Raw genomic sequence first — 56,136 nt, 5'->3', positions numbered from 1 at the left:
GACGTGGTCGAGCCCCTCGATCGGCGCGATGTCGATCACGGCGGACTTCGGACGCTCGTCGGCCAGCTCCAGGAAGAACATGCGCACGCCGCGCGTCAGCTCGGTGGCGGCCCGCGTGCGCTTCCAGTGCAGCACGGCGTCGGTGGCGGCGTCGCTGCTGTCGACCTCGGCGACCGTATCAGGCCTCAGGGCCACCCGCTCCAGCCGGCGGTGCATCTTGCCGATGTCGGCGACACGAAAGCACAGGCTGGCGAGGATGCCTTCCTGGTTGCCGAGCAGTGCGCGCATACGGTCGGCGGTGACGCTGAAGCCGTGAGGGGCCATCAGCTCGATGGTCATGTTGTCGAGGGTGAACAGCACCCGGTCGGCGCCCTCGCCCGAGTTCTGCCAGGCTGGCGCGCGGGCGAGCAGCGTCTGATAGGCCGCCTTGGCCGCACCGATATCGCCTACGAGAACGACGATGTGATCGAGGCCGATGATCATTCTGCACCCTTTTTGTGGACCGGGAACCCCGGGAGCGAAAGACGGCGTTTGTCCGGGCTTGGCATGGGCCAGTGATGGTCGTATTCCCGGACCATGCTGACCTCAAGCGCTTCGGGCGGCAGATTTGCGAATAATTACAGCGTCCCCCCGGAGCGGAACCGGTGCTAGAGTAATCTCGCCGGCCGGGACCACAAGCGCATCACGGACAAGCAATGCAGGCTCTCTTCATCGGACAGACCTATATCGACGTCGTCTTCATCACCGACCACATGCCGACCGGCGACGAGAAACACGTGGCGCGTGACTACGCGGTCTCCTTCGGCGGCAATGCGGTGACGGCCGCGTTCTGCTGCGCCAAGCTCGGCATCGTGCCGGACCTGATCGCGACCGCAGCCAATGACTGGCTGGGGCGCATGTTCCAGGACATGTGCGCGAAGTACGGCATCTCGCTGCATGGGCGCAAGGTCAACCAGTCCTCGCTCTCCTTCATCATGCCCAAGGACGGCAAGCGCGCCATCGTCCGCTGCCGCGACGACGAGCACATCCACCCCTTTCCGATGCTCAATCTCGGCGGCTGCCGCGCGCTGCATGTCGACGGCCACCAGCCGGATGCCGCCATCCACTACGCCAAGGTGTGCCGCGAGGCCGGCATCCTGACCTCGCTCGACGGCGGCGGCCTGCGCACCAACACCCATGAGCTGCTCGAATTCATCGACGTCGCCATCGTCGCCGAGCGCCTGTGCGAGCAGATGGATCTGACGCCGGAGAAGATGCTCGACTATCTCAAGAGCCGCGGCTGCAAGATCGGCGGCGTCACCATGGGCGAGAAGGGCCTGTTCTGGTACGACGAAACCGGCACGGTGCAGGTGATGCCGGCGATGCCGATCCCGCGCGAGCGCGTGATCGACACCAACGGCGCCGGCGACGTCTTCCACGGCGCCTATGTCTATTCCTACCTCGCCCATCCCGGCAAAAGCTGGCGCGAGCATTTTGATTTCGCCCGCGCCGCCTCGACCTACAAGATCCAGCGCCTCGGCAACGAGGCCGGCTTGCCGACGCTGGTCGACATCGCCAAGGTCAGGCACGAGTTCGAGGTCAGGGTCTAGAAAGATGGGGCGCGTCTTCGTCGCCGGCAGCATCAACATGGATGTGGTGGCGACGGCCGATCGCCATCCGCGCGTCGGCGAGACCGTCGTCGGCCGCCAGGTCCTGTATTTCCCAGGCGGCAAGGGCGCGAACCAGGCGGTCGCGGCCTCGCGGTTAGGGGCGCGGACCACGCTGATCGGGCGGCTGGGCAGGGATTCGTTGGGCGCTGAGCTGAAGGCCTTTCTCGGCGACCAGGGCATCGACCTCGGCTATGTCGTGGAGACGGCCGAGGCGCACACCGGGACGGCCATCATCACGGTGGCCGAGGCCGACAACACCATCGTCGTCGTTCCCGGAGCGAACGGGCTGGTCGGCGCTGATGACGTCAAGGTCGTGCCGCTGCTGAAGGGCGACGTCGCCGTCAGCCAGTTCGAGATTCCGCTGCCGACGATCGCTGCCTTCTTCCACCGCGCCCGCGCGGCGGGGGCAGTGACCGTGCTGAACCCGGCGCCGGCGCAGAAGATGCCGGGCGAGCTGCTGGCGCTGGTCGACATCCTCGTGCTGAACGAAACCGAGCTCGGCTTCCTCGCCGGCGTTGAGCTCTCCGAGAGCGACGCGGCCGGCCGCATCATCGATGTCGCGCGAAAACTTCAGGCGCGCGAGGACCAGACCATCTGCGTCACGCTCGGCAAGCGCGGCGTGCTCGCGCTCGCCGGGCACGAGGAGATCTCGGTGGCCGGCCGTGTGGTGAAGGCACTCGACACCACCGGCGCCGGCGACTGCTTCGTCGGCGCGCTCGCCGCGCAACTCGCTGATGGCGCGCCCTTGCGTGAGGCGCTGACGTTCGCCAATGCCGCCGCCTCGATCAGCGTGCAGCGCATGGGCGCCGGACCGTCGATGCCGACGGGGGCGGAAGTGGCGGCGATACTGTAGAGGCCTATCCCAGCGCGCTCTTGAGGTCGAAGCTCTCGTCCGCGGCCTGCTCCGGCGTGATGGAGCGGTCCATAGCCTGCAATCTCCGGCCGAACATGTGATCGCCGGCGCGGTTGATGGATTCGATTCCGAGCAGCTTGTCGCCGTGATAGCAGAACGCCGAGAATGCCTTCTTGGCGGGATCGCCGCGCAGCACGACGCGGTCGTAGCCGGTCGTCAGCCCCGCGATCTGGAGCTTGTCGTCGCCCTGATCGCTCCAGAACCAGGGATGGCTGTCGTACGGTTTCTTATCCCCGGTCAGCTTTGCTGCGAGGCAGCGGGCCTGATCGGTGGCGTTCTGCACCGATTCCAGCCGCAGCGATCCGCCGAAGCGCGGGCTTGCGAACAGCGCGCAATCGCCAATGGCCGAAATGTTGGGATCAGCCGTCGACAGATATTCATCGACGATGATGCCGGCGGCGACCGGCAGCCCTGCCTCGGCCGCGAGTTCGATGTTCGGCAGCACGCCGACGCCGACCACGACGAGGTCGGCCGGCAGATGCCGCCCGTCGCTCAAGGACACGCCGGTGACCTTGCCGGCCTCGGCTTCGATCGAGGTCGCCTGCACACCGAGATGGATACGGATGCCGGCCTCGCGGTGGCGCGCCTGAAAATATTCGGAGACCTCCGCCGTCACCGCCCGCGCCATCACACGCGGGGCGAGCTCGAGCACGTCGACCTCGAGGCCCTTGATGCGGGCGGTCGCGGCGAATTCGAGGCCGATGAAGCCGGCGCCGATGATCACGGCGCGCGTCTTCGACGGCATGATCGCGCGCAGCGCCTCGCTGTCATCGAGAATGCGCAGATATTTCACGTCGGGCAGATTGGCATTGGGCAAATCGAGCAGGCGATTGCGCGCGCCGGTCGCCAGCACGAGGTGCCAATAGTCCAGCGTCTCGCCGGATGCGAGATGCACCTTACGCGCGGCGCGGTCGATCGAGGCGGCGCGGCCGGCGATCAGTTCGATGCTCTGGTCCTGGTAAAACTTCTCAGGCCTGAACATCAGGCTCTCCGGGCCCGCGGAGCCCTTGATGTAGGCCTTGGACAGCGGCGGCCGCTGATAGGGCAGATGCGGCTCGTCATTGATCAGGCAGATGCGCTCGGCAAAGCCGGCCTGGCGCAGCGATGCCGCGATCTGGTAGCCGCCATGGCCGGCACCGACGATGATCACCGGGCCAGTCATCGGACAGCCCATTTCCGGAAGACACGAGCGTGACCCATGCCGCCTCCTCTCTCGCTGATTTTGCTTGCTGGCCTTGCGAGGAGCCGGCGCTCGTGTCCGTCCCTTGGCGAAAGCGGCTCCATTTGAGCCTATCGTTCCGCCCGGCGCAAGAGCGGTGGTTCGGGGATTGTCACCCCTGCCCTTCTGCGATTTAGTTCGAGCCTCGACCTCCTGCCGGAGAATTTAAGATGACCGCTCCCGTCTCAAAGCCCGACGATCCCGCCCTGCTCAAGGTCGACGGCCCGATCGCGACCATCACGCTGAACCGCCCTGCCGCATTCAACGCGATCGATCTTGCGATTGCCCAGAAGCTCGAGCAGCTCGCAACCTATATCGAAGGCGCCGACGACATCCGCGTCGTGGTGCTCGAAGGCGAAGGCCGCGCGTTCTGCGCCGGCGGCGACCTGCAGACGATCGGGGCCGCCGCCGAAGCCGGCACGGTGACTTCAGTCGTCGGCGAGCTATTGAAGCACTATCACGCCTTCATCGAGATCATCAGGCGCATGCCGAAGATCTCGCTGTCGAGCGTGCACGGCTCGGCCGCCGGCGCCGGCATGGGCCTCGCCTTCGTCACCGATCTCTGCATCGCCGCTGACGATGCCAAGTTCACGCCGGCCTATGCCAAGATCGGGGTGTCGCCGGACGGCGGCTCGACCGTCGGCATCGTCGGCACGGTCGGCTCCCGCCGGGCGCTGCAGATCTTTCTCGCCGAGGACAATTTCACCGCGCAACAGGCCTATGAATGGGGCTTGGTTGCCAAGACCGTCCCCGCGGCCGAGTTGAAGACCGCGACGCGAAAACTTGCCGAGCGTCTCGCGCAGAACCCGCCGGCTTCAATCGCCGGCACCAAGCAGCTGGTCTATCAAGCGGCGACCACGCCGGTGAAGCAGCAGCTCGATGCCGAGGAGCACAAGATCATCATGGCGATGAACACGGAAGCGTTCCGCACCGCCGTGAAGAAGTTCACGAGCAAGGGGAAGTAGCGAGGCGGTGGCTCAGCCCTTCGCGGGGCCCGTTCTCTGCATGAAGTCGAAATCGCAGCCCTCGTCGGCCTGCAGGATGGTCTCGTTGAACAGCCAGGCGTAGCCGCGCCGCGCCTCTTCCGGCGCGGCCACCGGCTTCAACGCAGCGTGGCGCCGCTCCAGCTCGGCGGCGTCAACCAAGAGCTCGATGCTGCGCTTGGCCACATCGAGGCGGATCATGTCGCCGTTCTCAACCAGCGCCAGCGGCCCGCCGACGGCGGATTCCGGGGTGATGTGCAGCACGATGGTGCCGAACGCGGTGCCGCTCATGCGCGCATCCGAGATGCGCACCATGTCCTTGATGCCGCCGCGCGCGAGCTTCTTCGGGATCGGCAGATAACCGGCTTCCGGCATGCCCGGCGCGCCCTTCGGGCCGGCGTTGCGCAGCACCAGCACGTCGTCGGCGTTGACGTCGAGATCGGGATCGTCGACCCGCAAGGTCATGTCCTCGACGGATTCGAACACGACGGCGCGCCCGGTGTGCTGCAGCAGCTTCGGGCTGGCGGCGGATTGCTTGATGACCGCGCCGCGCGGGGCGAGATTGCCGTGCAGGATGGCGAGGCCGCCCTCCTTCTTGATCGGATTATCACGCGGACGAATCGCATCCTGGCCCGGCACGTCCTCCGCATTCGCCGCGATCTCCCGCAACGTCTGGCCGCTGATGGTCTTGGCATCGAGGTCGACGAGATCGCCGAGCTGCGCCAGCAGCTTCGGTACGCCACCAGCGTGGTGGAAGTGCTCCATATAATGCTCGCCGGACGGCTTGAGATCGACCAGCACCGGCACCTCGCGACCGATCTGGTCGAACGCTGCGAGATCGAGCCGGTGCGGCGAGCGATGCGCCATCGCGGTCAGATGGATCAGGCCGTTGGTCGAGCCGCCGATCGCCTGCAGCACGACTTGCGCGTTCTTGAACGAGGCCGGCGTCAACACGTCGCTCGGCTTCGGGCCCTTGGCCTTGGCCATCTCCGCGGCAACCTTGCCGCTGGCCTCGGCGAGACGGAAACGCTCGGCATGCGGCGCGGGAATCGTCGCGCTCATCGGCAGCGACAGGCCCATCGCCTCGATCATGCAGGCCATGGTCGAGGCCGTGCCCATCACCATGCAGGTGCCGACCGATGGCGCCAGCCGGCCGTTCACCGCCTCGATCTCGGCATCGTCCATGTCGCCGGCGCGATATTTCGCCCAGAGGCGGCGGCAATCGGTGCAGGCCCCCAGCACCTCGCCCTTGTGATGACCGACCACCATCGGCCCGACGGGGATGACCACGGTCGGCAGGTCGGCGCTGATCGCGGCCATCACCTGCGCCGGCAGCGTCTTGTCGCAGCCGCCGATCACGATCACCGCATCCATCGGCTGGGCGCGGATCATCTCCTCGGTGTCCATCGCCATCAGATTGCGCAGGTACATCGAGGTCGGATGCGCAAAGCTCTCCGCGATCGAGATGGTCGGGAACACGAAGGGCATCGCGCCCGACAGCATCACGCCGCGCTTGGCGGCTTCGATGATGTCAGGGACGTTGCCGTGGCAGGGATTGTAGTCGCTATAGGTGTTGGTGATGCCGACGATCGGGCGCTCCAGCGCGTCGTCAGAATAGCCCATGGCCTTGATGAACGCCTTGCGCAGGAACAGCGAGAAACCGGCATCGCCATAGCTCGTCAGACCCTTGCGCAAGCCACTCGTCATCAGGGCGCTCCCTTCAGCTTTTGTCGTGGTGGTAAGGCCAGCGCCCTGATTGTCAATAACTCGGCTTGCAGGCCTGACGCTTGGTTTCTGGCACTCCTGAGCACCGCGCGGCATTGCCGCACGGGACGGCGCCGAACGCGCAGGGAATCTCCCGTTTCCAGCCTCTCCAGCGTGGATCGGACCCGACCCGCCGCCCAGCCGAAGTGAATTCCATTGAACGCAACTAAGAATGATTAGCAAGTAGTTGCACGGCCGGCCATTCTGTGGAATTGTTCTTGCGAATGACTTGCAATCGCAGGGGCTGCGCGTGAACCAAGCTCCCTGCGTCGATCAGTGCCCTTGGTTCGCGTGGGTTGGTGGATGTCGTGCTGAGAAAGTCGAGCTTCCGGGGCGCAATAACGGCCGCAATTGTCGTCGCCGGTCATCTGGCGAGTTGCGTCTCCGCCTCTGCCGACGACGGTCCACGCGGCCTCGCCTATGCCTGGCCCGGCTCCGCACCGGCCCCCGGCGTCAGCAAGCTGACGGGAGGTTTGCCGTCGGCTCATTCGGAGATCGACACGGAGCACATCTTCGGTTTCAGCATGGGCTCCGACATCGGCAAGCCCGGCGAAATGGAGATCGAGTTCGAGAATGTCGGCGCATTCGGCAAGCGCTCCGGCACTTACGCAGCCTGGGCCAATCTCAATCAGGTCAAATACACGGTCTCGGACAACTTCCGGATAGCACCCGGATTCGCACTGACCGGACATCACATCAATGGCGTTCCGGGATTTGCCGATCATCGCGACCTCGCTTTCGGCGGGGTGGCGCTCGAACTGCGCTACAAGCTGCTCGATCGCGCCGTCGCGCCCTTTGGGCTGACCCTCCATGCGCAGCCCGGCTGGAGCCGGATTGACGACGGCAGCGGCATGCACATCGCGCAATATGGCGCAGAGTTTGCCGCGCTGTTCGATCGCGAGTTGGTCAAGGACAGGCTGTTCGCCGCCTTCAACGTCTGGTACGGGACCGGCGGAACCCGCGAGATCTCGACCAATCTTTGGCGACACGATTCCGAGATGCAGCTCCAGGCCGCGATCTCCTACGTAGTGCAGCCAGACCTCGTGCTCGGCCTCGGCGTGCGCTACGCGCGGGCCTATGACGGCGGCGGCCTCGACCGCTTTTTGGGAGACGCAGTCTTTGCTGGCCCAACCTTCTCCTACAACATCTCGAAGGAGGTCGGCATCTCCGGCACCTGGCAGATGCAGGTTGCCGGCCAGGCGATCGGCGACGTTCGCAGCCTCAACCTCGATCAGTTCGAGCGGCACCAGGCGCTGTTGCGGCTCAACCTGCATTTCTGATGTGCGGGCCCGCAGTTACGCCCGCGGCCTCCGCGGCGCAACGTTTCCGGGACTGTCGGCCAAGCGCGCCCTCAGGCGCGGCCCTGCGAAGTCGAGAAACGCTCGCAGCTTCGCCGGCATGAAGCGGTTGGGCGAGTAGACGAAGCTGACCGGCTGCGGCGGCGGTTGAAAGTCCTGCAGGACCGCAACGAGCTCTCCAGACCTCAGCGCATCCGACGCCAGATAGGAGAACACGACGGTGATCCCGATGCCTGCGCGCGCGGCATCGATGGCCGATTCCAGATTGCTCGCAATGAAGCGCGACCGCACCGGCACTGCATACTCGGTCTGCCCTCGTTTGAATCTCCACGTCCCCGGCGATTGAAGCGGAGGATAGCTGATGCAGTCGTGGGCGGAGACATCATCGGGAGCCTTCGGCGTTCCCCGCAGCTTCAGATAGGACGGGCTGGCGCAGGCGACGCGGTGAATTTCCCCAACGCGCACGGCGATCAGGCCGCTGTCGGCGAGATCGCCGACACGAAGCGCGACGTCAATGTTCTCGTCCAGAAGGTTAAGCGTCCGGTCCTGCAAGATGAGCTGAACATCCACCTCCGGAAATGCCGCAAGAAACTCGGCAAGGATCGGCTGCAAGCATAGCCGACCGAGCGCGACCAGCGTCGTGATGCTGAGATCGCCACGCGGCGTGGTGTATTCGCCAGAGGCAACGCGCTCGGCTTCGGTGAGGTCGGCGAGAATTCGCTTGGCCGCGGCGATGTAGGAGCGACCGGCGTCCGTTGGGACGAGCGCGCGGCTCGAGCGATGAAACAGCTTGGTCTGGAGGTGCTCCTCGAGCTCCGAAACCTTCCGGCTCACCGTTGCCAACGGCATTTTCTGACGGCGCGCGGCGGCGGACAGGCTGCCCGCCTCCGCCACCGCCAGGACCACCGACATGCTTTCGAGACGATCCATGGGACACTTCCATATTCTGGAAGGAAAGATCCCGATTTTGCCAGATACCCACCATTTCCGGAAGTGCCTATTCCTCTCCGCACCCAAACCGAAGGAGAGACGAAAATGACCCAGACCAGAACAGGCACTGCCCTCATCACCGGAGCTTCGACCGGAATCGGCGCGATCTACGCCGATCGCCTGGCGAAGCGCGGCCACGACCTCATCCTCGTTGCGCGCAACAGGCAGCGGCTCGCATCGCTCGCGCGCAGGCTCGGCAACGAAACTGGCCGCAAGGTGGAAACGGTGGAAGCCGATCTCACATCCCCTGCCGACCTCCGCCGCGTCGAGCAACTCATCAGAACCAACGGCGACATTTCGGTGCTGGTCAACAACGCCGGCGTCGGCGCCTCGGCCCCGCTGATCGATTCCGACATCGACAAGATGGAAGACATGATCCGTCTCAACGTCGGTGCACTGACGCGCCTGACCTACGCAGCGGTGCCCGGATTCATCGCCCGCGGCCACGGCACGATCATCAACATCGCTTCCATCGTCGCGATCGCGCCGGAGCTGCTCAACGGCGTCTACGGCGGCTCGAAAGCTTTCGTGCTCGCATTCACCCAGTCACTCGTTCACGAGCTCGCCGGGAAGGGCATCCGCATTCAGGCCGTGCTGCCGGGCGCCACTGCGACGGAGTTTTGGGACATCGCGGGCACGCCGGTTCACCAGCTTCCGGCAGAGATCGTCATGTCGGCCGACGACCTGGTCGACGCCGCCCTCGCCGGTCTCGACCTCGGCGAAGTCGTGACGATCCCGGCGCTGGCCGACAAGTCGGAGTGGGATCGCCACGAGAGCGCGCGGCTTGCCATGACGAACAAGCTCTCGAGCACTATTCCCGCCCCTCGCTACAACCTGCACACGCACGTGAATGCGTGAGCGAACAACCGGCATCAAACGGAGATCACCATGTCACGCATCATCAGCCAATCGTCCACCTTATCCATCGCCCTGCGTCGCACGATCAGTTGGCGCGAACAGTCTGAACGCCTGCTCGCTTACGCCGAACCGATCAGCCGGATCGGTCTCTACGCCTCGCTCGCAATCATCTACGCCTGGTTCGGCGGGATGAAATTCACCGACTACGAAGCACAGGGACTCGTACCCCTGGTCGAGAACAGTCCGCTGCTGCGATGGTTCTACACGCTGTTCTCGGTGCGCGGCTTCTCGACCTTTCTCGGCTTCGTCGAACTCAGCATCGGGCTCCTGATCGCGCTCCGCCTGTCCAGCCCGATCTACTCCGCGGCCGGCGGCCTGTTGTCGGCCGGGCTGTTCGTCACCACGCTGAGCTTCATGATCTCGACGCCCGGCGTCGTCGTGCCGGAGCTCGGGGTCCCCGCGATCACGGTCGCTCCGGGTCAGTTCCTGCTGAAGGACGTCGGCCTGCTCGCCGCTTCCTTCTGGGTGTTCACGGACTCGCTGAAGGCCGTCATCCGCAGGTGAGAGCTCAGCCACAGCGCAATAGCCGAACTCGAACAGGAGCCCCGCCATGAAAATACGATTCAACCTCGGCGGGGCTCACGCTGCTCGCGGTGTTCGTCGTGACAGCAGCGAGAAGGATCTGACCACCGCCGTCCAGCAGAATCATCGTCAAGGAGAGAAACATGAGTAAGCGTCTCGACTATAACCAGATCGCCCCGGCAGGGATCAAGGCGCTCGGCGGCGTCTACGGCTACGTCCTGCAGAGCCGGCTTTCCGCCACGCTGATCGAGCTGGTTTATCTGCGGATCTCTCAGATTAACAATTGCGCCTACTGCCTGGACATGCACACCCGCGACCTGCTCAACAAGGGAGAAAAGGTCGAGAAGATCGCGCTGCTGCAGGCATGGCGCGAGGCGGGCAATCTGTTCGACGAACGCGAACGAGCCGCCCTTGCCTGGGCGGAGACGGTGACACGGGTTGCCGAGACCGGCGTGCCCGACAAGACATACCAGGCCGCACGCGCTGTGTTCGAAGAACGTGAGCTCGTGGACCTCACGATCGCGATCAGCCTGATGAACGCCTACAACCGCATGGCCATCAGCTTTCGCGCAACGCCGGCGGCTGCCGCCGGTTGATGCGCTCACCGACAACATCCTGCACAATCCGAAAGGACATTCACATGACGAAACGTGGAATCGTGGTTGCGGCGGCGCTGATCGCCGCAATCAGCCTGGCTTCACTCTCGGCACGATCCGAAGAGCCACGACTGGGCGACATCAAGCGCACACATCTCATGAAGGAAGCGCTGAGTGCGCCCGGGCGCGAGGTCATCCAGGTTCGCGTCGACTTTCCTCCGGGCGTCGTTGCCGTCGGGCACAGCCACCCGGGCGAAGAGCTCGTCTATCTGATCGAAGGCGAGCTGGAATATCGGCTCGACGGCAGGCCGCCCGTCATCCTGAAAGCCGGCGACGTGCTGCTCATTCCTCACGGAGTGCATCACGCCGTGAAGAATGTCGGCAGCGGCAACGCCGCGGAGCTTGCGACCTACATTGTCGAGACCGGCAAGCCGCTGTTGACGCTCGGCCGGTGAACGATCTCTACCGCTTATTCCAGTCGATCACACGACCCGGGTCGGCGTCGAACTCCATGCTGCAGAACGTGCCGCCCTGGAAATAATCGCCGACCGGATCCGGCTTCAGCTTGGCCTGCTCGGCCATGGCGTGCTCGCGGAAATCTTCGGCGCGGCCGGTGGGGCGATAGCCGAATTGGTAGGCGCGATGGTTGTCCCACCAGGCGCGTTCGTTGAAGGAGGCGCCGTAGAATATCTCGAAATGGATGTCGGGATGCTCGAGCCCGATGCGGCAGAGCTGCACGAGATCGTCCGGCTTGAGCCAGATCGAGAGCCGGCGCTTGTCCAGCGGCATGTCGCCGAAATTGCCGATGCGCAGGCACGTCACCTTCATCCCATGCTTGTCGGCGTAGAGCGCGCCGACGGCCTCGCCGAACACCTTGCTGACGCCATAGCGGCCGTCGGGGCGCGGGGTGACGTCGGTGCCGATCTTGTGATGGCGCGGATAGAAGCCGACGGCGTGGTTCGACGAGGCGAACACCACGCGCTTGACGCCCTTGCGGTAGGCCGCCTCGAACAGATTGTAGCCGCCGATGATGTTGGCCTGGAGGATCTGATCCCAGGTGCCTTCGACCGAATAGCCGCCGAAATGCAGGATGCCGTCGACGCCCTCGCAGATCGCCTCGCATTGCGCGAGATCGGCAAGGTCCGCGGCCTTGAATTTTTCATCGGGGCCGAGATCGGCCGGCGGCTTGATATCGGACAGAAGGAGATCCGGGTAGATCGGCGGCAACAGCTTCCGCAGGCTGGTGCCGATCCCGCCCGAAGCTCCCGTCATCAGAATACGCGGCATGTCGTCCCTCGCCGTTGGTGACCGAATTTGCGATCACGTGTCTCTAATGATAGCAGGATTGTCCAGAGGGAACGAAACGAGAGAACCGGCATGAATGAGGCATCGTCCCACACCGAGGAACGGCCAGGCTGGCGGCCGGCGACCTATTACCCCGATCCTTCGATCAAGGCCCTCGATCCCCGCTTCGAAAAATACTGGCTGAAGCTTTCGGCGGTGGAGCGGCTGGCGACCGGCCTGCGCTGGGCCGAGGGGCCGGTGTGGTTCGGCGATGGGCGTTATCTCCTGTGCAGCGACATCCCGAACCAGCGCATCCTCAAGTGGGAGGAAGAGACCGGTGCGGTCAGCGTGTTCCGCAAGCCCTCGAATTTTGCCAACGGCAACACGCGAGACCGGCAGGGCCGGCTCGTCACCTGCGAGCACGGCGGCCGGCGCGTGGTGCGCACCGAGTATGACGGCAGCATCACCGTGCTGATGGATCAATTCAACGGCAAGCGGTTGAACTCGCCGAACGATGTCGTTGTCAAATCGGACGGCTCGATCTGGTTCACCGACCCGACCTTCGGCCTGCTCGGCAATTACGAGGGCTACAAGGCCGAGCCCGAGATCGATCCGAACGTCTATCGACTCGATCCATCGACCGGCAAGGCGACCATCGTCGCCGAAGGCGTGCTTGGACCGAACGGGCTGTGCTTCTCGCCGGACGAGAAGATTCTCTATATCGTGGAATCGCGGGGCGTGCCGAACCGCAAGATCCTCGCCTATGACGTCTCGCCCGAGGGCACCACGATCGCAAACAAGCGCGTCCATATCGATGCCGGGCCGGGCACGCCCGACGGCATGCGCTGCGACATCGACGGCAATCTCTGGTGCGGCTGGGGCATGGGCGATCCCGAGCTCGACGGCGTCGTGGTGTTCGCGCCCGACGGCGTCATGATCGGCCGCATCGCCCTGCCCGAGCGCTGCGCTAACGTCTGCTTCGGCGGCGTCAAGCGCAACCGCCTGTTCATGGCCGCGAGCCAGTCGATCTACGCGCTGTACGTGAACACGCAAGGCGCGGTGGGGGGATAGGTTTTACATACAGCGCGCCCAACCACCGACCGCCTCTACCCCTTCTTCTCCTGTACCGCCGCGGTCTGCTTGACGAGCGCCTCTTCGAACGCCTTTTCCAGCGATGCCGCATAGACCTTGAACTCGCCCGGGTCGACGAACGGATTGGGTCCGCCGCCGGCGAGCTTGGCGCGCTTCTCGGCCATCTTGTACATCTCGGGATGAGGAGCCAGCAGGATGTCGACCTTCATGTCCTTGGCACGCGCAAAGGTCTTGCGATAGTCGTCAACGATGCCGGCATAGGTCGGCCTGCCGACAAGCCGGTTCAGCGCGACGGTGCCGCTGCAGAAGATCAACACCGAGCGTGTTGCATCGCCATCCTTCACCGAGAATGCCCAGCTGGTGCAGCCCGGCGAATGGCCGGGCGTCTCGCGCGCCGTTAGCGTGACGCTGCCGACCGCGACGGTCTCGCCCTCACGCACCGTGCGGTCGACTTTCACCGGCGGAAAGTCGAGCGCCTTCTCCTCCTGCGCACCCGGATAATAGCCGCCTTCGAGCAACGGCTTGTCGGCCTCGCCCGCGACCATCTGCGCGCCGCTCGCCCGCTTCAACTCGGCGAAGCCGCCGGTGTGGTCGATATGGGCGTGGGTGTTGATGAGATACTTGATGTCGCTGATCTTGAAGCCGAGCTTCTCGATGCTCGTCCTGATCTGCGACGTCGATTCCGGCATCACGGTATCGACCAGAATATGTCCCTGTGGCGATGTGATCAGGTAGGACGCGAGGCCGTTGGTGCCGACATAGTAGACGTTGTCGATGATCTTGAACGGCTCGGTCGGTTCGTTCCATTTCGCCCTGAGCGTGTTGAGCAGATCCTTCACCGTCTGGGCCTGCGCAGCGCCTGACAGCGCCAGCAGCGCAACGAATGCGATGATCAGTTTTCTCACGTTCCGTCCCTTTGCTTTTCTTGATTTGACGGGCTGTTGTCGCCGTAAAGCGGCTGGTCTCACAGCAAAGATGCCGGCTTCCCTGGAAGCCGGCATCCCCTCGCGGCGCAAGCGCCGTATCAACTACGCCGCGTTGAAGCCGGCGACGGCCTTCACTTCGAGGAAGTCTTCGAGGCCGAACTTGCCCCATTCGCGGCCGTTGCCGGACTGCTTGTAGCCGCCGAACGGCGCGGTGCGGTCGTTGGGCACGCCCTGCAGGTTGACGTTGCCGGCGCGGATCTGGCGGCCGACGCGCTTGGCGTCCTCGACCGTCGCACCCGTGACGTAGCCCGCGAGGCCATACGGCGTATCATTGGCGATCTTGACCGCGTCGGCTTCGTCCTTGGCGCCGATGATGGTCAGCACCGGCCCGAAGATCTCTTCGCGCGCGATCGTCATGTCAGGCGTGACGTCGGCAAAGATAGTCGGACGGACATAGAAGCCCTTGTTGACGCCTTCGGGCAGGCCGGGACCGCCAGCGACGAGCGTTGCGCCCTCGTCGATGCCCTTCTTGATCAGGCCCTGGATCTTGTCCCACTGGCCGCGATTGACCACGGGACCGATGGTGGTGCCTTCGGCGCGGGGATCACCGGCCTTGGTCTTGTCGGCGACCGCCTTCGCGATCGCGGCGACCTCTTTCATCTTGGACAGCGGCACGATCATGCGCGAGGGTGCGTTGCAGGACTGGCCGGAATTGTTGAACATGTGCATCACGCCGCCGGTCACCGCCTTCGTGAGGTCGGCGCCTTCGAGGATGACGTTCGGCGACTTGCCGCCGAGCTCCTGGCTGACGCGCTTCACGGTGGGCGCTGCGCGCTTCGCAACGTCGATGCCGGCGCGGGTCGAGCCGGTGAAGGAGATCATGTCGATATCAGGGTGCTCGCTCATGGCGGCGCCGACCTCGGGGCCGAGGCCGTTGACGAGGTTGAACACGCCCTTGGGCACGCCGGCTTCATGGAGGATTTCCGCGAAGATCAGCGCCGAAGTCGGCGTGAACTCGCTGGGCTTCAGGATCATGGTGCAGCCGGCGGCGAGCGCGGGCGCGACTTTGCAGGCGATCTGGTTCAGCGGCCAGTTCCAGGGCGTGATCATGCCGACCACGCCGATCGGCTCGCGCAGCACCATGGCGGTGCCGACCGGCTCCTCGAAATGATAGTTCTTGAGCACGTCGAGCGTGGTCATGAGATGGCCGAGGCCGGCGCCGGCCTGCAGCTTCTCCGCCATCGGCAGCGGTGCGCCCATCTCGTCGGAGACGGCGGCGCCGATCTCCTTGAGGCGGCCCTTATAGACCTCGATGACCTTGCTGAGCAGCGCGACGCGCTCCTCGCGGCTGGTCTGGGAGAAGGTCGCGAAAGCGCGCTTGGCGGCGGCAACCGCCTTGTCGACGTCGGCCTTGGAGCCGAGCGCAACCTCGTACATCGCCTCTTCCGTCGCCGGATTGATCACGGCGGTGGACTTCTTGACGGCGGGGTCGACCCAGGCGCCGTCGATGTAGAATTGCATGCGATTGACCATCGTTAACCTCTTCTTGGGGGCTTGGAGGGGGCGTTTCGGCAGGCATCCTTGCACGAAAGCGCCGGCAATTGAACCCGCCATATGCGGGGCCAGCGTTGCGGCGAGCGGAGGTTATATGAGCCGATGGCGGGAACGAGGCAAGGTGGACGACGGCGTCATTCCGGGGCGCGCATTAGCGCGAACCCGGAATCTCCAGATTCTGGGTTCGATGCTTCGCGTCGCCCGGAATGACGAGGCAGTTACCTCCGCTACACCGCCATCTTCCGATGCAGCACCGGCGCGCCGGTGGTGAGGCTTTCGGCCGCATCGATGATGGCGTTGGCGTCGATGCCATAGTGCCGATAAAGGTCCGCGATGCTGCCGGTCTGGCCGAACTGCTCGACACCGAGCGCCTCGGCGCGATGGCCACGGACGCTGCCGAGCCAGCCGAGCGCAGACGGATGGCCGTCAATCACGGTCACGATGCCGCAGTCGCGCGGCAGCGGCGCGAGCAGCTTTTCGATGTGGCTGAGATGCTGCACGCCGCGGCGGTCGCGCCGCAATTTCCGCGCGGCGGTCCACCCCGAATGCAGACGGTCGGCCGAAGTGATCGCGAGCAGGCCGACGTCACGGCGGCTCTCGCCGATGAAGCCGGTCGCCTCGATCGCTTCGGGCGCGACCGCGCCGGTATAGGCGATCACGACCTCGGCATTCGGGCCCGGCTTGCGCAGCCAATAGGCGCCGTCGGTGATGCCCTGTCGCAGCTCCGGTGTCATGATCCGCTGCGCCTGCTCGATGGCGCGTGTGGAGAGGCGCAAATAGACCGAACCGCCCTCGCCCGGTTCGCGCTGCATGTGCTCGAAGCCGAAAGCCATGATCACGGCGAGCTCGTCGACGAAGGCCGGCTCGAACGAGGCCAGGCCGTCCTGCGCCATGCCGATCAAGGGCGTTGCGATCGACTGATGCGCGCCGCCTTCGGGCGCGAGCGTGATGCCGGACGGCGTCGCCGCCACCATGAAGCGCGCGTCCTGGTAGCAGGCGTAGTTCAGCGCATCGAGGCCGCGCTCGATGAAGGGATCGTAGAGCGTGCCGACCGGCAAGAGCCGCTCGCCGTTAATCTGGTGCGACAGGCCGAGCGCCGAGAGCATGATGAACAGGTTCATCTCGGCGATGCCGAGCTCCAGATGCTGGCCCTTTGGCGAAGCGTCCCAATTGTAGGTCGAAGGAATTTTCTCGCTGCGGAACAAGTCCGCCTTCTCGGCCCGCGCGAACAGGCCGCGGCGGTTGACCCAGGGGCCGAGATTGGTGGAGACGGTGACGTCCGGCGAGGTCGTGACGATGCGCCTGGCGAGCTCGCTGTCGCTTCGCGCGATCTCGTTCAGCACGAGGCCAAAGCCTTGCTGGGTCGACATCTGCGGCGACGGCTTGAAGGCGAGCTGTTGCGGCACCTCGACGACGGGCGCCGTGAGCCGGCGGCCATCCTGATTGAACGGCACCCGCGCGAGGAAGGCCTCGAGCTCGGCCGCATCCTGCGGCAGCCCTTCGAACTTGTCCCATTCGCGTCCGGGCCGGATGTTCTGACTGTCGCGATATTTCTCCATCTGCGCAACCGTCATCAGGCCGGCGTGGTTGTCCTTGTGGCCCTGGAACGGTAGGCCGACGCCCTTGATCGTGTAGGCGATGAAGCAGACCGGGCGGTCGTGATCGATCGCGTCGAACGCCTCCAGCATGCTCGCCATGTCGTGGCCGCCAAGATTCGACATCAGCGCCAGCAGCTCCTCGTCGCTGCGCTTGTCGATCAGTTTTGTGATCGGGCCCTGGTCGCCGATCTCGTCATGCAGATGTTTTCGGAAGGCCGCGCCGCCCTGGAAGCACAGCGCCGCGTAGAGCGCATTCGGGCAATTGTCGATCCACGTCTTCAGCGCCTCGCCGCCGGGCTCCGCGAAGGCCTCGCGCATTAGGCGGCCGTATTTCACGATGACGACGTCCCAGCCGAAATTGCGGAACATGGTCTCGAACTTTTCCCAAAGACCTTCGCGCACAACGGCATCGAGCGACTGCCTGTTGTAGTCGACCACCCACCAGGTGTTGCGCAGGCCGTGCTTCCAGCCCTCCGCGAGCGCCTCGAAGATGTTGCCTTCGTCCATCTCGGCGTCGCCGACGAGCGCGATCATCCGCCCCTCGCGGCGATCCTTCATCCAGCCATGCGCCTTGACGTAATCCTGCACCAGCGAAGAGAACAGCGTCTGCGCGACGCCGAGGCCGACCGAGCCGGTGGAGAAGTCGACATCGTCGACGTCCTTAGTGCGCGAGGGATAGGACTGCGCGCCCTTGAAGCCGCGAAAATTCTCCAGCTTCTCGCGGCTCTGCCGGCCGAACAAATACTGGATGGCGTGGAACACCGGGCTCGCATGCGGCTTCACCGCGACGCGGTCCTCAGGGCGCAGCACGTGGAAGTACAGCGCCGACATGATGGTGGCTAGCGAGGCGGACGAGGCCTGGTGGCCGCCGACCTTGAGGCCATCCGCATTGGAGCGGATGTGATTGGCGTGGTGGATGGTCCAGGACGACAGCCACAGCGCCTTGCGGCTGAGGGCGGTCAGGATGTCGAGACGGGCGGGGTCAACGGGCATGGCGATGCTCCGGGAAATATGCACCGATCATACGCCTGCGCGGTGCGTCAAACTTCTCAATTTTTCGCGTCATACCCGCCGATATTGGGATACTTTACCAACGTAGCCGACAAAATGCAGGTTTCATCCCAATGCCCGAGCTCGACCCCATCGACCGCAAGATCCTCAGCCACCTTCAGAACGACAGCCGCCTGACCATGCAGGAGCTCGCCGACAAGGTCGGCCTCTCGGTCTCGCCCTGCCATCGCCGGGTCAAGCTCCTGGAGGAGCGCGGCGTCATCTCGCGCTATGTCGCGACCGTCGACCAGAAGGCGCTGGGACTGCATGTCAGCGTGTTCATCTCGATCAAGCTGGCACGGCAGAAGGAGGAGGATCTCAACCGCTTTGCCCGCGCCATCTCGAAATGGGACGAGGTGCTGGAATGCTATCTGATGACCGGGAACCGCGACTACCTGCTCCGCGTCGTCGCCGCCGACCTCGCCTCCTACGAGACGTTCCTGAAGACCAAGCTGACCCGGCTCGACGGCATTGCCTCGATCGAGTCCAGCTTTGCGCTCAGCCAGGTGAAATATTCGATCGCGCTGCCGGTGTGACCAAGCGTCCGCCGGATTGCATGTTGTCACATGGGCGCAACAAACCCCGCCGATGGTCGTTGTGCTGGTATCCGAGCCGAGAGAAGAGCCCATGACCGCAGCCGATCGCAAATCCGAGATCTCCAAGCGCGAGCGCATCATCCAGGAAATGGCCGACGATCTCGACGAGGAACTCGAGATGGAGATGGATGATACCCGTCTCGACGAGCTCCTCGACGAGACCGGAACCCTGAGGCCGATGGTCGATCGCAGGCTCTATTTCCGGGAACTGCTCCGCCTCCAGGGCGAGTTGATCAAGCTCCAGGACTGGGTGCAGAGCGAGAGGAAGAAGGTCGTGGTGCTGTTCGAGGGCCGCGACGCCGCCGGCAAGGGCGGCGTGATCAAGCGCATCACGCAACGGCTCAATCCGCGTATCTGCCGCGTCGCGGCGCTCCCCGCGCCGAACGAGCGCGAGCGTACGCAATGGTATTTCCAGCGCTACGTCGCGCACCTGCCGGCCGGCGGCGAGATCGTGCTATTCGACCGAAGCTGGTATAACCGCGCCGGCGTCGAGCGCGTGATGGGCTTCTGCTCGGAGGCGGAGTACCAGGAGTTCTTCAAGACCGTGCCGGAATTCGAGCGCATGCTGATCCGATCCGGCATCATCCTCGTCAAGTACTGGTTTTCGATTACCGACGACGAGCAGCAATTCCGATTCACCATGCGCATCAAGGATCCCCTGAAGCAGTGGAAGCTGAGCCCGATGGACGTCGAGTCCCGCAGTCGCTGGGAGGCGTACACCAAGGCCAAAGAGACGATGCTGGAGCACACGCATCTGCCGGATAGCCCGTGGTGGATCGTCGATGCCGTGGACAAGAAGCGCGCCCGGCTCAACTGCATCGCACACCTATTGACTCAGATCCCGTACCAGGAGGTCGTGCGGGCTCCGGTGACGCTGCCGCCGCGCGTGCGACATCCCGACTATCAGCGAGGCCCGGTCCCGCCAGAGATGTACGTGCCGGCGAAATATTGACACTCCTACCGCCACGGCTGCACGATGATCTTGGTGTGGGCTTCGGGGTTGGCGAGATCGGCGAAGGCCTTGGCGACGCCGTCGAGGCCGACTTCGGCGGTGACCATCGCGGCTGCATCCACCTGCCCTTCGGCGATCAGGCGCAGCGACGCAGCAAACTCCTCCGGGGTGTAGCCGAGCACGTATTGGACGTTGAGCTCCTTCATGATGCCGAGCATGGGCTCGCTTCTGTCGCTCTCCATGCAGACGCCGACCACGACGATGCGCGCATCGCGCGGGGCACCCTCGAACACCTGTTGCAACAGGCCGGGCACGCCGACGCATTCGAAGATGATCGCGGGCTTTAGCGCGGGCAGCATGGCCTGGAACGGCGGCCGCGCCGCCTTCTCGGCCTCCGACATCTGCGCGTGCTCGGCCCAGGTCGCGTAAGGCTGCGACGTGCGGGGATCGACGACGATGTCGGCACCGAGTTTTGCGGCGAGCGCACGCCGCGCCGGCGAATAGTCGGCCGCGACGATCGGATGCAGCCGTTTGAGCTTCAGCGCGGCGATCACCGCGAGTCCGACCGGGCCGCAGCCGATCACGAGCGGCACCTCGCCGCCACGGATATTGGCTTTGGCGACGGCATGAACGCCGACGGCGAGCGGCTCGGTCAGCGCGGCATGCTCCGGCGCGAGGCCGTTGGGTACTTCGAGCAGCAGCGCTTCGCTCAGCAGCATCGCCTCGGCATAGCCGCCGACATTGTCGTTGGAATAGCCGATCCCTTCGATGCCCTGCGGCGTCACCAGCGCGGGAAGCGAGCAGACCTGGGTTCCCGGCTTCAGCTTGCGCGATGTGCCGGGGCCGTAATCGACGATCTCGCAGCAGAACTCGTGGCCGAACACGACGTCGCGGCTGAGGTCCATCGGCTTGCGCCCGGTCTTCCGCGCCATCTCCACCATGCGATGGGCGTGCTGGCGCGCGTGCAAATCGGAGCCGCAGATGCCGCAGGCGAGCGTCTTGACCAGAACCTGACCTGGGCCCGGCGTCGGCTCGGCCATCCGGCCAACGACAATCTCACCGTTCCTGAAAATCGCGGCGCGCATCCGGCTCCTCCCCTTTGGAGCGAGTGATAGCACGAAGCAGGACGTGCAAACTTGCGTCAGGGGTTCGGGGACCGCTCTTCCAGCACCAGCAGCTGGGCGCGGCGCACCCGCTCGCGATGGGCGATATAAAGACCGCTGGCGACGATGAAGGCGGCGCCGACGACCGTCCAGATATCCGGGACCTCGCCGAAGATGAAGAAGCCCAGAATGCTGACCCAGAGCAACTGCGTATAGGAGAACGGCGCCAGCACCGAGGCATCGCCGTAGCGATAGGCCAGCACGATGATCCACTGGCCCACGGTCGAGGCGACGCCGATCACGATGCCCAGCCCGATCGCGGTCCAGCTCGGCGTGACCCAGACGAACGGCACCATGACGCTGAGGATCGCAACGCCGGTCAGCGCGGAATAGGCCATAGTGGTGAGCACCGCTTCGCGACCGCTCATCATCCGCGTCAGGATCAGCGCGGCGGCCCAGCAGAACGCCGAGATGATCGGGAAGAATGCGGCGGCATGGAACGCGCTCGTGCCGGGCCTCAGGATGATCAGAACGCCCGTCAAGCCGATCGCGGTCGCGATCCAGCGCCGCATGCCGACCTTCTCGCTCAGGAAGATGATCGACAGTGCGGTGACGAATAGCGGCGAGACGAAGCCGGTGGCGGAGGCTTCGGCGATGGGCAGAAATGCAAGGCCGGTGATGAAGAACAGCGACGAGCCGAGCAGTGCGGCGCCGCGCATCAATTGCAGACCGAGCCGCTCGGTGCGCATCGCATGCAGTGGCGAGCCCGGCAGCATCACGGGCGTGAATAGCAGCGCGAACGTGACGAAGCGGATCCAGGTGATCTCGATCGAAGGCAGGCTGGTCGACAGATATTTCGCGGTGACGTCGGAGCAGCCGAGGAAGATCGTCGAGAGCAACACCAGCGCAATGCCCTTGAAGGGATGATCGACGCGCGCAGGCGCGCGGCGAGCCTGCTGCTTCTTCTCCGGAACGGGCATGGGAATACTGTCGAGCCTTGCGGCTGCGGCGGGCGGCGGTGTCACGGCTGGAACCCGGGCAAAATGCGAATCGAGAACAGCCGTAAAAAACGACATCTGCTCCGCATTCACAACTTCCGAAAACAGGATGCCGATATGCGCGAGCCGCCGCGCGCGTCAATGCTCCGTTAATCTTGCCCGTTGTGCACTACAGCATGGGCAGGCCGCGCGGCTTCGGCCCGCGCGGAAACACCGCGTCGAGCGCCGCAATCTCGTCCTTCGTCAGCACGAGGTCGCCTGCTGCCGCATTCTCGCCGGCATGTTCCGCAGACGAGGCCTTCGGAATGGCGAACACCGTAGTCGCACGGGTGAGGAAGCTCAGCGCGACCTGACGCGGCGTCGCACGATGCGCTTCTGCGATGCGCGCCAGCACGGCACCGCCCTTGCTGCTGCCTGCGGGGAAATCGTCGTGGCCGAACGGCGAGTAGGCGACGACGGCAACATTGTGCCGTTCGCACCACGGGATCACCGCATGCTCGATCGCGCGTTCTTTCAGGTGGTAGAGCACCTGGTTGCAGGCGATCCGCCCCTCGCCGGAGACGTCGAGAATCTCATCGAGATCGTCGGCACCGAAATTGGAGACGCCCCAGGACTTGATCTTGCCTGATTGCACCAGCTCCTCGAACGCAGCGACGGTGTCCTCCAGCGGATAGGAGCCGCGCCAGTGCAACAGATAACAGTCGAGCCGGTCGGTCTTCAGCCGCTTCAGCGAGCGCTCGCAGGCGATGATGGTGCCGCGGCGCGAGGCGTTGCTGGGCAGCACTTTCGAAACGAGGAACACTTCATCGCGCCGGCCTGCGATCGCATCCGCAATGACGAGCTCGGCATCGCCGTACATCTCGGCGGTGTCGATGTGGGTCATGCCAAGATCGAGCCCGCGCTGCAGCGCCGCGATCGCGCGCTTGCGGTCGCCGTGGTCGAGATACCAGGTGCCCTGCCCGATGACGGAGACGCTGGCGCCGATCTTGCCGAAGGGATTTGTTTTCATGTTCGCTCCGATCTCCGCTGTTCCCCCTCCCTCTCCCCGTTCTTACGGGGCCGCGACGAGCTTCGCTCGCGCTGAGAGGGTCGGGGTGAGGGGCTGCTTCCGCAAACTCGATAGCAAAGGGACTCGCGGAGGCCCCCCTCACCCGCCGCGCTTTGCGCGTCGGCCTCTCCCCGCAAGCGGGGAGAGGCGAAACGTCAGCGCTACAATCCGCCGATTTCGGCCACCAGCACGCTGCCGGACGACGACTCCGTGATATAGAGCCGATCCTTGTTTTCGCCACCGATCGCGACATTGGTGCAGTTCGGTCCCGCGCACGATTTGATGCGCGCGATCAGTTCCCCGTTCGGCGCGAACACGAAGACGTGGCCGAGCGAGGGGTGGCCGACGAACAGGCGGCCCTTGGCATCCATGGTCAAGCCGTCGGGGCCGCTGGTGCCGAACAGCGAGCAGAAGCGGCCGACCTTGGACACGCTGCCGTCCTTCATGAACGGCAGCCGCCACACCGCGTTGTCGCGCGTCATCGCGACGAACAGCACGGTTTCGGCTGGGTCGAGCACCAGGCCGTTCGGACTGATGCCGGTGTCGAGCAGGCAGTCGAGCCGGCCGTTCGATCCCAGCCGATAGACCCGGCCACTTGGATCGTGCAGGCCGGTCTGGCCCTGATCGGTGAAATAGATATCGCCGTTGGAGGCGAGATGCAGATCGTTACAGCCGCGGAACGATTCCGAATTGCGCCCGGTCACGACCGGCTTGACGCGGCCGGATTCGGCATCAAGCTCCATGATGCCATGCCTGTAGTCGGCGACTAGGATGCGTCCGTCGGCTGCGATCTTCAGCCCGTTCGGCCAGCCCTCATATTCGATCACGAGCGACCATTCGCCGTCGGGCGCAATCCGGAAGATGCGGCCGAACGGAATGTCGACGATATAGAGATTACCGTCCTTGTCGAATGACGGCCCCTCGATGAAGCTCTCGGTCGGTATGTTCGGCCGGTTGGCGTCGGCCCAATCGGTTCGCACGCCCTTGCGGCGAAACTTGTCGGGCATGGCGGTGAACAGCCTGGTCTCGATCAGGCGCGGCGGCGTTTCCAGGTACATCATGGTTGTTGTGGATGTTGAAAGGAGCGCGGCACCATACGGCACATTAGCCGGCGCGTCGATTGGGGTGGTCCACATTGCAATGGTGCGGGCGCTGCGTAGGGTGGGTTAGCCCCCGGGGCTGCGCGAAGCAGTCCCTTGGCGTAACCCACCTCTTTCGCTTCCGCATTGACGAAGAGTGGTGGGTTACGCTGCGCTAACCCACCCTACGAGACCTATCCCGCCGCGCTCGCGACCTTCGCCTGCTGTGCAGGCACTTCCGTCATCGCAATCAGGCGTTTCAGCTCGGGGATGCAGGAGCCGCAATTGGTGCCGGCCTTGAGCTTGGCGCCGATGTCGGCGGTCGTGCGCGCGCCGCCAGCGATGCTGTCGCAGATGGTGCCGCGGCCGACGCCGAAGCAGGCGCAGACGATCGGGCCGGTCGAGGCCGCGCCTTCACAGCACCTGCCTGACAGCAGCATGCGGCGCTGCTCGTCGCTGACCTGATCGGCCGCGAACAGACTCTTCACCACCTCCCAGTCGCCGGCATCATGCGCGGGGCCGACGAACAGGCAGGTCTCGATGCGATCGCCTGCGAACGAAGCTGCGCGAAAAACCCCGCCGCCGAAATCGCGATATTCGGCAACGTCCTCGCCGGCGACGCTCTCGAGCCAGACGGGCCAGCGGGCGAGATCCGCGTTGTCGGCGAAAAGATAGCCGAAGCCGCCGCTGACGGTCACGCGCGTCCACAACAGGTTCTGCGGCAGATCGAGCGGCTTGCGCGACAATGCAAAGCCGCGGAAGACAAATTCGTAAGGCGCGATCGCGGCCGGCGTCGCCTTGGCTTCCGGCTGCCCCGAGAACGGATCGGTGAACGGTGCGACCATCGCCCCGACGCGGCCGTGCGAGGCGTTCATCGCGCTCCAGTGGATCGGCACGAACAGGGTGCCGCGCTGCTGCCACTCGCTGACGACGACTTTCAGGATGCACTGGCCGTAATCGGTGGTGATGCGGGCATAGCCGTCATGGACGATGCCGTATTTGCCGGCGTCGTCGGGATGGATCTCGACGAAAGGCTCGGGCAGATGCGCGCCCAGGCGCTGGCTCAGGCCGGTGCGCGTCATGGTGTGCCACTGGTCGCGGATGCGCCCGGTGTTGAGCCTTAAGGGGCGCGACGGACCGGTCTCGCCGCGCAGCGCCGGCACCTCCGGCGCAACGAAGCGGCCCTTGCCGTCATTGGTGAAGAAGCCGCCAGCAGCGAAGAAGCGCTCGCCGGGCGTCCCGCCCTCGCGCACCGGCCATTGCACCGGCTTCAAACCATCGAAGGCATCGTCCGACAGCGAGGTCAGCGCGCCGATGTCGAAATCGCGGCTGCCATTGTTCTCGAACGCCGAGAGCGCGGCATGCTCGCGGAAGATATCGGCGGCCGATTTGTAATTGAAGCTGTCGCCGAAGCCGAGGCGCTTTGCGGTCTCGCTCAGGATCCACCAGTCGGGACGCGCTTCCCCCGGCGCCGGCAGGAACGCGCGCTGGCGCGAGATGCGCCGCTCGGAATTGGTCACCGTGCCCGACTTCTCGCCCCAGGCCAGCGCCGGCAGCAGCACGTGCGGGCCGGCCGCGACGGTGTCGTTGGCGAGCACGTTCTCGGACACCACGAACAGCTCGAGCTTCTTCAGGGCATCGCGCACCATGTCGGCATCGGGCAGCGACACCGCGGGGTTGGTGCCCATCACCCAGAGCGCCTTGACCTCGCCGCGGTTGATCGCCTCGAACAGCTGCACCGCTTTCAGCCCCTCATGGGTGGCGATGCGCGGCGCCTTCCAGAACCGTCTGACGCGGTCGATGTCGGGCGGCGTGAAGCCCATATGGGCGGCGAGCATGTTGGCGAGGCCGCCGACCTCGCGGCCGCCCATCGCGTTGGGCTGGCCGGTCAGCGAGAACGGCGAGGCGCCCGGCTTGCCGATGCGCCCCGTGGCGAGATGGCAGTTCAGGATGGCGTTGACCTTGTCGGTGCCCTGCGCCGACTGGTTGACCCCTTGCGAATACAGCGTGACGACCTTCTCGGTGTCGCGGAACATCCTGAAGAAGGCGGCGACGTCCTGCTCGGCGAGGCCCGTGGCGAGCGCGGTCGCAGTGACGCTGCCGGCGATGCTGCGCGCGCGCGCCAGCGCATCATCGAAGCCAGACGTGTTCTGCGCGATGTAATCCCGGTCCAGCACGCCATTGTCGGCGAGATGCACGAACAGGCCGGAGAACAGCGCGGTGTCGGTGCCGGGCCTGAGGCCGAGGAACAGGTCGACATCGCCGGCGGTGTCGGTGCGGCGCGGATCGATCACGATCATGCGGGCGCCGCGCTCCTGCCTGTTCTTCAGCATGCGCTGGAACAGCACCGGATGACACCAGGCCGCGTTCGAGCCGACGAAGACGAGCAGATCGGCCTGGTCGAGATCCTCATAGCAGCCAGGCACCGTGTCGGCGCCGAAAGCGCGGCGATGGCCCGCAACCGAGGACGACATGCAGAGCCGGGAATTGGTGTCGACATTGGCGGTGCCGACAAACCCCTTCATCAGCTTGTTGGCAACGTAATAGTCCTCGGTCAGCAGCTGACCGGAGAGATAGAACGCGACCGCGTCGGCGCCGTCGCGCGCGACGATGTGCTGCATGCGGTGGGCGACGTGGTCCAGCGCATCGCTCCAGGCGACCCGCTCCAGCACGCCCTTGCAGCGGATCATCGGATAGAGCAGCCGCCCTTCCAGGCCGACGGTCTCGCCGAGCGCGGAGCCCTTCGAGCACAGCCGGCCGAAATTGGCGGGATGATCGGGGTCGCCCGCGATCGCCGCGCCGCCCTTGCCGTCGGGCGTCGCCAGGACGCCGCAGCCGACGCCGCAATAGGGGCAGGTGGTCTTGGTGGTGCGGAGATTTGGATCGATCGCCGTCATATCACGCCGCTTTCGAAGGCTGCGCCAGCGCGCGGCCGAACATCATGTCGGTGCGGATCGAAGCGACCTTGTCGCGATTGCGGATCAGCTCGAGGTACCAGAGCGCATCGATCGTATCGCCGATCAGCACCGCCCCGGTGAGCCGACCGTCGGCGATGACGAGCTTCTTGTAAGTGCCGCGCCTGCGATCCGACAGCACGAGGCTCTCGCTGCCCTCCCCGCCCATGAAGTCGCCGGCGGAGAACACGCTGACGCCGGAGACCTTCAGATTGGTCGAGACCACGCTGCCCTGATAGGCGGCGGGCCGGCCGGCCAGATGCCGCGCCAGCACGCGCGCCTGCTCGTAGGCGGGCTCGACCAAGCCATAGCAGGTGCCGCGATGCTCGGCACATTCGCCGAGCGCAAAGATGTCGGACGCGGAGGTCTGCATCACGTCGTTGACGACGACGCCGCGGTTGACCGCGATCCCCGCCTCTTTCGCCAGCGCGACGTTCGGCTTGATGCCGGCGGCGAAGATCACCGCATCGGCCTCGATGCGGCTGCCATCGGCGAGCTCGACGGCCTGGACTTGGCCCTCGCCGTGGATGCGGGCCGTCGCGGCATTGAGCATGACGCGGATACCCTTGCGCTCGACCAGCGTCTTGAGCAGGTCGGCCGCGGGCGCGTCGAGCTGACGCTCCATCAGCCGATCCATCAGATGCAGCAGCGTCACCGGCGCGCCGGTCTTGGCGAGGCCGTAGGCCGCCTCTAACCCGAGCAGGCCGCCGCCGACCACGACGACGCGCTTCCTGGCCGCGGCCAGTGTCAATAGCAGGTCGACGTCGCGAGTGTCGCGAAACGTGTGCACGCCGGCAAGATCGGCGCCTGGCACGTTGAGCCGCAGCGGCGTCGATCCCGTGGCGAGCACGAGCTTGGAATATTCCATGCTCTCCTCGCCCGCGATCTTGAGCTCACGGCGGCCGACATCGATCTCGCTGACGCGATAGCCGTAGCGCACCGTGACGCCGCGGTCTCGCCACCAACCGGCCGGCCGCAGCTCGATCTCGTGCGAGCCGGTCTCGCCCGCCAGCACGGAGGAGAGGAGCACGCGATTGTAAGCGAGCCGCGGCTCTTCGCCGATCACGGCGACCGCATAGCGGCCGAGCGCGGTCTTGGCGAGCTCGTCGACCAGACGCGCGGCCGCCATACCGTTGCCGACGATGACCAGCGGTTCACTCACAACGCATCTCCTATTCGGCGGCCTGCGCTTGCGCGCCGTAGGCCTCGGACATCATGTAGCCGGACAGCACGCCATAGGCGTCGGTCCAGGCTGCGGCGAGTTCGGGCGTCCAGGCTTCGCCAAGGCCCTTCTCGAGGGTCCACAGCAAGGTCGCGCCGACCACGGGGTAGTGCTCGGCCTTGGCGCCATAGTCGACGTGACGCTTGGCGAGCGCGGAGGCCGCGGGAAGAATCGATTCCAGGTTCGACAGGCCGCCGACCACGGCGGCGAGCATGCCCATCAGCTTCTTGCGCTGCTCGGTCATGTCCTCGGGAAACATCGCGCGCACGGACGGCGCCACCTCGAACAGTCGGTCGTAGAACAGCACCGCGGCGGCTTCCGAAATCGGGGCGACCTTGGCGAAGCTCTGCTGAATGAGAGTAATCTGCTCGGGCGTCATGATGTTCTCCTGTCTGTTTCGGTCTGCCTTCGTCCGCGCCATTGCGGACAAAGTTCATGGATCAAACGTCATCAGAGAGACTTCTCCCCGCGTACGGGGAGAAGCGACATTCGTGCCAGTTTGTCGTGCTCACACACGCGCCTCGGCGAGGCTTGGCGCGCCTTCGCCCTGCGGGCTGCGACGCAGGTAGAACCACCAGGTCAGAGCGAGGCAGGAGGCGTAGAAGGCGAGATAGACCACGAGCGCGAGCTGCGGCCCGCCGGTCATGGCGATCGACTTGCCGAAGCCGCTCGGGATCAGATAGCCGCCGACGGCACCGACCGCGCCGATGAAGCCGACCGCCGCGCCGCTCTCGATGCTCGCGGTCTTCAGGGCAGCGCTGCGTGCCGCATCGCCCTTGCCGCGCACCTTGAACAGGTTCTCCTCGCGGAAGATCGAGGGGATCATGCGGTAGGTCGAGCCGTTGCCGATGCCCGTCGTCACGAACAGGATCAGGAACATCGACAGGAAGCCGATGAAATCCTTGTGCCCCACGAAGTAGAGCGCGCCGACCGTGGCGCCCGCCATCACGATGAAATTCCAGAACGTGATGATGGAGCCGCCGACCCGGTCTGCGAGCCAACCGCCGAGCGGACGCGACAGCGAGCCGACCAGGGGGCCGAGGAAGGCGATCGAGATCGTCACGGTGGGGAACTGCGTCTTGAGCAGCAGCGGAAACGCCGCCGAATAGCCGATGAAGGACCCGAACGTGCCGATATAAAGATACGCCATGATCCAGGTGTGCTTGCGCTTGACGATCGCGAGCTGGTTCTTCACCGACGATTTCGCCGTGGTGAGGTTGTTCATGAAGAACACCGCGCCGAACACCGCGATTGCGATCGGCAGCACCCACATTAGGCCGGCATTCTGCAGGAAGATGCCGTCGACGGGCGTCGCCTGATACAGGTTGAAGACGGCGAGCGTCATCAGGATCGGGGTCAGGAGCTGCACGCTGGAGACACCGATATTGCCGCCGGCCGCGTTGAGGCCGAGCGCCCATCCCTTCATCCGGTCGGGAAAGAAGAAGGAGATGTTGGTCATGCTGGAGGCGAAATTGCCGCCGCCGAGACCCGCGGTCGAGGCGACCAGCAGCATGAGCCAGAACGGCGTGTCGGGCTGGCTGACGAAATAGGCGAGCGACAAGGTCGGGATGAACAGGATCGCCGCGCTGAAGACGGTCCAGTTGCGGCCGCCGAACGTCGTCACCGCGAAAGTGTAGGGAAAGCGCATGAAGGCGCCGATCAGGCCCGGCACGGCGACGAGCTGGAACAGCTGGTCGGTGGTGTAGTGGAAGCCGGCCTGCGGCAGCTTGGTGGTGACGATGCTCCAGATCAGCCAGACCGAGAAGCCGATATGTTCGGCGACGATGGACCAGATCAGATTGCGCCGCGCGATCGACTTGCCGGTATTGTTCCAGAACGCCTCATCCTCGGGGCGCCAGTCTGAAATCCAGCTGGAGTTCAGGGTCGGATTCTTCGTCATTGCGTATCCCTTCCAGGCTCACCGCTGCGTCGTTGCAGGCTCTGCCTCCGGTCACGGAGGCGCGCTCCGAGGCTTCACCCCCGGTGGCGAGATCACGATGCTGATTGATGATGTTGAGGGACGTCGTCGTTGGCGTCGCGCAAAGACACTTCAATTTCCGTGCCAGTTGCGCGCACGCAGGAAACACAGGGATTTCAGGATGTTATTCGTATTGCCCGAATTGTTTGCAGGGCTTTTCCGCACGCAAAATTTGCGTTTCGCTCAATCCCTGTGCGACGCACAAGGATTGAGCTTGATGTCGATTAATTGGGCGCGGGCAGATCTCGCGTGAACGCGTGACTTACGCGGCTTCGACGAAGCGATGACGCTCGTAGAGGAATTCGAGCACGCGCTGGCGACACTTCAGATATGTGGCGTTGGTCGCGAGGTCGAGCCGCTTGCGCGGCCGCGCCAGCGGCACTTCCAGCACCTCGCCGATGCGCGCGCTCGGTCCGTTGGTCATCATCACGATGCGGTCGGACAACAGCACGGCCTCATCGACGTCGTGGGTAATCATCAGGATGGTGTTGCCGAGCTTCTGATGCAGCGCCATCACCGAGTCCTGCAAGTGGGCGCGGGTCAGCGCGTCGAGCGCGCCGAACGGCTCGTCGAGCAGCAGCACCTTCGGCTCCATGGCCAGCGCCCGCGCGATGCCGACGCGCTGCTTCATGCCGCCAGAGATCTCCGATGGACGCTTGTCCCTGGCATGGGCCATCTGCACGAGGTTGAGATTGTGCATCACCCAGGCGTCGCGCTCGGCACGGGACTTGGTCTTGGCGAAGACCTTGTCGACGCCGAGCCTGACGTTTTCATAGACGGTCAGCCACGGCAGCAGGCTGTGGTTCTGGAACACCACGGCGCGATCCGGCCCCGGCGAGTTCACCTCGCGGTTTTCCAGCAGCACGCCCCCCATCGTGGCGCCGGTCAGCCCTGCGATGATGTTGAGCAGGGTCGACTTGCCGCAGCCGGAATGGCCGATGATCGAGACGTATTCGCCTTTCTCGATCGTCAGATTGATGTCCTTGAGCACCTCCGTGGTGGCGGTGCCGCGGGTGAAGACCTTGTCGATGTGGTCGAGTTTCAGGTAGGCGGTCATGTCCCCTCTCCTCAGTTCTGCGCGGTGCCGCGGGTGACGACCTTGCCGAGCCCCGCGATCAGGCGGTCAAGCACGAAGCCGATGATGCCGACATAGAACAGCGCCAGGATGATCTCGCTGATATGCGAGGAGTTCCAGGCGTCCCAGATGAAGAAGCCGATGCCGACGCCGCCGATCAGCATTTCGGCGGCGACGATCGCGAGCCACGACAGGCCGATGCCGATGCGCAGGCCCGTGAAGATGTAGGGCGCCGCCGCCGGGATCATGATCTTGGCGAAGAATTCCAGCGGATTGAGCTGCACCACCGCGGCGACGTTGCGATAGTCCTGCGGGATGTTGCGGATGCCGACCGCGGTGTTGATGATGATCGGCCAGATCGAGGTGATGAAGATGACGAAGATCGCGCTAGGCTGGCCGTCGCGGAAGGCCGCGAGCGAGAGCGGCAGCCAAGCCAGCGGCGGAATCGTGCGCAGCACCTGGAACAGCGGATCGAGCCCGCGCATCGCCCAGACCGACTGCCCGACCAGCACGCCGAGCGCGATGCCGGCGATGGCCGAGAGCGAATAGCCGAAGGCGACGCGCTGGAGACTGGCGGACAGATGCCAGAACAGGCCCTTGTCGATGCCGCCACGGTCGAAGAACGGATCGAAGATCAGCTCCTTCGTATCCGCAAACACTTTTGAGGGCGGCGGCAGCGCCGAGCCGGCTCTGCGGCAGACCAGCTCCCACACCAGCGTCAGCAGAGCGATCACGACCAGCGGCGGGATCACGCGCACGGCGGTCTCGCGTGCCATGCGTGCGTAAGCCTCAGTACGCGGGGGACGCTTCGGCGTCAGCGTGACGACCGGCGCAATCGTTGCAGCAGGCGTTGCGGTCTCAACCTCGATCTTCGTGGCAGTCATGTTCATCGCTATCTCTCTCCGGCGTGGCAGGGACGATGCGGCCGCCCCTAAAGGCGGCCGCAGGGCTCCATCAGACTTCGACGCGCTTGATCGCGAGCGACTTCAGATAGGCGGCCGGATTTTCGGGGTCGAACACCTTGCCGTCGAAGAAGGTCTCCTTTCCGCGCGAGGTGGTGGCCGGAATGTCGGCGGCGGCGACGCCGAGGGTCTTGGCCGCATCGCGCCACATGTCCTCGCGGTTGACCTTGGCAATCAGCGCCTTGGTATCGAAGTTCGGCTCATACTTGCCCCAGCGGATGTCCTCGGTGAGGAACCAGAGATCGTGGCTCTGGAACGGATAGGAGGCATGATCGCGCCAGTACTTCATGACGTGCGGCGAGTTCTCGACCACCTTGCCGGGGATGCCATAGTCGAACTTGCCGGCGGTGCGATCGTAGACGTCCTCGACCGGGCAGTTGATCCACTGCCGCTTGGCCATGATGGCGGCCAGCTCCTGCTTGTTTTCCGCCTTGTCGGCCCATTGCTGGGCTTCCAGCACGGCCATCAGGATCGCCTTGCTGGCCTTCGGGTATTTGTCGACGAAGGCCGCGCGCATGCCGAAGGACTTCTCCGGATGCTTATTCCAGATCTCGCCGGTGTTGACGGCGGTGTAGCCGATGCCCTGGTGGATGAGCTGGAGATTCCAGGGCTCGCCGACGCAGAAGCAGTCCATGGTGCCGACCTTCATATTCGCCACCATCTGCGGCGGCGGCACCACGATGGTCTCGATGTCCTTGTCGGGATCGATGCCGCCGGCGGCGAGCCAGTAGCGGATCCACAGATCGTGGGTACCGCCGGGGAAGGTCATCGCAGCCTTCACGGCCTTGCCGGACGCCTTCTTCTTCTCAAGCGCCGCCTTGAACGGCGCCGCATCGGTGCCGAGCTTGAGGTCGGCATATTCCTTGGCGACCGAGATGCACTGCGCATCGAGATTGAGCCGCGCCAGGATGTACATCGGCGTCGGCTGGTTGTTCTGCGTCACCTTGCCGGCCGAGATCAGGTACGGCATCGGGGTGAGGATGTGCGCGCCGTCAATGCCGTTGCCTTCGGAGCCGAGCACGAGGTTGTCGCGCGTGGTGCCCCAGGACGCCTGCTTCTGCACGTCGGTGTCAGGCACGCCGTGCTTGGCGAACAGGCCCTTGTCCTTGGCGACGAACAGCGGGCCGGCATCGGAGAGCGCAATGAAACCGAGCTTGGCTCCCTTGACCTCGGGGCCTGCGTCCTGCGCGAAGGCGCCGGCGGGGAAATTCAGCTTGGCGGCGGCGAGCAGTGCGGCGGTCGAGCCGGTGGCTTTCAACAATTGACGGCGGCTGAGGCCAGTCTCGGAGGGCCGGCGAATGCGCTTGGTCATAGGTCGTGTCGTCCTTTTGCGTCGTTGCGGAATGATTGCGTCAGTGCGCACGAGCAGCCCGTCCGTCCGTGACGCCAGAAAAAGGCGCATGCGAACGCGCGACGGGGAGACCCCGTTCGGGTGCGTCAGCAATTCGGATGAGAAGTCTCGCGGGACGGCTTCAATGGCGTCGACCTGGAACTATTCAAGCTTCATGCCAAGCCTGCCACCGCCAAAAATGATGGATAATCAGATGCTTGGTAATTCCGCGCCTGACTAACACAGCCCTGTTCCGCACGCGAAATTTGCGGTCTGCTCAATCCTTGTGCGCCGCACAAACGTTGTGCAGTCGCTCAAGCAAGAGGCGGCGCAGTTCTGCCAATCATCCCCCTGCAGCTGACATCTAGCTGAATTTGCTAGCTTTTTCGATCGACGCGCCACGGCACACAAATTGCTTCTAAGGTTGCGTCAACGACGACTGCGGCTTGGCCGCATTGATGCAGCCTCTGGCGGCTGCATCCCGGAAGCTCACCTGCTTCGCGGTCTCCGGCTTCAGAGTCCTCGTGACGCGATTCCCAAGGCTTCCAAACTTTCCATAGCCCTCGTGCGCGGCAGGCTGCCCGCACGGCCGATGACGTTCAGCCGCGCCCTCGTCGGGGGCGTGTCGATCTCACTTACGAAGCAAAGGAACCATTGATGTCGTATCTCGCGCCTTCGGAATTCGTCACCAAGATGGTGGATGCGGGCGAGTCCAAGATCTTCATGTCCACCCGGGATACCATTATCCGCGCCTACATGGCCGGCGCGATCCTGGCCCTCGCAGCCTGGTTTGCCGTCACGATCACCGTGAACACCGGCCAACCGCTGGTCGGCGCGCTCCTGTTCCCGGTCGGCTTCGTCATGCTCTATCTCCTGGGCTTCGACCTCCTGACCGGCGTGTTCGTGCTCTCGCCGCTCGCGCTGATCGACAAGCGCCCGGGCGTTACGCTCAACGGCGTGCTGCGCAATTGGGGTCTCGTCTTCGTCGGCAATTTCGCCGGCGCCTTCACCGTCGCCTTCATGATGGCCTTCGTCACGACCTTCGGCTTCACGCAGGCGCCCGACAAGGTCGGCGCCGCCATCGGCAATATTGGCGAGGGCCGAACCCTTGGCTATGCCGCGCACGGTGCGGCCGGCATGGCGACGCTGTTCCTGCGCGGCATGCTCTGCAACTGGATGGTCTCGACCGGCGTCGTCGGCGCCATGATCTCGACTTCCGTCCCCGGCAAGGTCATCGCGATGTGGATGCCGATCCTGGTGTTCTTCTACATGGTGTTCGAGCATTCCGTCGTGAACATGTTCCTGTTCCCGTCGGGCCTGCTGCTCGGCGCGAAGTTCTCGATCATGGATTATCTGATCTGGAACGAGATCCCGACCGTGCTCGGCAACCTCGTCGGCGGCCTCGCCTTCACCGGCATGACCCTCTATGCCACCCATGTCATGACCCTGCCGAAGCGCCAGGCGGAGAAGCCCGCGAAGCCCCGCGTCGCGGCCTGATCGAATAGGTCTCGACAGGGGAGCCTCGCCCAAGCACGGTGAGGCTCCCCTCTCCCGGTGATGACGATGCCCCGCGGACTCCAGATTTCGGTCGGCCAGCATTCCGACAAGGGTCGCAAGCCCATCAACCAGGACTTTCACGGCGTCCTGATTCCGGAAGAGCCGCTGCTCAGCCTGAAGGGCATCGCGGCCGTTCTCGCGGACGGAATTTCCTCGAGCACGGTAAGCCAGATCGCCAGCGAGTCGGCGGTCAAGAGCTTCCTGATGGACTATTACTGCACGTCGGAGTCGTGGACGGTGAAGACCTCCGCCCGCCGCGTGCTGGAGGCGACCAATTCCTGGCTGCATGCGCAGACGCGCAAGAGCCAATATGCCTATGACCGCGACAAGGGCTATGTCTGCACGCTCAGCGCCATGGTCATCAAGGCAACCACCGCGCACATCTTCCATGTCGGCGATTGCCGCGTCTATCGCGTCGCCGGCAAGGCGCTGGAGCAACTGACCGACGATCACCGCATCATCGTCTCGTCCGAGCAGACCTATCTCGGCCGCGCGCTCGGCATCAATCCGCAGCTCGAGATCGACTATCAGGCGATCGAAATCGAGGCCGGCGACACCTTCCTGCTGGCAACCGACGGTGCGTACGAGTTCGTCGATGCGCGTTTCGTCACGAGTGCAATCGACGAGCACGCAGCCGAGCTGGACGGGGCGGCGAAGGCGATCGTGGAGGAAGCCTATCGGCGCGGCAGCGACGACAACATCACCGTGCAGATCCTGCGGATCGATGCGGTGCCGCAGCGCGATCCGGCCGGCATCTTCAATCAGAGCTCGGAATTGCCGCTGCCGACGCTGCCGGAGCCGCGGGCGATCTTCGACGGCTACCGGATCGTCCGCGAGATCCACGGCAGCAGCCGCAGCCATATCTACCTCGCCGTCGACACCGAGACCGAGCAACCGGTCGCGCTCAAGCTGCCGTCGGTCGACCTACGCGACAACGCCGCCTATCTCAAGCGCTTCTTGATGGAAGAATGGATCGCACGCCGGATCGACAGCCCGCATGTGCTCAAGCCGCTGTCGCAGTCGCGGCGACGCGGCTATCTCTACGTCGCGACCGAGTTCGTCGAGGGGCAGACCTTGAAGCAGTGGATGACCGACAATCCGCGGCCCGATCTCGAAACCGTGCGCGGCCTCATCGAGCAGATCGCCGCAGGCCTGCGCGCCTTCCATCGCATGGAGATGCTGCATCAAGACCTCAGGCCCGACAACATCCTGATCGACAAGACCGGCACCGCCAAGATCATCGACTTCGGATCGGTCAGGGTCGCCGGCGTGGCCGAGGCGGCGCCGCCAGGGGAGGCCGACGAAATCCTGGGCACCGTCCAGTACACGGCGCCGGAATATTTCCTGGGGCAAGGCGGCTCGCCGCGCTCCGACATGTTTTCTCTGGCCGTGATCTGCTACCAGATGCTGACGGGAAAGCTGCCCTACGGCACCCAAATCGCCAAAATCCGGCGCAAGGCGGATGTGCGAAAGCTTAAATATCGCGCCGCCGACGATGACCGCAACGTTCCCGCCTGGGTCGACGGCGCGCTCCGGCGCGCGCTCCATCCCGATCCCTACAAGCGGCACGAGGATCTCTCGGAATTCATCTTCGAGCTTCGCACGCCCAACCCGGCCTATCTCGACACGCGCATCACACCGCTCCTGGAGCGCAGCCCGCTGATGTTCTGGAAGCTGACAACGGCGGCGCTCGCCTGCGCCGTCGTCGTGCTGCTGGCCTTGCTGCATGCGCGCTGATCGAGATTGCCGCTCGCCACATGATTAATAGCGAGCGGCGCAGCCAGCCCGCCTGCGCTTCTGCTCTGGCAAGCCTCAAACGGGGGCCGCGATCTCGGCGACGAAGTCGCGATAGGAGCGCAAGGGACGGCCCAGCATGCCGGTCAGACGCTCGACGTCGCCGGGCTCAGGGATCATTCCCTCGGTGAGGAAACGCTCGCCCATCACCCGCATGTCGAAAGCCATCCAGGGCGGCATGAACTGCCTGAGGTTCTTCTCGAACCCCGCGGTGTCGTCTCCGCCGTAGGCGATCGCGCGGCCGAGCACCTCCGACCAGATCGCGGCGGCCTTCGCGCCAGTGAGTGTCTCAGGGCCAACAAGATTGATGCGTTCGAGCGGAAGCGGCGCTGCGGATGTCTCGCGGCGGATCAGTTCGATCGCAGCGATCTCGCCGATGTCGCGCGCGTCGATCATCGCAAGCCCCTTGCTGCCGATCGGCATCGGGTAGACGCCATATCCGGTCACGGCATCCTTGATCATGAGCTCGTTGTTCATGAAATAGGCGGGCCGCAGGATGGTCGCCTTGAAGCCCATCTGCTCGATCATGCGCTCGACCCCGAACTTGCCGGCGAAGTGCGGCACATTCACGTAGAGGTCGCTGTGAATGACCGAAAGATAGACGAACCGCTCGATGCCGGCTTCGCGGGCAAGGTTGAGCGCAGTCAGCGCCTGAGTGAATTCGTCGGGCACCACGGCGTTGAGCAGGAACAGTGTCGAGACGCCCGAAAACGCAGCGCGCACGGAATCGACGTCCAGCAAGTCGCCTTGGGCGACGGCGACACCTGCCGGAAGGTTGGCCTTCTCGGGATTTCGGACGAGTGCGCGCAAATCGGCGCCGTGCTTGACGAGTTGCTCGACGACGTTGCGGCCGATGGTGCCGGTGGCGCCGGTAACGAGGATGGTCATGGGATCACTCCGGTTGGGTTTTGGAAGACACCCGGAAACTAATGATCCACATGCGAGCCGATAGACGCTACATTTGGACAGACCGTCTCACTGGTGGAACAGATGGATTTGCTTGCGCTTGCCGATTTCAATCTCGTCGCCCGTCACGGAGGGTTCGGAAAGGCCGCGCGGGCAGCAGGACGTCCGAAAGCGACCTTGTCTCGACGTGTGTCCGAACTGGAGAGCAGTCTTGATCTGCGTCTGTTTGAGCGCGGCGGGCGCACGCTCAAGCTCACCCAGGAAGGGCGCGCGCTCTATGAACGGACGGGCGCACTCCTCACCGAGCTCGACGAGACCGCGGCCGCGATCGCCTCGGGCGGAGACAAGCCAAAGGGCAGGCTGCGGATCAGCGCACCCCTGCTCTTCTCGCAAACCGCGATGGGCCGTCTCGCGGCCGGCTTCGCCCTTCGGCATCCGCAAGTCCGGCTGGAAGTTACGACCGATGACCGCTATGTCGACATGATCGAGGAAGGCTTTGATCTCGTGATCCGGGTCAATCCCGATCCGGATGAAAGCCTGGTCGGCCGCATCTTCTTGCGCGACCGAATGCTGGTCGTCGCCAGCCCCGCTCTGAAGCACCCGAGAGGAAACCTCGCCGTTCCGGCCATCGTGCGCGGCGATGACAAAGCTGCGGTTTGGGACATCAGACGGCCAAGCGGCCCATCGCGCATCGCGATCGATCCCGTGCTTCGACTGTCATCCCTGATGATGGTTCGCGATGCCGTGAGAGCCGGTATCGGCGCCGCGAGGCTGCCGCTGTCGCTCGTCAGCCACGATCTTGCCGCCGGCACGCTCGTTCGCTGGGGCGACGTCGAGGGAGCCGACATCGCCCTATGGACGCTCTATCCCTCGCGGCGATTGCTCAGTGCGCGCGTCTCCGCTTTCCTCGATCATCTGAAAGACGCCTTTCCAAAGGGTACGCCCGACGAGTTGGCAGCCTATATCGGGGGATGACTGAGATTTCGCATCCTCACGCCGGCTCGGTCGCCTTCATCCCGAGCGGCTTCGGCGCCATGCCGCCGCCCGGCTTGAGGTGGAATTCGTAAGTCATCAAATGCCACCGCCCGTTCGCCCTGGTGCCGTCGGGCATCTCAAGGTCGTTGCGCGGCTCGACCTTGGCGACGAGGTCGTCCTTCACGCCGAACACCACGTCGGAGTCGAGATATTTGTCACCGTCCATGAAGACGTGCGTGATCAGCGGCTCGTAGCCCTTGGCATTGACCAGGAAGTGCACATGCGCCGGGCGCATCGGGTGTCGGCCCGTCTGCACGATCATCTCGCCGACCGGGCCGTCGGTCGGGATCGGGTAGCTGCACGGCAGGATGGTGCGGAAGAAGAAGCGGCCATCGTCATCGGTGATGAAGCGCGCCCGCGCCGAGGCGCCGACCTCATCGTAGTTCGGCTTCTGGGAATCGTAGAAGCCGTCGTCATCGGCGTGCCAGACGTCGACGGGAACGCCGGCGAGCGGCTTGCCCTCGAGGTCGGTGACGCGGCTCTGCACGAACATCCGCTCGCCGGTCTGGTTGTTCGGCGAGATGTCGGTGCCGTGCGCAGTCACCTTGTGCTCGCCGACATAGAACGGGCCGAGCACTGTGGTCTCCGTGGCACCGTCGCGATCCCTGTGATTGACGGCGTCGACCAACATGGAGACGCCGAGCACGTCGGACAAGAGGATGAATTCCTGGCGGGTGTCGGTGCATTTCTGCCCGGTCCGGGTCAGGAAATCGATGGCATATTCCCATTCCGCGAAGGTGAGACCGGTCTTGCTCACGTAATCGTGCAGCGACCTCACCAATTCCTGCAGCAGAAATTTCGCGCGCGTGTCGGGCGTGTGGTCGAAGCTCCTGACGACGGCTTCGGTGAGTTCGGTCTCGGTGAACTGAGTCATGGTGCGTTTGCCCTCGCGTTCTTCTCGTTGGCCCCGGCGGGCTCCTTGCGTTCCGAGCCCGAGTCTACACCAGCCGGCCCGGCCTCGTTAAGCGCAACCGGCTTGGAATGCGGCCGTCATTTCGGTATCAACTTTCCGACAAAACGCCCCGGAGGAACTGATGCTCGCCCCCACCCCCGCTTCGCCCGAATCCGTCGGCATGTCCAAGGCCGCGCTCGACCGCGTCGATGCGCATCTCAAGCGCCGGTACATCGATGCCGGGCGTTTCCCGGGCACGCATCTCCTGGTCTACCGCCGCGGCAAGGTCGCGCACAGCTCGGTGCAGGGCTTTGCCGATGTCGAGCGCAAGGTGCCGGTGAAGGACGATACGATCTATCGCATCTATTCCATGACCAAGCCGCTCACCAGCGTCGCCTTCATGATGCTGGTCGAGGAAGGCCTCGTCGCCATCGACGAGCCCGTCGCCAAATACATTCCGGAGTGGAAGGACCTCGGCGTGTTCGTCGCCGGCACCTACCCGGCGTTCCTGACCCGGCCGCCGTCCCGGCCGATGCTGATCGTCGACCTCTTGCGCCACACCTCCGGCCTAACCTATGGCTTCCAGCAACGCTCCAACGTCGATGCCGCCTACCGCAGTGAAAAGATCGGCGAGGTCGAAAAATCAGGCACACTCCAGACCATGGTCGAGGGCCTGGCCAAGATCCCGCTGGAGTTTTCGCCGGGCGAGTCCTGGAATTACTCCGTTGCGACCGACGTGATCGGCTATCTCATTGGCAAGATCTCCGGCATGCCGTTCGAGCAGTTCCTGAAACAGCGCATCCTCGATCCACTTGGCATGACCGACACCGACTTCCACGTCCCGGCTTCGAAGGCGCATCGCTTCGCCGCCTGCTATTCCGCCGATCCCGGCGGCGGCATGACCTTCCATGCGGGCCAGCGCCGCGAGGGGCTGACGCTCCAGGACGACCCGGCAACGAGCTCGTTCCTGTCGCCGCCCTCGTTCATCTCCGGCGGCGGCGGGCTGTGCTCGACCGTTGCCGACTATCTGACCTTCTGCCGTGCGCTGCTCAATGGCGGCGAGCTCGGCGGCGTCAGGCTGATCGGGCCGAAGACGCTGGCGCTGATGACGACCAACCACATTCCGGGCGGCCGTGCGCTGCCGGACGTCTCGCGCTCGCTGTTCTCGGAAGCGACCTATAACGGCATCGGCTTCGGTCTCGGCTTCGCCGTGACCATGCGCCCGGCCGAGACATTGATCGCCGGCAGCCCCGGCGAATACAATTGGGGCGGCGCCGCCACGACCTCGTTCTGGATCGATCCGGCCGAGGACCTGATCGCGATCTTCATGACGCAAGTGCTGCCGTCGAGCGCCTATCCGATCCGCCGCGAGCTGCGCAGCATGGTCTACGCCGCGATCACCGAAAGCAATCTGTAGTCCACCGCGACGACCCCGCGACGCCGGCCGCGGGATCACGCCATCGCCCCTCACTTGAGCATTTCCGGCACGATCAGGCGCGGCAGGAACAGCGACACGCTGGGCCAAATGATCACCGCCGCCAGCACGAGTAGCATCGGGATCAGCATGATGACCGTGTCCTTCAGGGCATAGCGCAGCCGCACGCCCGCGATCGAACAGGCGATCATCAGACAGAGGCCGTAGGGCGGCGTCACCAATCCGAAGGCCAGCGAGACGATGGAGATGATCGCGAACTGGACCGGATGCAGATCGACGGACCTGGCGAGCGGCTCCAGCACGGTGCCGACGATGATGATCGCGGGGATGGCGTCGAGAAAGCAGCCCACCACCAGAAAGCAGAAGGCGATGAAGAAGCCGGCCGCGACGGGACCCATGCCCCATGTCGAAACGTTCGCCAGCAGTTCTTGCGGGATCTTGTAATAGGCCAGCAGCCAGCCGAACGCACTGGCGGTGCCGACGCAGAACAGCGCCACGCCGGCGAGGCGCCCAGTGTCGAGCAAGGCTCTGTACAATTCACGGATTCCCGTCTCGCGGTAGAAGAACGCCGAGAGCACGACGGAATAGAGCACGGCAACGCAGGCGGACTCGGTCGCGGTGAACCAGCCGAGCAGAATGCCGCCGACGATGATGAACGGCGTTATTAACGCGGGTATCGACCGCCAGATGGCGCATCGCATGTCGACCCAGGTCGACTTCGGATAGGTCGGGTAGCCGCGGCGCACCGCATAGACGTGCACCGTCGCCATCTGCGCGCCCGCGATCAGCAGCCCGGGCACGATACCGGCCAGATACATCGCCGCTATCGAGGTCGAGATCAGACCGCCCCACACGATCATCAGGATCGAGGGCGGAATGACGACCGCAAGAACCGCGGAGGCCGCCGTGATGGCAATGGAAAACGAGAGATCGTAGCCCTCCTTGGTCTGCGCATCGATGAAGATCTTCGATTGGCTCGCCGCATCCGCAGTGGAGGAGCCGGAGATGCCGGCAAAGAACACCGACAGCACGACGTTGATCTGCGCCAGCGACCCCGGCCAGTGCCCGACCATCGAGCGCGACAGCGCCACCAGGCGATCCGTGATACCGCCGATACTCATCAGGTTCGCCGTCAACAGAAAGAACGGCACCGCGAGCAGGATGAACGAGTTGTACGCGTTGAAAGTCTCCTGCGCGAGCGTCATCAGCGACAGGCGCGGCTCGATCAGAAGGATCGGCACGCAGGCAAGGCCCAGCGCGAAGGCGACCGGCACGCGCACGATCAGCAGGCCGACGAAGACCCCGAACAGCACCATGGCGGCCTGTCCGGCAGAAAGTACAGTGCCGTTCATTGCTGTGCCCCGACCAGAACGCGCAGTTCATCGAGTATCTGTTCGCCCGCAAACACGATCCAGGTCACGCCGGCCACCGGCCAGGCAACGTGGATCAGCCAGAGCGGCAGATCGGCCAGCTCCGACGTCCTGTTCCAGGCGAAGCGTGTGAATTCGATGCCGGCCGACACGAACACGAGGGCCAGTGCCAGCACGCCGATCCGCGCGATGATCCGCACTGCGGCCTCCGACCGCCGCGACAAATCGGGCCACACGTCGACCTCGAAATGCTGAGCCTCGCGGATGCCGACCATGGCGCCGATCATGATCGTCCAGATGAACAGGAATCGCGCCATCTCCTCGGTCCAGATGTAGGAGGGAATGAACGGCGTGTAGCGCGAGACGATCTGCAATGTGACGGGGATGACCAGGATGCCGACGCAGGCGGCAAGCAGGAATTCCAACAATTTCGCATAGGCCGCGGTGACGCGACGCCACAGCGACGGTGTGGACGGGACGTGCATTTCGGACATTGGAGCTCCGTACGGCGCTCATCCGCCATGTCCGGGCAGGAAGCGGGGCCTGCCCGGAATGCTGTCGGCGGACAGGGCGGCCTCAGACGACGTTGATCTTCTCGAAAATGCCCTCCGCGCCGATCTCCTTGGCGTAGGTGGCCATCACGGGGTCGGCGAGCTTCTTCATGGCGTCCCGCTCCTCGAACGGAACGCGCTTGAGCTTGCCGGCCTTCTCCAGCGTGTCGAGCTTGACGACCTCCTCGCTCGACTCGAGCTGGCGGCCGTAATCGCCGGCCTCCTTGCCCGCTTTCATGATCGCGTCCTGCAGATCCTTCGGCAGGGTCTTCAGCGTCTTGACGGAAAAGCAGATCGGCCGGATCGACACGGCGTGCTGGGTCAGGTTGAGATGCGGCGCCACTTCATAGAACTTCATCGCCTCGACGCCGGCCGCTTCGTTCTCGCCGGCTGATATCACCCCGTTCTGGATCGCGTTGTAGACTTCGTTATAGGCGATCACCGTGGGGCTCATGCCAACGGCCGCAAAGGTCTTCGACCAGATCGGCGCGCCCTGCACGCGCACCTTGAGGCCCTTGAGGTCGGCGAGGTTCTTGAGCGGCTTGTTGGCGAAGATGTTGCGGATGCCGCCGCCGGCATAACCGATCAGAACCACGTCCGCCTTGGCCGCGACCTCGTCGGCGACTGGCGCCAGGATATTGGCTTCGACCACCTTGTTCATGTGCTCGATGCCCTTGAACACGAAGGGCGCATCGATGAACGGGGCGGCCTTGGCGAAGGTCGACATGTGAGCCGGCGAGACGATGCCGTAATCGACTGCCTTGCCTTGCGACATGTACTCGAAATACTGCTTCTCGAGGCCGAGCGAGGAGTTCCTGTGCAGGGTGAAGTTGACGGGCTTGCCGTAATATTTCTTCACCAGCTCCTCGAACCGCAGCAGGGCCCGATTGAAGGCATGGTCGTCATTGAACTGCACGGCACCGTTCAGTGTGATCGGGGCTTGCGCCCTCAGGATCGACGGCATGCCGATGGCAGCTGCCGCAGTGGTTGCACCGATCCCAGCGAGAAATGACCTTCGCTTCATCGTCTCCCCTCCCTTTGATGCTCCGGCCCTGTCGCCGGGCCGTGAGCGCAGCCGTTATGCGGCTTGCGAGAGGCAAGCGTATGAAAAACCTCGGCGGGACGGAAGTCATTTCGCGTGGGCTGGAGCTACCCCTTCGTCGCAGGACTGCACGTAAGCGCCTGCTGCACTGCAACTCGCCGCTTCGGTATGCGGCGGAGGCGCGAGGTCTCCGGCGATCAGGAGCGCGCTGGACGGACAGCGAAAATTCGTGGCGCAGCACAATTCCTGCGCCTATGGTCTCTTCAAAATCATTGTCCGGTGCTGCCGCGCTGGAACCGGGACGCCTGCGTTCGCCAAAGCTTACCTTGCCCGTTCGGCTCGCCTCCTTGTCGCCGGAACGACGCTACCGCTGATCGTTTTCGCGGTGGGCCTTGCCTGCTACAACTACCATCAGGATCGCAGCGAGGCTGCGCGCCGTTTGCTGGAGCGGTGCGTAGCATGCGCATGGTGCTCGATGCCGAGGTGCAGCGGATCACGGGGGCTTGCCCCTGCCGCGCGGCGTCGTCTGCACTGTGACCTGCACGCTGGAGGAGACGCTTTGATCCGCGGTCCACGCGCATATCGCAACGCAACACGGGGTGTGCTGCGACAATTGCGCTTGCCCTCATCCATTCATCCGATGTTAAACATCCGATGATTGCAGCTGCCGGGGCGTGGCAGCCAAATACAAACGAACCAGCCGCGACAGGCCGGACGGGAGAAACGTACGAGTGGCAAGAGCGCGCCCGAGCCCCGTCGACAAGCCGATCAAGCCCGGCCGCATTCGCGCCGTGCTGACGACGCTCGGCCGGGAGATCGCGCAGGATCTCATTCCGGTCGGGACAGCCCTGCCGCCGGAACCTGAGCTCGAAGCCCGCTTCGGAGTCGGGCGCGGCGTGGTGCGCGAAGCCATCAAGACGCTCGCCGCCAAAGGTCTGGTCAGCGTGCGGCCGCGCCACGGCACGCACGTGCTGCCGCGCCACGAATGGAGCCTGCTCGACCGCGACGTGCTAAGCTGGCTGGTCGGTCAGGACGAGCCGGATCGGGACCTTCTGCTGGCAATCCAGGAGGTGCGCTCGATCATCGAGCCCGCTGCCGCAGCGCTTGCGGCCGAGCGTGCAACAAAGAACGACCGCTGGCGGATCGACACGGCCCTGGCGGCGATGCAGACTGCAAAGGACCAGGCCAGCGCCCTCGCTGCCGACAAGGCTTTCCATCTCGCCATCCTGGACGCGACCCACAATCCGGTCCTCCAGGGCTTTCGCGGCGCGATCGATACCATTCTGGGCACCGTCTTCACCGTTGCCGTCGGCGGCCCCGGCGGCTGGTTCAAGGACAATCTGCCGAACCACGTCACGGCGGCGCGGGCCATCGAGAGCGGCAACCCGGAGAAGGCGCGCGCCGCGATGGAACGGCTGCTGGGCTACACCCGATCGAAGCTGTCGAACCGAAAGACCATTATCGCCGCGGCGGCTCGCAAGGCGGATGGATCGACCCTGCGCGCCGTCAGGAAGCCGAGCCTCAACCGCAAGAGAAAGCGCCATGCACCGTGACATGAGGGGGCTCGGCCCGGATCCCCGCTCCGCGCGGATCGCGAGGAGGGTCGCAACCGATACAGATATGCGATTGCGCGAGACGCGGCTACGATACCAGCAATGATCAGTGGGAAATGCCGGTACAGGCATAGCTGAGCGTCAGGGAGGTCGAATGCAGCTGACGGGCAGTCTGAAAGGCCGATCGTCGCGGCTGATGCGCAGCGTCAACTCGCTGGCCGGCGCTGCAATGTTCGTCGCGCCGCTGCTTGCGCTGGTCGCGGTCTGGGCCGCCGTGATCCCGCTGTTCAACGTCAATCCGCGCGTGTTTCCCTCGGTCGGCGCGGTCGGCACCGCCGCGCTTGACTCGATCCGGGACGGCACGTTGTTCGCCCATGTCGGCGCCAGCCTCTTGCGCGTCGGCCTGGGGACACTGATCGGCATCGCCACCGCGGTGCCGCTCGGTATCGCCATGGGCGTCAGCCCGACGGTCGCGGCCTTTCTCACGCCGCTGTTCCGGTTCTTCTCGGTGCTCGCCGGCATTGCCTGGATCCCGATCGCGACGCTGTGGTTCGGTTACGGTTTCGGCGCGATCGTCTTCGTGATCTTCAACGCCGTATTCTTCGTCGTCGCCTACAACACGCTTCTCGGCGTCAGGACCATCCCGCACACGCTGCGCAACGCTGCCGCCTCGCTCGGCGCCGGCCGCTGGGCGCTGCTGACCGAAGTACTGCTGCCGGGCGCGCTGCCCAATATCGTCACCGGCATTCGCACCGGCCTGGGCTTTGCCTGGCGCGGCCTGATCGCCGCGGAGATGATCGCGACCAATGTCGGGCTCGGCTACATGCTGTTCGTCGCGCGCGATTTCTACCGCACCGAGGTGATCGTGTTCGGCATGATCGTGATCGGCGTGCTCTGGCTTCTGATCGACCGTTTGCTGCTGGTCCCGCTGGAACGCGCGACCATCGAGCGCTGGGGCATGGTGAGGCGCGCATGAACGTCCTGCTGCAAATCTGGGCCGGCTATGCCCGCCTGACCCGGCGCTGGCCGGGCATCGCCGCGATCATTCCCTTCATCCCGGTGCTGGCGCTGTGGACCGCGGTCAGCGAGGCCGGGCTGTTTCCACGCGCGTTCTTCCCCGGCCCGGCCGACGTCATCCGCGCATTCTTCACGCTGACCTACAAGGGCATCCTGCCGGACTATCTCCAGGACAGCCTGATCCGGCTCGCGACCGGCGCCGCGGTCGGCATGGCGCTCGGCATACCCTTGGGCATCCTGATCGGCACCAGCCGCTGGGCGCATCGCATCTGCTGGCCGGTGCTGCTGTTCTTCCAGGCCATCGGCGACATCGCCTGGCTGCCGATCCTTCTGATCTGGTTCGGCTTCGGTCTGACGACGATGACCTTCGTCATCGTCTACACCGTGCTGTTCCCCGTCGTGCTCAACACCGTGCTCGGCGTCGAATCGGTACCGCGCGATCTGTCACGCGCCGCCTTGAGCCTCGGGGCTTCGCGGGCGCGCGTGCTCTGGGAGGTGACGCTGCCGGGCGCCTTGCCCAACATCATCACCGGCCTGCGCAACGGACTCGGCTACGGCTGGCGCGCGCTGATCGCGGTCGAGATGATCGTCGGCACGTCGGGCATCGGCTTCATGATGTTCGATGCGCGCCGCGCCGGGTCGACCGTCGAGATCATCCTCGGCATGATCATTCTCGGACTGCTCTGGTACATCGTGGACGCCTGGATTCTCGCCCCGCTCGAGCGTGCGACCGGCCAGCGTTGGGGATTAGTGACATCATGAAGACGCTCTCGCTGCGCAATCTCGGCAAGACCTATTTCGACCCTTATGCAGGCGCGCATGTCACCGCCGTCCACGACGTCTCACTCGAGGTCGAGCCCGGCGAGTTCATCTCGGTGGTCGGCCCCTCCGGCTGCGGCAAGACGACGATCCTGAACATGATCGCCGGCTTCATTCCCTATTCGAAGGGGGACATCCTGCTCGACGGCAAGCCGGTGCACGGGCCCGGCCCCGAGCGGGGCGTCGTGTTCCAGTCGTTCGCGCTGTTTCCCTGGAAGACCGTGCTCGACAATGTCGGCTTCGGGCCGAAGATGCGCGGCGTGCCGAAGGCCGAGCGCGACCGCATCGCGCATGAATATCTCGCGCTTGCCGGGCTCTCGCATGCGGCGCACCGCTATCCCAACGAGCTTTCCGGGGGCATGCAGCAGCGCGTCGGCGTGGTGCGCGCACTCGCCAACAACCCTGACGTCCTCTTGATGGACGAGCCGTTTGCCAGCGTCGACGCGCAGACGCGCATGACGCTCCAGGAGGAGCTGACGCGCATCTGGCAGGAGCGCAAGCCGACGGTGATCTTCATCACCCATGACGTGTCGGAAGCGGTGTTTCTCGCCAACCGCGTCGTCGTGCTGTCGAAGGGACGCGTGCTCGATCAGGTCGCGATCGACCTTCCGCGTCCCCGCGTCTGGGACGATCTCGTCAGGGATGATCAGTTCAAGCAGCTTTCGGCGCGCGTGCTGCAGATGGTGCGCGCGGCATGAGCATCGCCTCAGACGTTCTTCGCTCGCCCAAGAGCCGTGTCGTGCTCGGCGCGGTGGCCGCATGGGCATTGTTTCAGCTCTGGCTGACGGTGGCAGCGCCTGGAAAGATCTCGCCGCAGCTCGCGGGCACATCGGACAAGGTGAACGTGCAGATCGAGCTGCCGTTCACGCCGGAGCGCTTCCACGTGCTCGCCTTCCAGCAATACGGACGCGTCTCGGGAACGGACGAGCATTCGATCGAGCTGCGCGGTGTCAAAAGAACGGACCTCAATGCCGTGGCCCGGCCCTATTGGGTGACGGCGGTGGGGCCGATAAAAGAGGGAGGCTGAGACTATGAAACGACTCTTGCTGCTTGGATTGGCGCTTCTCGCCGGCATGGTGCCGGCAAGCGCCCAAACCCTGACGAAACTCAAGGCCGGCATGGTCACTGGCATCGACCAGATTGGCCTGCCCATCGCGCTCGAGCGCGGCTTCTTCGAGAAGTACGGGCTCGACGTCACGATCGCACGCCCCTACGCCACCGGCGTCGACGCGCTGAACGCGTTGCAGGCCGGCGAGAGCGAGATCGTGCAGGTCGGCGTACCCATGATCGGCGCGGTGCTGCGCGGCATGGACCTCGTCGCGCTGGGCAATTACAGCGGCAACGCCACCAAGGCCGGCTCCGATGCCACGATGGCGATCATCGCGCGCGAAGGCTCGGGCATCGTCAAGGGCGACCTGTCGACGTTGAAGGGCAAGAAGATCGCGGCGTCGTTCGGCACGATCAACCATCTCTATATCCTGGCGACGCTGGAGAAGGCCGGACTGAAACCCGACGACGTAACATTGGTCAACACCCCGCCCCCGGACATGACCGTCGCCCTGCTCGCCAAGGGCATCGACGCGTTCTCGGGCTGGGACCCCTGGCCGATCGTCGCGGGCAAGGACGTGCCGGGCGCCGTCGAGATCATCCGGGGCGGCGACGTGATCTCCTATATCGGCTTCAACGTCGCGCTGCGCCCATGGGTGCAGGCCAACGGCGAGACCATCGAAAAATTCCTCGCCGCCGTCTCCGAGGCCGACCAATGGATGCGCAAGAACCCGAAGCTGGCGGCACAAGTCGCGACGCGCTGGATTCCAGGCCTGAAGCAGGAGGTCGCGGAGGCCGCGATGCAGTTCAACATCCAGCAGGCGGACCGCCGGCTGTCGGCTAACAACTACCGCGCGCTGTGGAGCGCCCAGGACCGGCTCACCCGGCTCGGCATCCTCAAATCGACCTTCGACGTCAATGCGCATATTGAGCCGAAGCACATTCTCAAGGTCATGAAAGACCGTCCTCAGCTGTTCGCCGACCTGCCGCCGATCCCGGAGACGGCGGCGATCACGCCGGGCTACGTGTTCAAGCCCTGAGCATTGTTGCAAACGTCCAGACCGGCGCGCGATGCGCGCCGGTCCGGCCCATCGTCTGCAACGCTGGAGGGCGTCTGGTCTAGACGGTCGAGATGCCGTCGATCGGGCTGATATCCCCGACGAAACGCAGCAGGTCGGCCATCGTGAATTCGCCCGGCACTTGCGACGGCAGCGTCGGCTTCCAGGTCTTGCCCTTGAGCCAGAGATACGACTGGTGGTCGCCATGGACGAGGCCGACGAAGACCTCGGCAAGCAGGGTCGCGCCGACCGGGCCGAGCCTTTCGCCGCTGCCCCGCTGCTCCGCCTCCTTGAGGATGTAGTACCAGAGCGGGGTGTGCTGGTGCAGGCCATGCTTCTTCGCCACGGCGCCGTCGCTCCCCTTCGAGATTTCCTCCGGCGTCAGCGGATTCTTGATCTTCATGGCCTTGGCGACGTCCTGCCCGGACGGCAATCCGAGCAACACGCCGCGCTTGAGGTTGCGGAACGGCAGGCTGCCGCCGTCACCAGGCAGGGTATGGAGTTGCGGCACGATGAACGGGTCGATCTTGCGGGAGGGATTGAGCGTCACGCCCGCAGGGTTGCTCGGCAGCACCTGAAAGTAGCGCCGCCAGTCGATGATCCAGTTGCTCGAAAGCACCGGAAGCGGGAGCGGCGGCTGAATCGGATTGGGCGCGAGATCTCCGATGATTCCTCCCGAAAGTCCCGTGAACCTGAACAGCAAATCGAGAGTTGCAGGAATCCCGCCCGGGCCGGGCGTGAAGATCCGGTTGTGGCTATAGACCTGGCGCACCATGCTGTGGCCGAGACGATAGACGGCGCCCGAAAACTCGACGGGCATGTAGGGGATCTTCTTGAAGCGGTAGAAGCGCCGCCCCTGCTCGAGGATCTTGGCGACGAGCCCCTTCTCGGTGATCCGCTCCACGAAATCGTGCAGGACCATCCATTGGTAGTGCCAGGTCACGATCCGGCGCGCTTCCTCGAAGATCTCGCCCGCCGGCTTGCCGGACGCCGCGAGCTGATCGCAGACCTTGTTGTGAAACTTCAGCATCGCAAGGTGGGTTTGCGCGACGACCAGGTTCTCGTCATTGCGGTGATCGCCGATCAGGGCAAACCCCTCGGGATTGCGCGGCAGGTCGTTGCGATGATCGCCGGTGATGTCATCGACGTTGACGGTCTTGCCGATCAGCAGCTTGGGGCCCGGTGTCTTGCCGCTGTCGCTGGCCGAATTGCGCGCGTAGAGATGACGGCTGCCGTCGGGGCCGAGACCATAGACGCTGTCGAGATCGAGTGCGGGCGTGCGGAAATTCGTGACCGCCGTCGGATCGGCTTCCTTCTCGCCGAAGGAGGTCAGATCGAGCGTAATGTCGTGATCGACGAATTGGCCGAGATAGGTGAAACCCGCGGGGACATTGAGGTTGTTTCCCGCGGCGTCGCCGGGGGCGGGATCCTTCATCGCGTCGGCGAGCTCGCGCAGCGGACCGTCGTCGACAGCCAGCGGCTCCAGGGTCGGAAACATCCGGCCAAACATGCCCGGATCGTCGTGTCCGGAAAGCGTATCCAGAAATTGTCGCGTCGGTTGACGTCCGGCCTTGCCGTGACCGGGATGAACATTCACGTCGGTTCCCATCGCTTGCTCCTGCTCAAATGCTTTAGGGGAGAGGGGCGCCGAAGATGTCGCTTCCAAAATTCTCGTTTCAGTATACGTTCAGAAGAATTGCCCCTCAGGGTGTAGTACGATGAAATATTACTACAGATTGCATTCTCTGGGCGGCTCCTACCGCGAGGCTTTTTGCCCCACCAGCCACACAGGCTTTTGATCGTCCGAAGCTCGAGCAGGAAAGACTAAGGCGCGATCGACGCGTCGGCTGAATCTCTCAGCGCGTCAGCGCTTGGCAGCGAACCGCGACCAGATCTCAGCGTCCGTGTAGAAGTCCACGCCGCCATCGAGATCTCTCACCAGCCACTCGCCGAGATAGACGATCTGGGTGCCGCTGCGCCGCTCGTGCCGAAGCTCGAATTTTCCGTCGGCATCCTTCTGCAGCGAGCAATTCGACTGAACCCAGCTCGGCCACTCCTGCAACGGCTGCCCCAAAAATTGCCAGGCAACCAAGGCCGCGTTGTCCGACAGGGGTTCTAAGCGCAGTGTCTTGGTCACGTGATCTCCAGCATGCGAGTTGTCCCCCGATGAAACGCCTCGGGACCGGAAAGGTTTGGAATCGTCGTTCCGTGGCAGCATGCCTGACCGATTTCAACGGTTCCTCTACTTTTTCGTCCGTGAAAACCCGGTCCCCGCGCGCCCTAACCGATCGTCTGCAGCACCGGAAACGTCTCCAGCAGCCAGATGCTCACATTCGAGACCGCGCCGGTGAGAAAGCCGATGCCGGTGAGCACCATCAGGACGCCCATGGCGCGCTCGACGTTGACGAGGTGGCCCTTCATGCGCGCGAACAGCGCGGAGAACTGTTCGATCATCAGCGCGGCGATCAGGAATGGGATGCCGAGGCCCGCGGAATAGACCGCGAGCAGGCCGGCGCCCCTCGTCACCGTGGCTTCCGCCGCGGCGACCGAGAGGATCGCGGCGAGGATCGGGCCGATGCAGGGTGTCCAGCCGAACGCGAATGCGAGGCCCATGATATAGGCGCCCCACAGGCCGACCGGTTTGGGGATCGGCAGGCGTCCTTCCCGCATCAGAAAGCCGATCCGCGTCAGGCCGAGGAAGTGCAGGCCCATGATGATGATGACGATGCCGGCGAGGATCGACAGCTCCGCCGACCAGGCACGGATCAGCCCGCCGATCAGCGAAGCGCTGGCGCCGAGCGCCACGAAGATGGTGGAGAAACCGAGCACGAACAGGAGCGCCGACATCATGATCGCGCGCTTGGAGGCCGCGACCGGCTCGTCGCTCTCGACATGCTCGATCGTGGCGCCCGTGAGGTAGACCAGATAGGGCGGAACCAGAGGCAGGACGCAAGGCGAGAGGAAGCTGACGAGGCCCGCAATCAGTGCGGCCGGAATCGAAACATTTTGCATGATGCAATCGGAGCCATCTCAGGCCCCGTCAGGGCGCGCAGGGAACGCGCCCGGCCCGGAGCCGAACCGGCTCTGGTGTAGCCCATGCCGGAGAATGCGCAACAGAGGCGCACAAAGCCAGGGCTCCGCCCGATGCCCTCCGTGATCACAGATGCGGCATCGGGACGCGCACAAACCTCGCCGGAAAGCGAGATTGGGCGGCGCGGCTACTTCACCACGCGGAGCAGCGGACGCCGGGGCTGGTCCTGCGTCTGCTTGGAAGGGGGCGGCGGCTCGCTGGCAGCGCTCCGCAGCATTTCGTCGCACAGCGCCTTGAGATCGGCACTGTCGATTCCTTTCAGTTTCATCCTGACGTCGAGGATGACGATGGACAGCATCTCGGCCGACTCGCGGCTGTTGCAGGCATTGAGAACCCTGCGGCACTCCTCGAGCGTTTCCAGCACCGACTGCAACTGTTCGTCTGAATGCGACACCGGCGTTCTTTCCGTTAATTCGGCCTGCGAGACGTATCTGTCACGCCCCCTTCGGCCCCCATGGAAGACGATAGATAGCACGAGGCGACTGCGCCTTCGAACCTGATTTCAGTGTGTTTCTGCTGTGGAACCGGGTTCCCGCTCGCATCGCCATGCGGCGCCTTTGGCGACCGCCGCAATGCTCCGGGAGCGAACGCCTGACGCGGTGCGATTGATCCAGCAACGGCGAAGAGCACCGACTCCTGCGCAAGACCGTTCATTGCAGTCAGCGCCGGCACTCCCGCAGCCATCTCGCGGCTCGCAACGGAACTCACGTCATACCCCTCACTCGAGCCGATTAGCCTCGCCCGAATTCCCAGCCCATGGGAGCATCCAAATACCGCCCTAAGGTAGTAAGGATGACGTTCAAAACTCGTCGTTCCCCAACCCGTCGTGGTTGTGGTTTGCGCCAGATTCTGCCAGTTTAGCGTTCCAAAGGGAATTGTATGCACTCCTTGGCGGAAAGGGGCGTTCCTCTGGAGGAACGCCCAAAGACAAATATCAGCGGTCTCTCCGACTGGGACGCCGCCCGCATATTCTTGGAAGTCGTCCGATGCGGAAGCTTTCGCTCGGCGGCCGAGCGCCTGTCTCTGTCGATCAACGCCGTGCGGCGCCGAATCGACGATTTCGAACGTCAGACCGGCACCACGTTATTCACGCGCGACGTCCACGGCACCCATCTGACCGATGAGGGCGCCTTGGTAGTCTCCGCTGTCGAACGCATGGAGGCGGCCACCTTCGACGTGCTGCGCGCCAGCGATTCGATGGCCAACGCGCTGTCGGGCGAGGTCCGCGTGGCCGTCACCGAAGGGCTCGGCACATTCTGGCTTGCCCCCCGCCTGGTCGAATTCCAGCAGGCCTATCCGAAAATCCTGGTGGACCTGCATTGCGCGATGCGCTCGGCCGACGTCTCGCGCCACGAGGCCGACGTCGCCATTCATCTGTCTCGTCCCTCGGCGCTGGACATCAAGCTGGTGCGGCTCGGCCGCATGCATCTGATGTTCTGGGCCTCCGAGAAATACATCGCAAAGCATGGCGCGCCGCGCTCGGCGGCGGAATTGATCAAGCATCGTCTGGTGCTGCAATTCGCCGACCAGCTCGCCGCCAAGGAATCCTTCGAGAGCTTCTTCCCGGGCGTGTCGGAACGTGACCTTCTGGTCATGAAGACGAACGTCTCGAGCGCCAATTATTGGGCGGTCGCGAACGGCGCCGGCATCGGCGTCTTCCCGAGCTACGCCATTGCGCTCGGCGGGAAACTAATTCCACTGGAGGTCGAGCTGAACCGACCGCTGGATATCTGGCTGTCCTACCACCCTGGTAGCGGCCGTATCCCGCGCGTGCGGCACATGATTGACTGGCTGATCGAGGCTTTCAATCCGGCCCGCTTCCCGTGGTTTAAGGAAGAGTTCGTGCACCCGCATGAATTCAAGGACTCGTATATGGGCGAACCCCTGACCCAGCTCTTCGGGGGATTTTCAACCGAAGAACAAAGGTGAAAACAGAGATGAAAGCAGCGGCCAAAAGAATGAAGCAGCGCAGCGCGGGCAAGCCGGACATCGAGCTTGGCAAGCGGATCCGTCTGCGGCGCGTCGAGATGAAGATCTCGCAGGCCGAGCTCGGCGAGAAGCTCGGCGTCAGCTTCCAGCAGGTGCAGAAATACGAGAAGGGCGTCAATCGCGTCGGCGCGGCCCGGCTTCAGCAGATCGCCTCCGCCCTCGATGTGCCCGTGACCTTCTTCTACGACGGCGACAACAAGGCCCGCGAAGTCGAGAGCCTGCTCTTTCTCGATTCCGCCTTCAGCCTCCGCCTGCTGCGCGCCTACAGCAAGATCAAGGATCAGACGGTGCAGCGTCAGCTCGTCTCGCTGATGGAATCGATCGCGGCGAACGAGAGCTGAGGCCGGTCGACGGTCCGGCCTTCACGGCCGACGTTCAATCCGCCGCGTCACGGGGGCGCGGCCGGATTGCACGAGATCGGCCGAAAGATGTCTGCGCGCAACCGCGCGCGGCCTGTCTCGGGGCGGCATGGCCGCCCCTTTTTGTTGGCGGTCTTCCCCCGACCTTTCCGCCTCCGTCGAACGCCGCGCGCCATGCAATCGCAGCACAGGCGGATGCAGGCTCTCCTCTCCCGCGCCGGTTGACCGCGGCGGTGCCTGCGCCGCACATTGCGCCTCGCCACCGAGCAGCGAGCGCGCGATGCCAGACGTTATCAGCACGACCGGAACACCTTACGCCGACGGCAAGATTCTGACGCACACGGCCGATGGCGTCGGCGTGATCACCTTCAACAATCCCGACAAGCGCAACGCGATGTCGCTGGAGATGTGGGAGGGATTTGGCGAGGCGCTGACGGTCTTGCGCGACGACGACACGGTGCGCGTCGTGATCCTGCGCGGCGCCGGCGGCAAGGCGTTCGTCTCGGGTGCCGACATCAGCCAGTTCGAGAAGGTCAGGCACAATGCGGCGGCGTCCGAGGAATACGCCAAGCGCAGCGCGGCCCAGCGCGCGCTGCTCGCCGACTATCCCAAGCCGACCATCGCCTGCATCGACGGTTTTTGCCTCGGCGGCGGCATGCAAGTCGCAATGCTCGCCGACATCCGCCTCGCCTCGCAGGACAGCCAATTCGGCATTCCCGCGGCAAAACTCGGGATCGCCTATGGCTATGACGGCTTGAAGCATCTGGTGTCGCTGGTCGGGCCGTCCTGGGCGCGGCTGCTGATGTATACGGGCATGCGCATCGATTCCGCCGAGGCGCTGCGCATCGGCCTCATCGAGCGCGTGTTTCCGCAAGGCGAGCTCTGGGGCGAGACCATGGCGATGGCCGAGACGATCGCGCAGAACGCCCCGCTCGCGATCAAGGCGGCCAAGATCACAATCGCGCAGG

At 64.5% G+C, this 56,136-nt stretch carries 53 protein-coding genes and 1 pseudogene (2 of these 54 only partly in view); 26 read left to right on the top strand and 28 right to left on the bottom strand.

Annotation, left to right across the window (positions count from 1 at the left end; all coding sequences use genetic code 11):
* Positions 1–483: the 5' portion of a VOC family protein gene (locus I6F09_RS11670; RefSeq protein WP_225188095.1), read on the bottom strand. It extends 366 nt beyond the left edge of the window; the window shows 483 of its 849 coding nt (coding positions 1–483); its start codon is at positions 481–483; its stop codon lies off the left edge, out of view.
* Positions 484–695: 212 nt separating this feature from the next.
* On the opposite strand from I6F09_RS11670, the gene I6F09_RS11665 reads away from it, so the two are divergent.
* The gene (locus tag I6F09_RS11665; protein ID WP_057027031.1) at positions 696–1,589 is read left to right on the top strand and encodes a sugar kinase; all 894 of its coding nucleotides are present in this window, start codon (positions 696–698) and stop codon (positions 1,587–1,589) included.
* 4 nt (positions 1,590–1,593) lie between these two features.
* The gene (locus I6F09_RS11660) at positions 1,594–2,502 is read left to right on the top strand and encodes a ribokinase (RefSeq protein ID WP_225188094.1); all 909 of its coding nucleotides are present in this window, start codon (positions 1,594–1,596) and stop codon (positions 2,500–2,502) included.
* A 4-nt stretch (positions 2,503–2,506) separates the two neighbouring features.
* Here I6F09_RS11660 and I6F09_RS11655 read toward each other — a convergent pair whose 3' ends face one another.
* Positions 2,507–3,724 (bottom strand): FAD-dependent oxidoreductase, encoded by a 1,218-nt coding sequence (locus I6F09_RS11655; protein WP_225143724.1) that lies wholly within the window; start codon positions 3,722–3,724, stop codon positions 2,507–2,509.
* Between the two features lie 227 nt (positions 3,725–3,951).
* On the opposite strand from I6F09_RS11655, the gene I6F09_RS11650 reads away from it, so the two are divergent.
* Positions 3,952–4,746: an enoyl-CoA hydratase/isomerase family protein gene (locus I6F09_RS11650; protein ID WP_225188093.1), complete on the top strand. Its 795-nt coding sequence runs from the start codon at positions 3,952–3,954 to the stop codon at positions 4,744–4,746.
* Positions 4,747–4,758: 12 nt separating this feature from the next.
* Here the strand turns inward: I6F09_RS11650 and I6F09_RS11645 are convergent, their stop codons facing one another.
* The gene (locus I6F09_RS11645; protein WP_225188092.1) at positions 4,759–6,471 is read right to left on the bottom strand and encodes an IlvD/Edd family dehydratase; all 1,713 of its coding nucleotides are present in this window, start codon (positions 6,469–6,471) and stop codon (positions 4,759–4,761) included.
* Between the two features lie 365 nt (positions 6,472–6,836).
* Here I6F09_RS11645 and I6F09_RS11640 point away from each other — a divergent pair, with 365 nt between their 5' ends.
* Positions 6,837–7,808, top strand: a complete 972-nt coding sequence (locus I6F09_RS11640; protein WP_225188091.1) for a hypothetical protein — start codon at positions 6,837–6,839, stop codon at positions 7,806–7,808.
* A gap of 15 nt (positions 7,809–7,823) precedes the next feature.
* On the opposite strand, the gene I6F09_RS11635 is transcribed toward I6F09_RS11640, so the two are convergent.
* On the bottom strand, positions 7,824–8,756 hold the full coding sequence (locus I6F09_RS11635) for a LysR family transcriptional regulator (RefSeq protein ID WP_109144533.1): 933 nt from the start codon (positions 8,754–8,756) through the stop codon (positions 7,824–7,826).
* 105 nt (positions 8,757–8,861) lie between these two features.
* Here I6F09_RS11635 and I6F09_RS11630 point away from each other — a divergent pair, with 105 nt between their 5' ends.
* The 4 genes from I6F09_RS11630 (at position 8,862) to I6F09_RS11615 (ending at position 11,307) form a co-directional block, all read left to right on the top strand.
* Positions 8,862–9,674 carry an SDR family oxidoreductase gene (locus I6F09_RS11630; RefSeq protein ID WP_036004628.1) on the top strand — a complete coding sequence of 271 codons (813 nt, stop codon included), beginning with the start codon at positions 8,862–8,864 and terminating at the stop codon, positions 9,672–9,674.
* A gap of 30 nt (positions 9,675–9,704) precedes the next feature.
* Entirely contained in the window at positions 9,705–10,238 is a 534-nt protein-coding gene (locus I6F09_RS11625) for a DUF417 family protein (RefSeq protein ID WP_082641336.1), read from the top strand.
* Positions 10,239–10,399: 161 nt separating this feature from the next.
* Positions 10,400–10,852 carry a carboxymuconolactone decarboxylase family protein gene (locus tag I6F09_RS11620; RefSeq protein ID WP_225134137.1) on the top strand — a complete coding sequence of 151 codons (453 nt, stop codon included), beginning with the start codon at positions 10,400–10,402 and terminating at the stop codon, positions 10,850–10,852.
* A 44-nt stretch (positions 10,853–10,896) separates the two neighbouring features.
* Positions 10,897–11,307 (top strand): cupin domain-containing protein, encoded by a 411-nt coding sequence (locus tag I6F09_RS11615; RefSeq protein WP_225188090.1) that lies wholly within the window; start codon positions 10,897–10,899, stop codon positions 11,305–11,307.
* Positions 11,308–11,314: 7 nt separating this feature from the next.
* Here the strand turns inward: I6F09_RS11615 and I6F09_RS11610 are convergent, their stop codons facing one another.
* The gene (locus I6F09_RS11610) at positions 11,315–12,139 is read right to left on the bottom strand and encodes an NAD(P)-dependent oxidoreductase (RefSeq protein WP_225188089.1); all 825 of its coding nucleotides are present in this window, start codon (positions 12,137–12,139) and stop codon (positions 11,315–11,317) included.
* Positions 12,140–12,229: 90 nt separating this feature from the next.
* Between I6F09_RS11610 and I6F09_RS11605 the strand changes: the two genes are divergently transcribed.
* Positions 12,230–13,207, top strand: a complete 978-nt coding sequence (locus I6F09_RS11605; RefSeq protein ID WP_225188088.1) for an SMP-30/gluconolactonase/LRE family protein — start codon at positions 12,230–12,232, stop codon at positions 13,205–13,207.
* 35 nt (positions 13,208–13,242) lie between these two features.
* Here the strand turns inward: I6F09_RS11605 and bla are convergent, their stop codons facing one another.
* The 3 genes from bla to I6F09_RS11590 all read right to left on the bottom strand — a co-directional run bounded on the left by bla (position 13,243) and on the right by I6F09_RS11590 (position 18,299).
* Entirely contained in the window at positions 13,243–14,133 is an 891-nt protein-coding gene (gene bla, locus I6F09_RS11600; protein ID WP_036004611.1) for a subclass B3 metallo-beta-lactamase, read from the bottom strand.
* A 123-nt stretch (positions 14,134–14,256) separates the two neighbouring features.
* Positions 14,257–15,687 carry an aldehyde dehydrogenase family protein gene (locus I6F09_RS11595; RefSeq protein ID WP_036025855.1) on the bottom strand — a complete coding sequence of 477 codons (1,431 nt, stop codon included), beginning with the start codon at positions 15,685–15,687 and terminating at the stop codon, positions 14,257–14,259.
* Between the two features lie 248 nt (positions 15,688–15,935).
* Complete coding sequence (locus I6F09_RS11590) at positions 15,936–18,299, bottom strand: transketolase (protein ID WP_225188087.1); 2,364 nt, start codon at positions 18,297–18,299, stop codon at positions 15,936–15,938.
* 131 nt (positions 18,300–18,430) lie between these two features.
* On the opposite strand from I6F09_RS11590, the gene I6F09_RS11585 reads away from it, so the two are divergent.
* Both I6F09_RS11585 and ppk2 read left to right on the top strand, forming a co-directional pair.
* Positions 18,431–18,892, top strand: coding sequence for an Lrp/AsnC family transcriptional regulator (locus I6F09_RS11585; RefSeq protein ID WP_225188086.1), 462 nt, complete (start codon positions 18,431–18,433; stop codon positions 18,890–18,892).
* Positions 18,893–18,983: 91 nt separating this feature from the next.
* Positions 18,984–19,904 (top strand): polyphosphate kinase 2, encoded by a 921-nt coding sequence (gene ppk2 / locus I6F09_RS11580; RefSeq protein WP_036025906.1) that lies wholly within the window; start codon positions 18,984–18,986, stop codon positions 19,902–19,904.
* Between the two features lie 5 nt (positions 19,905–19,909).
* On the opposite strand, the gene I6F09_RS11575 is transcribed toward ppk2, so the two are convergent.
* From I6F09_RS11575 to I6F09_RS11540, 8 genes are all read right to left on the bottom strand, one after another.
* Complete coding sequence (locus tag I6F09_RS11575) at positions 19,910–20,989, bottom strand: zinc-binding dehydrogenase (RefSeq protein ID WP_036025860.1); 1,080 nt, start codon at positions 20,987–20,989, stop codon at positions 19,910–19,912.
* A 56-nt stretch (positions 20,990–21,045) separates the two neighbouring features.
* Positions 21,046–21,987 (bottom strand): DMT family transporter, encoded by a 942-nt coding sequence (locus I6F09_RS11570; RefSeq protein WP_057027221.1) that lies wholly within the window; start codon positions 21,985–21,987, stop codon positions 21,046–21,048.
* A gap of 187 nt (positions 21,988–22,174) precedes the next feature.
* On the bottom strand, positions 22,175–23,014 hold the full coding sequence (locus tag I6F09_RS11565; RefSeq protein WP_225188085.1) for an aldo/keto reductase: 840 nt from the start codon (positions 23,012–23,014) through the stop codon (positions 22,175–22,177).
* 200 nt (positions 23,015–23,214) lie between these two features.
* Positions 23,215–24,111, bottom strand: a complete 897-nt coding sequence (locus I6F09_RS11560; RefSeq protein ID WP_225188193.1) for an SMP-30/gluconolactonase/LRE family protein — start codon at positions 24,109–24,111, stop codon at positions 23,215–23,217.
* 215 nt (positions 24,112–24,326) lie between these two features.
* Entirely contained in the window at positions 24,327–27,029 is a 2,703-nt protein-coding gene (locus tag I6F09_RS11555) for a nitrate reductase (protein WP_225188084.1), read from the bottom strand.
* Position 27,030: 1 nt separating this feature from the next.
* Positions 27,031–28,248, bottom strand: a complete 1,218-nt coding sequence (locus I6F09_RS11550; RefSeq protein WP_225188083.1) for an FAD-dependent oxidoreductase — start codon at positions 28,246–28,248, stop codon at positions 27,031–27,033.
* Positions 28,249–28,258: 10 nt separating this feature from the next.
* Entirely contained in the window at positions 28,259–28,687 is a 429-nt protein-coding gene (locus tag I6F09_RS11545) for a globin family protein (protein ID WP_036004577.1), read from the bottom strand.
* Positions 28,688–28,816: 129 nt separating this feature from the next.
* Positions 28,817–30,208, bottom strand: coding sequence for an MFS transporter (locus tag I6F09_RS11540; RefSeq protein ID WP_109144544.1), 1,392 nt, complete (start codon positions 30,206–30,208; stop codon positions 28,817–28,819).
* Between the two features lie 97 nt (positions 30,209–30,305).
* On the opposite strand from I6F09_RS11540, the gene I6F09_RS11535 reads away from it, so the two are divergent.
* Positions 30,306–30,539 carry a hypothetical protein gene (locus I6F09_RS11535; protein WP_225188082.1) on the top strand — a complete coding sequence of 78 codons (234 nt, stop codon included), beginning with the start codon at positions 30,306–30,308 and terminating at the stop codon, positions 30,537–30,539.
* A 9-nt stretch (positions 30,540–30,548) separates the two neighbouring features.
* Here the strand turns inward: I6F09_RS11535 and I6F09_RS11530 are convergent, their stop codons facing one another.
* The 3 genes from I6F09_RS11530 to I6F09_RS11520 all read right to left on the bottom strand — a co-directional run bounded on the left by I6F09_RS11530 (position 30,549) and on the right by I6F09_RS11520 (position 33,635).
* Positions 30,549–31,343 (bottom strand): ABC transporter ATP-binding protein, encoded by a 795-nt coding sequence (locus tag I6F09_RS11530; protein ID WP_036004558.1) that lies wholly within the window; start codon positions 31,341–31,343, stop codon positions 30,549–30,551.
* Positions 31,344–31,354: 11 nt separating this feature from the next.
* Positions 31,355–32,251, bottom strand: a complete 897-nt coding sequence (gene ntrB / locus I6F09_RS11525) for a nitrate ABC transporter permease (protein WP_074447510.1) — start codon at positions 32,249–32,251, stop codon at positions 31,355–31,357.
* 64 nt (positions 32,252–32,315) lie between these two features.
* Positions 32,316–33,635, bottom strand: coding sequence for a CmpA/NrtA family ABC transporter substrate-binding protein (locus tag I6F09_RS11520; protein WP_036004553.1), 1,320 nt, complete (start codon positions 33,633–33,635; stop codon positions 32,316–32,318).
* Between the two features lie 675 nt (positions 33,636–34,310).
* Between I6F09_RS11520 and I6F09_RS11515 the strand changes: the two genes are divergently transcribed.
* Both I6F09_RS11515 and I6F09_RS11510 read left to right on the top strand, forming a co-directional pair.
* Entirely contained in the window at positions 34,311–35,150 is an 840-nt protein-coding gene (locus tag I6F09_RS11515) for a formate/nitrite transporter family protein (RefSeq protein ID WP_036004575.1), read from the top strand.
* Positions 35,151–35,210: 60 nt separating this feature from the next.
* On the top strand, positions 35,211–36,947 hold the full coding sequence (locus I6F09_RS11510) for a bifunctional protein-serine/threonine kinase/phosphatase (RefSeq protein WP_225127416.1): 1,737 nt from the start codon (positions 35,211–35,213) through the stop codon (positions 36,945–36,947).
* A 75-nt stretch (positions 36,948–37,022) separates the two neighbouring features.
* Here the strand turns inward: I6F09_RS11510 and I6F09_RS11505 are convergent, their stop codons facing one another.
* Entirely contained in the window at positions 37,023–37,892 is an 870-nt protein-coding gene (locus I6F09_RS11505) for an NmrA/HSCARG family protein (RefSeq protein ID WP_225171718.1), read from the bottom strand.
* Positions 37,893–37,994: 102 nt separating this feature from the next.
* Between I6F09_RS11505 and I6F09_RS11500 the strand changes: the two genes are divergently transcribed.
* The gene (locus I6F09_RS11500; RefSeq protein WP_036025875.1) at positions 37,995–38,885 is read left to right on the top strand and encodes a LysR family transcriptional regulator; all 891 of its coding nucleotides are present in this window, start codon (positions 37,995–37,997) and stop codon (positions 38,883–38,885) included.
* Positions 38,886–38,901: 16 nt separating this feature from the next.
* Here the strand turns inward: I6F09_RS11500 and I6F09_RS11495 are convergent, their stop codons facing one another.
* Complete coding sequence (locus I6F09_RS11495) at positions 38,902–39,819, bottom strand: intradiol ring-cleavage dioxygenase (RefSeq protein WP_225188081.1); 918 nt, start codon at positions 39,817–39,819, stop codon at positions 38,902–38,904.
* A gap of 160 nt (positions 39,820–39,979) precedes the next feature.
* Between I6F09_RS11495 and I6F09_RS11490 the strand changes: the two genes are divergently transcribed.
* The gene (locus I6F09_RS11490; RefSeq protein ID WP_036004538.1) at positions 39,980–41,254 is read left to right on the top strand and encodes a serine hydrolase domain-containing protein; all 1,275 of its coding nucleotides are present in this window, start codon (positions 39,980–39,982) and stop codon (positions 41,252–41,254) included.
* Between the two features lie 50 nt (positions 41,255–41,304).
* Here the strand turns inward: I6F09_RS11490 and I6F09_RS11485 are convergent, their stop codons facing one another.
* The 3 genes from I6F09_RS11485 to I6F09_RS11475 form a co-directional block, all read right to left on the bottom strand.
* Complete coding sequence (locus tag I6F09_RS11485; protein ID WP_036025880.1) at positions 41,305–42,624, bottom strand: TRAP transporter large permease; 1,320 nt, start codon at positions 42,622–42,624, stop codon at positions 41,305–41,307.
* Positions 42,621–43,136 carry a TRAP transporter small permease gene (locus tag I6F09_RS11480; protein ID WP_036025883.1) on the bottom strand — a complete coding sequence of 172 codons (516 nt, stop codon included), beginning with the start codon at positions 43,134–43,136 and terminating at the stop codon, positions 42,621–42,623. Before I6F09_RS11480 ends, I6F09_RS11485 begins: the two co-directional genes overlap by 4 nt.
* A gap of 82 nt (positions 43,137–43,218) precedes the next feature.
* Entirely contained in the window at positions 43,219–44,217 is a 999-nt protein-coding gene (locus I6F09_RS11475) for a TRAP transporter substrate-binding protein (protein WP_036004529.1), read from the bottom strand.
* A gap of 272 nt (positions 44,218–44,489) precedes the next feature.
* Between I6F09_RS11475 and I6F09_RS11470 the strand changes: the two are divergent.
* The 7 genes and pseudogenes from I6F09_RS11470 to I6F09_RS11440 form a co-directional block, all read left to right on the top strand.
* Positions 44,490–44,736, top strand: a pseudogene (locus I6F09_RS11470) (hypothetical protein); the annotation flags it as partial.
* 230 nt (positions 44,737–44,966) lie between these two features.
* Entirely contained in the window at positions 44,967–45,788 is an 822-nt protein-coding gene (locus I6F09_RS11465; protein WP_225188080.1) for a FadR/GntR family transcriptional regulator, read from the top strand.
* 154 nt (positions 45,789–45,942) lie between these two features.
* Positions 45,943–46,764 (top strand): ABC transporter permease, encoded by an 822-nt coding sequence (locus tag I6F09_RS11460; RefSeq protein ID WP_225127429.1) that lies wholly within the window; start codon positions 45,943–45,945, stop codon positions 46,762–46,764.
* Entirely contained in the window at positions 46,761–47,567 is an 807-nt protein-coding gene (locus tag I6F09_RS11455; RefSeq protein WP_036004520.1) for an ABC transporter permease, read from the top strand. The genes I6F09_RS11460 and I6F09_RS11455 overlap by 4 nt, the downstream gene beginning before the upstream one ends.
* Positions 47,564–48,322, top strand: coding sequence for an ABC transporter ATP-binding protein (locus I6F09_RS11450; protein ID WP_225188079.1), 759 nt, complete (start codon positions 47,564–47,566; stop codon positions 48,320–48,322). The genes I6F09_RS11455 and I6F09_RS11450 overlap by 4 nt, the downstream gene beginning before the upstream one ends.
* Complete coding sequence (locus tag I6F09_RS11445) at positions 48,319–48,651, top strand: hypothetical protein (RefSeq protein ID WP_225188078.1); 333 nt, start codon at positions 48,319–48,321, stop codon at positions 48,649–48,651. Before I6F09_RS11450 ends, I6F09_RS11445 begins: the two co-directional genes overlap by 4 nt.
* A 4-nt stretch (positions 48,652–48,655) precedes the next feature.
* Complete coding sequence (locus I6F09_RS11440) at positions 48,656–49,711, top strand: ABC transporter substrate-binding protein (protein WP_036004511.1); 1,056 nt, start codon at positions 48,656–48,658, stop codon at positions 49,709–49,711.
* A gap of 79 nt (positions 49,712–49,790) precedes the next feature.
* On the opposite strand, the gene I6F09_RS11435 is transcribed toward I6F09_RS11440, so the two are convergent.
* From I6F09_RS11435 to I6F09_RS11420, 4 genes are all read right to left on the bottom strand, one after another.
* Complete coding sequence (locus I6F09_RS11435; RefSeq protein ID WP_225188077.1) at positions 49,791–51,338, bottom strand: heme peroxidase family protein; 1,548 nt, start codon at positions 51,336–51,338, stop codon at positions 49,791–49,793.
* Positions 51,339–51,593: 255 nt separating this feature from the next.
* Positions 51,594–51,866: a hypothetical protein gene (locus I6F09_RS11430; RefSeq protein WP_036025895.1), complete on the bottom strand. Its 273-nt coding sequence runs from the start codon at positions 51,864–51,866 to the stop codon at positions 51,594–51,596.
* Positions 51,867–52,009: 143 nt separating this feature from the next.
* The gene (locus tag I6F09_RS11425; RefSeq protein ID WP_036004503.1) at positions 52,010–52,741 is read right to left on the bottom strand and encodes a cytochrome c biogenesis protein CcdA; all 732 of its coding nucleotides are present in this window, start codon (positions 52,739–52,741) and stop codon (positions 52,010–52,012) included.
* Positions 52,742–52,947: 206 nt separating this feature from the next.
* On the bottom strand, positions 52,948–53,184 hold the full coding sequence (locus I6F09_RS11420) for a hypothetical protein (protein WP_225112735.1): 237 nt from the start codon (positions 53,182–53,184) through the stop codon (positions 52,948–52,950).
* Between the two features lie 515 nt (positions 53,185–53,699).
* Between I6F09_RS11420 and I6F09_RS11415 the strand changes: the two genes are divergently transcribed.
* From I6F09_RS11415 to I6F09_RS11405, 3 genes are all read left to right on the top strand, one after another.
* Positions 53,700–54,749: a LysR family transcriptional regulator gene (locus I6F09_RS11415; protein WP_036025896.1), complete on the top strand. Its 1,050-nt coding sequence runs from the start codon at positions 53,700–53,702 to the stop codon at positions 54,747–54,749.
* Positions 54,750–54,778: 29 nt separating this feature from the next.
* Entirely contained in the window at positions 54,779–55,150 is a 372-nt protein-coding gene (locus I6F09_RS11410) for a helix-turn-helix transcriptional regulator (RefSeq protein WP_020608151.1), read from the top strand.
* 298 nt (positions 55,151–55,448) lie between these two features.
* A protein-coding gene (locus I6F09_RS11405; RefSeq protein ID WP_225188076.1) for an enoyl-CoA hydratase crosses the window boundary here: on the top strand, positions 55,449–56,136 show its 5' portion. 134 nt of this gene lie beyond the right edge of the window; the window shows 688 of its 822 coding nt (coding positions 1–688); the start codon lies at positions 55,449–55,451; its stop codon lies off the right edge, out of view.

Origin of the sequence: Bradyrhizobium sp. IC3195 (assembly GCF_020193585.1) — a bacterium.
Classification (GTDB): Bacteria; Pseudomonadota; Alphaproteobacteria; order Rhizobiales; family Xanthobacteraceae; genus Bradyrhizobium; species Bradyrhizobium yuanmingense.
This window is presented reverse-complemented; position numbering and strand designations above follow the sequence as displayed.

Excerpts from the sequence above, each read along its gene's own strand:
- I6F09_RS11480 (WP_036025883.1), bottom strand. The coding sequence starts at position 43,136 with ATGTCCGAAATGCACGTCCCGTCCACACCGTCGCTGTGGCGTCGCGTC.
- I6F09_RS11630 (WP_036004628.1), top strand. The coding sequence starts at position 8,862 with ATGACCCAGACCAGAACAGGCACTGCCCTCATCACCGGAGCTTCGACC.
- I6F09_RS11575 (WP_036025860.1), bottom strand. The coding sequence starts at position 20,989 with ATGCGCGCCGCGATTTTCAGGAACGGTGAGATTGTCGTTGGCCGGATG.
- I6F09_RS11645 (WP_225188092.1), bottom strand. The coding sequence starts at position 6,471 with ATGACGAGTGGCTTGCGCAAGGGTCTGACGAGCTATGGCGATGCCGGT.
- I6F09_RS11615 (WP_225188090.1), top strand. The coding sequence starts at position 10,897 with ATGACGAAACGTGGAATCGTGGTTGCGGCGGCGCTGATCGCCGCAATC.
- I6F09_RS11620 (WP_225134137.1), top strand. The coding sequence starts at position 10,400 with ATGAGTAAGCGTCTCGACTATAACCAGATCGCCCCGGCAGGGATCAAG.
- I6F09_RS11605 (WP_225188088.1), top strand. The coding sequence starts at position 12,230 with ATGAATGAGGCATCGTCCCACACCGAGGAACGGCCAGGCTGGCGGCCG.
- I6F09_RS11585 (WP_225188086.1), top strand. The coding sequence starts at position 18,431 with ATGCCCGAGCTCGACCCCATCGACCGCAAGATCCTCAGCCACCTTCAG.
- I6F09_RS11445 (WP_225188078.1), top strand. The coding sequence starts at position 48,319 with ATGAGCATCGCCTCAGACGTTCTTCGCTCGCCCAAGAGCCGTGTCGTG.
- I6F09_RS11545 (WP_036004577.1), bottom strand. The coding sequence starts at position 28,687 with ATGACGCCCGAGCAGATTACTCTCATTCAGCAGAGCTTCGCCAAGGTC.
- I6F09_RS11485 (WP_036025880.1), bottom strand. The coding sequence starts at position 42,624 with ATGAACGGCACTGTACTTTCTGCCGGACAGGCCGCCATGGTGCTGTTC.
- I6F09_RS11595 (WP_036025855.1), bottom strand. The coding sequence starts at position 15,687 with ATGGTCAATCGCATGCAATTCTACATCGACGGCGCCTGGGTCGACCCC.
- I6F09_RS11495 (WP_225188081.1), bottom strand. The coding sequence starts at position 39,819 with ATGACTCAGTTCACCGAGACCGAACTCACCGAAGCCGTCGTCAGGAGC.
- I6F09_RS11625 (WP_082641336.1), top strand. The coding sequence starts at position 9,705 with ATGTCACGCATCATCAGCCAATCGTCCACCTTATCCATCGCCCTGCGT.
- I6F09_RS11655 (WP_225143724.1), bottom strand. The coding sequence starts at position 3,724 with ATGACTGGCCCGGTGATCATCGTCGGTGCCGGCCATGGCGGCTACCAG.
- ppk2 (WP_036025906.1), top strand. The coding sequence starts at position 18,984 with ATGACCGCAGCCGATCGCAAATCCGAGATCTCCAAGCGCGAGCGCATC.
- I6F09_RS11540 (WP_109144544.1), bottom strand. The coding sequence starts at position 30,208 with ATGACGAAGAATCCGACCCTGAACTCCAGCTGGATTTCAGACTGGCGC.
- I6F09_RS11660 (WP_225188094.1), top strand. The coding sequence starts at position 1,594 with ATGGGGCGCGTCTTCGTCGCCGGCAGCATCAACATGGATGTGGTGGCG.
- I6F09_RS11450 (WP_225188079.1), top strand. The coding sequence starts at position 47,564 with ATGAAGACGCTCTCGCTGCGCAATCTCGGCAAGACCTATTTCGACCCT.
- I6F09_RS11565 (WP_225188085.1), bottom strand. The coding sequence starts at position 23,014 with ATGAAAACAAATCCCTTCGGCAAGATCGGCGCCAGCGTCTCCGTCATC.
- I6F09_RS11460 (WP_225127429.1), top strand. The coding sequence starts at position 45,943 with ATGCAGCTGACGGGCAGTCTGAAAGGCCGATCGTCGCGGCTGATGCGC.
- I6F09_RS11535 (WP_225188082.1), top strand. The coding sequence starts at position 30,306 with ATGCTGATTGATGATGTTGAGGGACGTCGTCGTTGGCGTCGCGCAAAG.
- I6F09_RS11635 (WP_109144533.1), bottom strand. The coding sequence starts at position 8,756 with ATGGATCGTCTCGAAAGCATGTCGGTGGTCCTGGCGGTGGCGGAGGCG.
- I6F09_RS11505 (WP_225171718.1), bottom strand. The coding sequence starts at position 37,892 with ATGACCATCCTCGTTACCGGCGCCACCGGCACCATCGGCCGCAACGTC.
- I6F09_RS11415 (WP_036025896.1), top strand. The coding sequence starts at position 53,700 with ATGCACTCCTTGGCGGAAAGGGGCGTTCCTCTGGAGGAACGCCCAAAG.
- I6F09_RS11590 (WP_225188087.1), bottom strand. The coding sequence starts at position 18,299 with ATGCCCGTTGACCCCGCCCGTCTCGACATCCTGACCGCCCTCAGCCGC.
- I6F09_RS11455 (WP_036004520.1), top strand. The coding sequence starts at position 46,761 with ATGAACGTCCTGCTGCAAATCTGGGCCGGCTATGCCCGCCTGACCCGG.
- I6F09_RS11610 (WP_225188089.1), bottom strand. The coding sequence starts at position 12,139 with ATGCCGCGTATTCTGATGACGGGAGCTTCGGGCGGGATCGGCACCAGC.
- I6F09_RS11555 (WP_225188084.1), bottom strand. The coding sequence starts at position 27,029 with ATGACGGCGATCGATCCAAATCTCCGCACCACCAAGACCACCTGCCCC.
- I6F09_RS11650 (WP_225188093.1), top strand. The coding sequence starts at position 3,952 with ATGACCGCTCCCGTCTCAAAGCCCGACGATCCCGCCCTGCTCAAGGTC.
- I6F09_RS11440 (WP_036004511.1), top strand. The coding sequence starts at position 48,656 with ATGAAACGACTCTTGCTGCTTGGATTGGCGCTTCTCGCCGGCATGGTG.
- I6F09_RS11520 (WP_036004553.1), bottom strand. The coding sequence starts at position 33,635 with ATGACCAAGCGCATTCGCCGGCCCTCCGAGACTGGCCTCAGCCGCCGT.
- I6F09_RS11510 (WP_225127416.1), top strand. The coding sequence starts at position 35,211 with ATGACGATGCCCCGCGGACTCCAGATTTCGGTCGGCCAGCATTCCGAC.
- I6F09_RS11560 (WP_225188193.1), bottom strand. The coding sequence starts at position 24,111 with ATGTACCTGGAAACGCCGCCGCGCCTGATCGAGACCAGGCTGTTCACC.
- I6F09_RS11475 (WP_036004529.1), bottom strand. The coding sequence starts at position 44,217 with ATGAAGCGAAGGTCATTTCTCGCTGGGATCGGTGCAACCACTGCGGCA.
- I6F09_RS11410 (WP_020608151.1), top strand. The coding sequence starts at position 54,779 with ATGAAGCAGCGCAGCGCGGGCAAGCCGGACATCGAGCTTGGCAAGCGG.
- I6F09_RS11515 (WP_036004575.1), top strand. The coding sequence starts at position 34,311 with ATGTCGTATCTCGCGCCTTCGGAATTCGTCACCAAGATGGTGGATGCG.
- I6F09_RS11570 (WP_057027221.1), bottom strand. The coding sequence starts at position 21,987 with ATGCCCGTTCCGGAGAAGAAGCAGCAGGCTCGCCGCGCGCCTGCGCGC.
- I6F09_RS11665 (WP_057027031.1), top strand. The coding sequence starts at position 696 with ATGCAGGCTCTCTTCATCGGACAGACCTATATCGACGTCGTCTTCATC.
- I6F09_RS11425 (WP_036004503.1), bottom strand. The coding sequence starts at position 52,741 with ATGCAAAATGTTTCGATTCCGGCCGCACTGATTGCGGGCCTCGTCAGC.
- I6F09_RS11490 (WP_036004538.1), top strand. The coding sequence starts at position 39,980 with ATGCTCGCCCCCACCCCCGCTTCGCCCGAATCCGTCGGCATGTCCAAG.
- I6F09_RS11530 (WP_036004558.1), bottom strand. The coding sequence starts at position 31,343 with ATGACCGCCTACCTGAAACTCGACCACATCGACAAGGTCTTCACCCGC.
- I6F09_RS11435 (WP_225188077.1), bottom strand. The coding sequence starts at position 51,338 with ATGGGAACCGACGTGAATGTTCATCCCGGTCACGGCAAGGCCGGACGT.
- ntrB (WP_074447510.1), bottom strand. The coding sequence starts at position 32,251 with ATGAACATGACTGCCACGAAGATCGAGGTTGAGACCGCAACGCCTGCT.
- I6F09_RS11500 (WP_036025875.1), top strand. The coding sequence starts at position 37,995 with ATGGATTTGCTTGCGCTTGCCGATTTCAATCTCGTCGCCCGTCACGGA.